The sequence below is a fragment of the Serratia sp. NA_13 genome (genome assembly GCF_052691735.1).
In genome coordinates, this window is sequence record NZ_JBQZFV010000014.1 from 1 (window position 1) to 57,671 (window position 57,671).

Consider the following 57,671-nt stretch of genomic DNA (forward strand, 5'->3'; position numbering starts at 1 on the left):
GATCAAACTCTTCAATTAAAAGCTTGATTTGCTTCAACTCGTGAAGCGATGCTCGAAAATAACTTTCGTAATCGTCGTTCTGTTGGGCAAGCCAACGAAACAACGTATTGCTTGGTCACTCTTCAAGACTTGATATTTTTTCGAACCCGAAGGTTCTGGATATCGTCTTGTGGAGTGCCCACACAGATTGTCTGATAAATTGTTAAAGAGCGTTCGTTACGGAGATAACTCTCGGTAACGCGGGAGGTGCATATTACGCTTTCCCGCTGAAGAGTCAAGCTTTTTTCTTATTAAGAAACGGTGTTTTCACCGGCTTGCTTCTTCCTGACTGGGCGACTGGTTCTCGTTAGAGGAGTCGTTGTTCCCGGTCAGTGGAGGCGCATTATAGGGAGTTCTCAGAACGCCGCAACCCCTAATTTCAATATTTTTCCTGACCGTTGAATGTTTGACCAAAACGGCCTTAAACAGGCAGTTTTTTCAACGATTTAAAGCCATATCCCTGCAGAACGGGCAATAAAGCGTCAGTGTCTTCATTTAACGTCATGCAATACGCCAGATTATCTTCCTGAGTAGACACCAGATTTTCCTGTGTCGAGATCAGCCAGGCGGTGCGACGGGCTATTGCCGCGCCGGAATCGATCAGCCGGGTTCCCTCAGGCAATACCTGCATTAACTCTTCTGCTAATAAAGGGAAGTGGGTGCAACCGAGCACTACGGTATCCGGCGGCTCACGCATGCTCAGCCATGGATGCAGGATTTTCTTCAGCGTTGGCAAGGGTACAGCTTCGCCATGCAGTTTGGCTTCTGCCAGTTCCACCAGCTCTGAGGACCCCAATAGCTCTATTTTGCAATCGGTGGCGAAGCGGGCAATCAACTCATGGGTATAGGTGCGCTGCACGGTTCCGCGGGTAGCCAGCAGGCCGACGACGCCATTGGCGGTCAGACGGGCGGCAGGTTTGATGGCAGGTACCACACCCACGACCGGGAAGGTAAAACGTTCACGCAGGGCTGGTAAGGATACGGTACTGGCGGTGTTACAAGCGATGATGACTATCGCCAGAGGATGGCGCTGCTGCACCGCACTGACAATTTCCAGCACGCGTTCAACAATAAACTCTTCGGACTTCTCGCCGTAGGGAAACGCCACATTATCGAAAGCGTATATATAGTGGAGGTCCGGCAGCAGTTGCCGAACCTCTTGATACACCGATAACCCGCCGACGCCGGAATCAAATACCAGTACCGTCGGGCGGGTCTTCGCGGTGGTGTTAGAAGGTATAGCTTCCAGTGAGGTAGTATTCTCTTCCTGGAGTAGCGTAGCCATAAGCCGTCTCATAATCTTTATCAAACAGGTTGGCGATTCTACCACGAACTGTCAGATGAGATGTGACCGGATACGAAACTGCGAGATCCCACAGGCTGACACCACCAAGTTTGACCGTACGCGTAGTGTAACCACTGTAGTCGCCATCATAACGTTCCCCCAGATAATGGTAGGTCACGGCCCAGTCGAAATCATAGGCCTGCCAGTCCAGCTCATATTTCACCTGCTGCTTGGCACGACGGAGAAGAACTTCGTTGGTTTTGGCATTGCGTGGATCAACATAGTCATAGCCAATCTGGTGGGTCAACGGCCCGGTATCAAAGGAAGCCGTAGCTTCAACGCCTTTAATGGTTGCCTGATTAACGTTGTAATAAGCAGAACCAGAGCCACTGGATGCATAGCTAATAAGGTTGTCTATATCGTTACGGTAACCCGTGACACGCCAGGTCACAGGCCCAGTCAATCCTTCAAAGCCCCCTTCCCACTGTTTGCTTTCCTCTGGTTTCAAATCCGGGTTGCCGCCAAAGCTGCCGTACTGTTGCCCCAGATTCGGTGCTTTAAACGCAGTCCCATAGGAAGCAATGGCACGATACCCCTCAACAAACTCCCACGCAGCACTGGTTTGCCAAGTGCCATGCCAACCATATTGCGAGTTATCATCCCCCCGCACCGCCCCTTCCAGAGTAAAGGAATCGATCTGCTGCTGTGCCGTCAGATAAAGCCCGGTATTACGCTGACTCTTGCTGTCGGCAATATAAGCCGTGCCGGGCTCAATTTTCTGATCCTGCCAATCAACACCCGTACTGATATTGCCATTGGCAACCTGGAAGGTATTACCCCACTGCACATTATATTGTGTGGAATCATCCAAAGTTGCAGAGGCAGAATAAGGGCCATACTTGGGATCGTAGTTATAGTCCTTACTGTGGCTATAGCTGGCAATCAATTGAGTGGCATAAATACCGTCCTGGTAACGCAGGCCGCTATCCCAACTTTGGCTATACAGCTGGCGGGTATCCGGCAGTGCGTCTGAATGTGCCGGGTCGGAATAACTGTAATTACCATCATAAGCCGTACGGTTGTCATAACCGTAGCCGCGAACGAATCCGCTGAAAGCCTCATTAAACTTATGATCTATGCTGCCATACAGAGATTTACTCATGAAACCGTCGCGGTCAGTTTGCGCCGGGTTACCAAAGCTGTCTGGTAGATTCGCTACCACGTCATAGCCTTTGGTATAGGTATAGTTGCCGGCGAGGGTCGCAACCGTGCTGTCGCCCAACTGTTGCTGGGTGGAGGCGTCATAGGCCTGATAGCCGTTTGACCCCATGCCGGCAGAAAGCGTAGTCCCGTTTTTTTCACGAGTGGTAATAATGTTGATCACACCGCCGATGGCATCGGAACCATAGACCGCCGAACGCGGTCCACGGATAAACTCGACTTTCTGCACCAGCGAGACCGGAATTTGACTGAGGTCGGAAGAACCACTGACGCCCGCCTGATTCAGACGAATGCCGTCAATCAGCACCAGGACATGGCTGGAGTTGGTACCGCGAATAAACAGCGAACTGGCTTGCCCCAGACCACCATTTTGCGACACATCTACGCCCGGCAGACGGCGCATCACATCGGTCAGGCTTTTAGCCTGCCAGCGGTCGATATCATCGCGGGTGACGACAGAGGTGGGTGCCAGCACGGAAGAAACCGGCTGCGGAAAACGGTTGGCGGAAACCACCAGGTCATCGCTGTTCTTGGCTGTGGTGTTGTCTTGCGCCCATCCAGAAAAAGCCGTGATGGAAGAAACCACCGCCAGCAGTGTATTTTTTGTAATTGTCATGAAAAAGCATCCAAACTTAATTGGCGGATGCCGCAGGATCATGGCCGGTATTTCGCGACGGCCACGGGCATTGCGACGTAACACCGGCAGGTCTTCGGGCTTGGGAGTTGCGGGTGGCCTGTGAACTACCTGCACCAGGCGATGACTTCCCATCCAGCAATGGACAGTGTCTGCGTAAAACGCTATCGCCGTGACTTCCCCTTACCGCTGCGCGTCAGCTCCGGATTCGAACCGGATTCCCTTTTCACTCGCTGCTTGAGGCCGGACGACAATGCTACGATCAATGTAAATAGATGTCTAGACTGCTACCAATGTTACAAATAATAAACACGACAAAACTGGACTTCACGGACTGATTCCCTACAATCCCCGCTGATCAATTTTGCCTGACGAGAAGAAACATGACGCCCGAGAATTTGCCTATTGAACGTTACGATGACCAACTGGCGGAGAAAACTGCCCGGCTGAAAACGCTGATGTCACCGTTCACGGCACCCGAGCCGGAAGTGTTCCGCTCGCCGGTAAGCCACTATCGCATGCGCGCCGAATTCCGCATCTGGCATGATGAAGACGAGATGTACCACATCATGTTTGATCAGCAGACCAAACAACGCATCCGCGTCGACAAGTTCCCTGCCGCCAGTGAATTGATTAACCGTCTGATGATCGCGCTGATCGCTGCGATCAAGCCGGAGCCGATTCTGCGCCGCAAGCTGTTTCAGATTGACTACCTTTCGACCCGCAGCGGCAAAATCATTGCCTCGTTGCTGTATCACCGCAAACTGGACGACGAATGGCAGCAACAGGCAGAAAAGCTGCGCGACAGCCTGCGTGCCCAAGGCTTTGACCTGCAGCTGATTGGCCGCGCGTCTAAAATGAAAATCATGCTGGAGCAGGATTATGTAGACGAAGTGCTGCCGGTTGCCGGCCGCGACATGATCTATCGCCAGGTGGAAAACAGCTTCACCCAGCCGAATGCGGCGTTGAATATACAGATGCTGGAATGGGCGCTGGACGTGACCACCGGTTCTAAAGGCGATTTGCTGGAGCTGTACTGCGGTAACGGTAACTTCTCTTTGGCACTGGCGCGTAACTTCGAGCGGGTACTGGCCACCGAAATCGCCAAACCTTCGGTCGCCGCGGCACAATACAACATTGCCGCCAATCATATCGATAACGTGCAGATTATCCGTATGGCAGCGGAGGATTTCACCCAGGCCATGAACGGGGTGCGCGAGTTTAATCGGTTGAAAGATATCGATTTAAGCAGCTATAACTGCGAAACCATTTTCGTCGATCCGCCACGCAGTGGGCTGGACGATGAAACGGTGAAAATGGTGCAGACCTATCCGCGTATTTTGTATATCTCATGCAACCCGGAAACGCTATGCGCCAATCTGGAGACCCTGCAGGAAACCCACAGCATCAGCCGCCTGGCACTGTTCGATCAGTTCCCGTACACCCATCATATGGAATGCGGCGTGCTGTTGGAAAAACGCGTTTAATCTGACAGGGGCGCCATTATTGCTGCGCCCCTGCACTTTTACCCCTTTCAGGCCGCCGTATTCTCATCCGGTGCCTTGCGCGCTTTCAGCTTGATACCAATCCAGAACACCAGCGCCACGGAAATAATCGCCGGCAGGAAGTTAGAACCAATCTGGGGGTATTCGGCACGGACAATTGCACTGTACAACAACACCCCCAGCAGGAAGGTCGCTGCGGCCAGCTTGGGCATGCCGTCCGGCATCGCACGGTGCAGATAACGCTGATGCAGGCAGTAAACCGCCAGTACCAAAGACAGGATAGGGAAAATCGAAAACGGCACCACCGAGCTGAACAGCGCGGCGAACGAACCGTTGATCGAAAGGCCGGCAATCAACGCCAGCAGTAAGGTGCCATTCTCACGGCTTGGTTTTTCCATCACTTTCTACCTTTTATACGTGGGATACAGAAGCTTTTTCTTGTTGGCGGCGATACCAATAATAAGCACCTTTGGAAATCATCCGCAGTTGCAGCACTAAACGTTCCTCAAGACGACGCCGTTGTTCGATATCGATATCCAGCGCTTCAGCACCGGCGCTGAAGACGATGGTCACCATGGCTTCCGCCTGCGCTTCGGTAAAACTGCGCGGCATATGGTTTTCCAGCTCGAGGTAATCTGCCAGTTCGGCGATAAAATGTTGGATCTCACGCGCTACCGCCGCACGGAAGGCCGATGAAGTACCGGAGCGTTCACGCAGCAGCAGGCGGAAGGCGTTGGGATTATTGCCGATAAACTCCATAAAGGTGGAGACAGAGGTGCGGATCACGCTGCCGCCCTTGGCAATACGCTGACGCGCCTGACGCATCAGTTGCCGCAGCATCAGACCGCTCTCATCAACCATGGTCAGCCCCAACTCATCCACGTCACGAAAGTGGCGGTAGAATGACGTCGGTGCGATGCCCGCTTCACGCGAGACTTCACGCAGGCTCAGGCTGGCGAAGCTGCGTTCGGCACTTAGCTGGCTGAAGGCTGCCTCGATAAGGGAACGACGAGTCCGTTCTTTTTGTTGTGCTCTGACGCCCATATGCATATCCAGATAAGATCCATTTTGTCAGTCTAACGCCGTAGACCCGGCAATATAGCAAATTTTATTGCAACAGCATTTATACAAACGCGTCCTGTCACAGTTTCCGCCTGCACCATTTGTACTTTGCCTCAAAAAGCCTAATGGTGATTGGGCACTCAGCGCTATGATGTTAAGATACCGTTGTAATTTTGTATAAGACAGGTCTCTCCCCTATGCAACAGCACTATCAATTTGATGCCATAGTTATTGGCTCGGGCCCTGGTGGTGAAGGTGCCGCTATGGGGTTGGTGAAACAGGGCGCCCGCGTGGCCGTTATCGAACGGTACAATAACGTAGGCGGCGGATGTACCCACTGGGGTACCATCCCGTCCAAAGCCCTCCGCCACGCCGTTAGCCGCATTATCGAATTCAACCAGAACCCGCTTTATAACAACTCACGCACGCTCAGCGCGACATTCCCTGATATTTTGCGCCATGCCGATAACGTGATTAACCAGCAAACCCGGATGCGCCAGGGATTCTATGAGCGTAACCAATGCAAACTGTTTGCCGGCGATGCACGCTTTATCGACGCCAACACCGTCAGCGTCAGCTATATGGACGGTACCCAGGACACCATCCGTGCCGATCATATCGTTATCGCCTGCGGCTCGCGCCCTTACAACCCGTCAAGCGTCGATTTTAACCATCCGCGCATTTACAACAGCGATTCAATCCTCGAACTGAACCACGAACCGCGCCACGTGATCATTTACGGTGCCGGGGTTATCGGCTGCGAATATGCGTCTATCTTCCGTGGTCTGAACGTGAAGGTCGATCTGATTAACACCCGCGATCGCCTGCTGGCGTTCCTCGACCAGGAAATGTCGGACTCATTGTCTTACCACTTCTGGAACAACGGCGTGGTGATCCGTCACAACGAAGAGTTCGAGAAGATCGAAGGCACCGACGACGGCGTGATTGTTCACCTAAAATCCGGCAAGAAAGTGAAAGCGGACTGCCTGCTGTATGCCAACGGCCGTACCGGTAACACGGACTCACTGGGGCTGGAGAACGTCGGTCTGGAATCAGACAGCCGTGGCCTGCTGAAAGTGAACAGTATGTACCAGACAGCGCTGTCGCACATTTATGCCGTGGGTGACGTGATTGGTTATCCGAGCCTGGCATCTGCCGCTTACGATCAGGGCCGTATTGCTGCGCAGGCAATTGCCTCCGGTGAAGCCAGCGGGCATCTGATTGAAGACATCCCAACCGGTATCTACACCATTCCGGAAATCAGCTCCGTCGGTAAAACCGAGCAGGAACTGACGGCGATGAAAGTGCCGTATGAAGTGGGCCGCGCCCAGTTCAAACATCTGGCGCGTGCGCAGATTGCCGGGATGAACGTCGGCAGCCTGAAGATCCTGTTCCATCGCGACACCCTGCAGATCCTCGGGATCCACTGCTTCGGTGAGCGTGCGGCGGAGATCATTCACATCGGTCAGGCGATCATGGAACAGAAAGGTGAAGGCAATACTATCGAGTATTTCGTTAATACGACCTTCAACTATCCGACCATGGCCGAAGCCTACCGGGTAGCAGCGCTGAACGGCTTAAACCGCCTGTTTTAGCGTGGTGCCCAGGTAGTTTTGCATATGCTCGCGGATCGCCTCGGCCAATTGCTCATAACGACTGCGCAATGGGGAGCCGGGGCGGTACACCAGCGCAATGGTGCGCTTGGGTTCAGGTTTATAGCAGTCGAGATAGCACACACCATCACGCTCACGCTGTGGCGGTACCGCCAATGAAGGCAACAACGTAATACCACTGCCCGCCGCAACCATATTGCGCAGCGTTTCCAGGCTGGTCGCCCGGAAATGGGTATCCTCGTCGGCACCGGCCTGGAAGCAAAAGCCCATTGCCTGATCGCGCAAGCAATGACCATCTTCCAGCATCAGCAGTTTTTCCCCTGCCAAATCCGGCATCGCCACGCGGTCGCGCTGCGACCATGGATGATCGGAGTACACCGCCAGCTTCATTGGCTCATCAAACAACGGTACTTCGATAAAGGCTTCGGTTTCCTTCACCAACGCCAGGATCGCACAGTCCAGTTTGCCGCTGTCGAGTTGCGCCAGCAGCTGTTGGGTTTGCGCCTCATGCAGGTACATTTCCAGCTTGGGAAAGGTTTTGTGCAGCGTAGGGATGATCTGCGGCAGCAAATAAGGCCCGACGGTCGGGATCAGGCCGATATGCAACGGCCCGGACATGGCTTCGCCCTGTTGGCTGGCCATCTCTTTCAGAACTTTGACTTCGCGCAGCACGGTACGCGCCTGCTCCACCAGCAACAGGCCCGCCTGGGTGAATAACACCTTGCGGCTGGTGCGCTCGAGCAACATCACACCCAGTTCGTCTTCCAGCTTGCGGATCTGCCCACTCAGCGTGGGTTGGCTAACATGGCATGAATCGGCGGCACGGCGGAAATGCCGATGCTCGGCCAAGGCGACCAGGTACTCTAAATCACGAATATTCATTGTTTCCCTCCAGGCCACGATAGCTCATGGCGATAGATAAGATAGCAATGAGCGATTAGATCTATCAACCCCCCGGCGGCAATAATGTGTCCAATCAAAGCGGCATAACGCTGAAAGCTAAAAATTATTTTTCCTAATTAAGGGGTTAATTCATGTTTACCAGTCAAGAAGGCAAAAAAGTTCCCCAGGTCACCTTCCACACCCGCCAGGGTGACCGATGGATCGATGTGACTACCAACGATCTGTTTAAAGATAAAACCGTCATCGTGTTTTCGCTGCCAGGTGCCTTCACTCCGACCTGCTCTTCCAGCCACCTGCCGCGCTACAACGAACTGTCCAGCGTATTCAAGCAGCACGGCGTTGACAGCATTCTATGCGTTTCGGTGAACGACACCTTCGTGATGAACGCCTGGAAAGCCGATCAACATGCCGAAAACATCACCTTCGTGCCGGACGGCAACGGTGAATTCACCAAAGGCATGAACATGCTGGTCGAGAAAGCCGATCTGGGTTTCGGCCCACGCTCATGGCGTTACTCGATGCTGGTGCGTAATGGCGTAGTAGAGAAAATGTTCGTCGAGCCCAACAAACCGGGCGACCCGTTTGAAGTGTCTGACGCCGATACCATGCTGAAATACCTGGCACCAGAATTCAAAGTGCAGGAGTCGGTTTCGCTGTTTACCAAGCCGGGCTGCCCGTTCTGCGCCAAAGCCAAACAAATGCTTCAGGATCGTGGCATCCAGTATGAAGAGATCGTACTGGGTCAGGACGCGACTACCGTCAGCCTGCGCGCCGTCAGCGGCCGTGCCACGGTACCGCAGGTGTTCATCGGCGGCCGTCATATTGGCGGTAGCGATGACCTGGAAAGCTTCCTGTCAGCCTGATTTATTTATAAGTAATAACAAAACCAATGTGAACTTTTGGCGGGCGATGGCCCGCCCTTTTTTTAGCTTTCAGGAGCGGATATGAAACTGTTGAATGTTGACGTCGCCGTCATCGGTGGCGGCACCGCCGGTCTGGGCGCCTATCGCGCCGCCAAGCTTTCGACCCCCAGTGTAGTCATGATTGAAGGCGGGGCCTACGGCACTACCTGTGCACGCGTTGGCTGCATGCCATCCAAATTACTGATCGCCGCCGCCGAGGCGGTACATCAAATCGAGCGGGCGCCGGGCTTTGGCGTGTATCCCGCGGACAAAACCACCATTAATGGTCGTGAAGTAATGGACCGCGTCAAACGCGAACGCGACCGCTTCGTCGGCTTTGTGCTGGAAGGTGTCGACGAGATCCCGGCGACCGAAAAAATTAGCGGCTACGCCCGTTTTATCGACGACAACACCCTGCAGGTGGATGAACATACGCGTATCGTGGCACAGCGCATTGTTATCGCCACCGGTTCCCGCCCAAGCTGGCCCGCGCCCTGGAATGCACTGGGTGACCGACTGATCGTCAATGACGACGTCTTCAACTGGGATGATTTACCGCAGTCGGTGGCGGTATTCGGGCCAGGTGTGATTGGCCTGGAGCTGGGTCAGGCATTACACCGTCTGGGCGTCGACACCAAGGTGTTTGGCGTCGGCGGCGCCGTCGGCCCATTAACCGACGGTGCAGTACGCAGCTATGCCGCCAAAACCCTGGGCGAAGAGTTTTATCTGGATGCCGACGTGAAAGTCGAGATAATGCAGCGCGAAGGCGACAAAGTGTTTATCCGCTATCAGGATCCGCAGGGTCGGCCGCAGGAAATCATGGTGGATTACGTACTGGCCGCCACCGGCCGCAGGCCGAACGTCGATAAACTGGGCCTGGAAAACACCGGCCTCAAACTCGACACCCGAGGCGTGCCACTGGCCGATCGTTCGACCATGCAAACCAACGTGCCGCATATCTTCATCGCCGGCGACGCCAGCAACCAACTCCCGCTGCTGCACGAGGCCAGCGATCAGGCACGCATTGCCGGGACCAACGCCGGCAGCTTCCCGGAAATCACCCCAGGCCTGCGCCGCAGCGCGATTTCGGTCGTATTTTCCGATCCGCAGATCGCCATGGTCGGTTCGACCTTCCGCGAACTGAGCGAGAAATTCAGTGCTTGCGGCTGCTTCGAAGTCGGCGAGGTTTCGTTCGAGAATCAGGGACGCTCGCGCGTGATGCTGCGTAATAAAGGCCTCCTGCATGTCTACGGCGAACAAGGCACCGGGCGTTTCCTGGGGGCGGAAATGATGGGGCCGGACGTTGAACATATCGCTCACCTGCTGGCCTGGGCGCATCAACAGCAAATGACCATTAATCAGATGCTGGACATGCCGTTTTACCATCCAGTGATCGAAGAAGGCCTGCGCACCGCACTGCGCGATCTGCAGGCCAAACTAAAACTGGGCGAGGCCGAGGTCGAACGTTGCCAACGCTGCCCGGGCGAGTAAACCATCATAAAAAAAGCGCGGCTCACACTGTGAACCGCGCCCTTATGAACGGACTAACCTAGCTTAAAACAACCGCTGTTTCGCTTCGGCGATTGCGCTGGCGACCTGTTGAGGAGAAACCCCGCCCTTGGCCGAACGCTTGTCCAGGCAAGATTGCAGCGCCAGAATCGGGTACACGTCGTCACCAATCACCGCACTGAACTTCTGCAAATCAGTCAACGGCAGGGCTTCCAGCGCCTTACCCTGGCGGATCGCCTCTACGACCGCTTCACCGACGATATGGTGCGCCTCACGGAACGGCACGCCTTTGGCGACCAGATAGTCCGCCAGTTCGGTCGAGTTGGCGTAACCCTGCTCCGCCGCTTCTTTACAACGCGGACGTTTCACCTGGATGCCATCCAGCACCAGCGCAGCCATCTGCAAGCAATCCATCCAGGTATCAAGCGCGTCGAACAGCCCTTCCTTGTCTTCCTGCATGTCTTTGTTATATGCCAACGGCAGGCCTTTCAACGTCATCATCATGCCGGTCAATGCACCCTGCACGCGGCCACATTTGCCACGGATCAGCTCCAGCGCATCCGGGTTTTTCTTCTGCGGCATCAGCGAAGAGCCGGAAGTCACACGGTCAGACAGATCGACAAATGTAGCTTCGCCGCTGTTGAAGAAAATCAGATCTTCGGCGAAGCGCGACAGGTGCACCATGCTGATAGAAGCATTGGATAACAGCTCCAGCACGTGGTCGCGGTCGGAAACGCTGTCGAGACTATTACGGGTTGCCGAAGCAAAACCCAGCCAACCGGCCAGTTGTTCACGGTCGATCGGATAGGCGGTACCAGCCAGTGCGCCGCTGCCCAGCGGGCTGACATCCAGGCGTTTCAGCGTGTCCTGCAGACGGCTTTCGTCACGTGCCAGCATTTCAACATAGGCCAAACACCAGTGTGCAAAGGTCACTGGCTGCGCACGCTGCAGGTGGGTATAGCCCGGCATCACTGCGTCCTGATTGGCTTCGGCAGTTTCCACCAGCGCCTGTTGCAGTTGCACAATGGCCTGATGCAAATCGCCGACCTGCTGTTTACACCACAACTTCAAATCGGTCGCGACCTGATCGTTACGGCTACGGCCGGTATGCAATTTTTTGCCCAGATCGCCGACTTGGTCGATCAGCTTCTGCTCCACCCAGCTATGAATATCTTCTGCATCGCTGCTGACAATCGCCTGCGGATCGGCCTGCACTTCCGCCAACAGCCCATTCAACGCCTGCTCAAGCTGCTGTTGCTCGGTGGCCGTCAATACGTTGACGGTGACCAGCGCTTTCGACCAGGCCACAGAACCCACAATGTCCTGTTCCGCCAGACGATAATCGAAGCGCAAAGAATCGTTTAATTGCTTGAACCGCTGATCTGCCGCCTGAGTGAACCGTCCGCCCCAAAGTGCCATATCTTTACTCCTGTACCCGTCATACTTCGAGCTGCAGATGTGTTGGCTGCAACTCGAATTATGACGGGTATAAATTTTATACGCCAGGGCGCAGCCTGCTGCGCCCTGGCAGAGTCACGCCAATCGATTATTTATTCTTTTTCTCGTTCAGCGCGCGAATGCGTGAAGAGAGTGAGAACAGACGGATAAAACCGCCCGCGTGGCTGTGATCGTAAACTTCGTCTTCGCCGAAGGTCGCGAACTCTTCGGAGTACAGGCTGTTGGCGGATTTCTTCTGAATCGCCGTCACCTGGCCTTTATACAGCTGCAACACCACTTCACCGTTAACTTCTTCGGCCAGCGCTTCGGCGGAGGCCTGCAGTGAACGACGCAGCGGAGCAAACCAGCGGCCATCGTACACCACGTAAGACATTTCCAGGCCCAGTTGCTCACGCCATTTGAAACTGTCGCGATCCAGAACCAGTTGCTCAACGCCACGCAGTGCCGCCACCATGATGGTGCCGCCCGGGGTTTCGTAGCAACCGCGGGATTTGATGCCCACCAGACGGTTTTCCACGATATCAATACGGCCCACGCCATGCTTGGCACCCAGCAAGTTCAGGGTTTCCAGACATTTGTACGGGCTCAGCGCCTCACCGTTAACCGCCACTACGCAGCCTTTCTCTACGGTGATGGTCACTTGCTCAGGCTGATCCGGCGCTTCCTGCGGATCTACAGTCCAGACCCAGCAGTCTTTGTTCGGTGCATTCCACGGGCTTTCCAGCACGCCGCCTTCGGTAGAGATGTGCCAGGCATTCTCGTCACGGCTATAGATTTTTTCCAGCGATGCAGTGGTTGGGATGTTGCGCTCTTTCAGGTAGTCCAGCAGCGCTTCACGGGAACGCAGGTTCCACTCACGCCAAGGGGCAACCACTTTCAGATGTGGGGCCAGTGCGGTATAAGTGGTTTCGAAACGCACCTGGTCGTTACCTTTACCGGTTGCGCCGTGGCACAGCGCGTCAGCACCGACTTTCAGCGCCAGTTCAACCTGTGCTTTAGCGATAATCGGGCGCGCCATGGAGGTACCCAGCAGATAGCTGCCTTCATACAGGGCGCCGGTCTGCAGTACCGGGTAAACGTAGTCACGGATGAATTCTTCACGCAGATCAACCACGTGACACTCAGAGGCACCGGATTGCAGGGCTTTTTGCTCCACACCTTCCAGATCGCCGCGCTCCTGGCCGATATCCGCCACGAAGGCTACCACTTCGCAGCCGCCGTAGTTTTCTTTCAGCCAGGGAATGATGGCCGAAGTATCCAGACCGCCAGAGTACGCCAGAACGATTTTTTTGATGCCTTGGTTTTGCATGGTCTTTTCCTTTTTAATTCTAAATTTAAGCGAGGATCCGGGTGCCAATTGACACGCCGTTAAACAGTGCAGGAAGCTGATCGGCATGGCGCCAACTGGCGATATCTACCGGGCGACCGAGGGTGCGGGCCGCATCGAGCGCCGCATTCACCTTCACCACCATACCATCAGTGATGATGCCCTGGGCAATCAGTTGTTCCGCTTTTTGCGCCGTCATTTCTGCGATGCGTTGTCCTTTTCCATCGAGGATGCCACTGACATCCGACAGCAGGATCAAATCCGCACCCAGGGTGGCGGCCAGAGCCGTCGCCGCCTGATCGGCGTTCACATTCATTAACTGCCCATCGGCGGTGATACCGATGGAACTGATCACCGGCAGGTAACCGGCAGCCAGCAGGGTATTGAGCAGCAGCGGGGAGCCCGGTTGCGCATTCCCCACGTGGCCCAGCGCCGGATCCAGAGGGGTGACTGTGACGCTGCCGCCGTCTGCCAGGCTCAGGCCAACCGCGTTAATCTGGTGCTTGATGGCCCACGCCAGCAAGGTTTTGTTGGCGGTGCCGGCCAGCGCGCCAGTAATAATGTCAATCTGATCGGCCGGGGTCACCCGCAGGCCATTCTTCTTCACCACCGGCAGGGAAAGCTTTTTCATCAGCTCATCCACCAGGCAACCACCGCCATGGACAATCACCAACGGGCGCTGATGCTGCTGACGGTAGCTGTCCAGCGCGGTAAACAAACGCTCCAGCGCCTCTTCACTGTCTAATAACACGCCACCTAACTTGATAATTAACGGGTTCATCGCTGTATACATCCCACGCTGGTAATTTATTAAAGTAATGACTGGGTTTCAGGGAACCCAAAACGGATATTCAGGCATTGCACCGCCTGAGCGGCCGCGCCTTTCAACAGGTTGTCTTCCGCCGCTACGGCGATCAGGTGTTCACCCTGTACGGCAAAGCCGATGTCGCAGAACGGCAGCCCGACGACGGACTTCAACGCCGGTACGCCCTGGTCATACAGCCGCACCAGCGGTTTGTCGTCATAGGCGGCGTGATAAACGGCAGCCACATCCTGCGCGGTCACGCCGGCTTTCAGGCGACAGGTGATGGTTTCGAGAATACCACGCGGGAAGTTACCCAAATGTGGCGTGAAGATGACCGGCACGCCCAGATGCGCGACGATTTCCGGCTGGTGACGGTGATTGAAAATGCCGTACGGCTGCAAACTCACCTCACAAAAACTGGTGGTGACGCTGGCCTTGCGGCCCGCACCGCTGACGCCACTGGTGGCATTGATCACCGGCCATTGGTCAAGGTTCAACAGTTGCTTCTCGATCAAGGGTTTCAAAGCCAGCTGCGCTGCCGTCGGGTAGCAGCCCGGTACGGCGATCAACTGCGCCTGTTTAATTTTGTCGCTCTGCCATTCCGCCAGGCCATACACCGCCTGCTCCAGCAGGTCAGCATGCTGATGTTCAAAACCGTAATATTGGCTGTAGAAGGCAGTATCTTTCACGCGGAATGCGCCGGACAGGTCAAACACCACGCAACCTGCGGCCAGGAATGCCGGCGCGATATCGTGGCTGACCTCGTGTGCCGTCGCCAGGAACACTACGTCGATACCAACAGCGGCGGCGGCTACGTCAACCAGCGGCTGCAAGGGGAGATCGACAATGCCTTTTAACTGGGGGTGCAAATCGGAAAGCAATTTTCCTGCATCTGCACTTTGCGCTGAAACCGCTAAAGCGGTTATGTTCATGTGTGGGTGACGATTAAGGTACGCCGTGAGCTCTGCTCCGGCATAACCGCTGGCACCGACAATCAGCGTATTCAACATGGGGCCTTTCACCTTCTAGACTTGCGTTTGGTCGTATTCGACTCAGGTTTCCAGGCTCACCAGCGTTGTTTTGCCGTTCACCCACGAGGTCGAGCGTTGATGTTTTTATAATCATCCGGGAATCGGGTTCCCTTACGCTCCAGCTTATTGTATTTTTATTCACAATAAATGCATGAATATTGATACCAACCTAACCAAAGGCTGTCAACAGTGAAGATGAAATTACCTCCATTTATTGAGCTGTACCGGGCGTTGATCGCCACTCCGTCGATCAGCGCCACCGATGGCGCCCTCGATCAGAGTAATGAAGCGTTAATCAACTTGCTGGCCGGCTGGTTTGCCGATTTGGGCTTTCGCGTCGACGTGCAGCCGGTGCCGGATAGCCGCAACAAATTCAACCTGCTGGCCAGTATCGGTGAAGGCAGCGGCGGCCTGCTGCTGGCGGGCCACACCGACACCGTGCCTTATGATGAAGGCCGCTGGACGCGCGACCCTTTCACCCTGACCGAACACGACAATAAACTGTATGGTCTGGGCACTGCCGATATGAAAGGCTTCTTTGCCTTTATTCTGGATGCGGTGCGCGACATCGACGCCAGCCAACTGACCAAGCCTTTATACATTCTGGCCACCGCAGATGAAGAAACGACGATGGCCGGCGCACGTTATTTCGCCGCCTCGACCAGCATCCGTCCGGACTTCGCCATTATCGGTGAACCAACCTCGCTGCAGCCGGTACGCGCGCACAAAGGCCACATAGCCAACGCCATTCGCATTGTCGGCCAATCCGGCCACTCGAGCGACCCGGCGCGCGGCGTGAACGCTATCGACCTGATGCATGAAACCATCGGCCGCCTGATGGAGCTACGCAAAACGCTGCAAGAACGCTTTAATAACCCGGCCTTTGCCGTGCCCTACCCGACAATGAACTTCGGTCATATCAGCGGAGGGGATGCGGCCAACCGTATCTGCGCCTGTTGCGAACTGCATCTGGATATCCGCCCGTTGCCGGGCATGACGCTCGACAACATTAACGAACTGATGCAGCAAACGCTGGAGCCGATAAGCCAGCGCTGGCCGGGCCGCCTGAGCATTGAGGAGCTGCATGCCTCGGTACCGGGTTATGAGTGTCCGACCGATCACCATATGGTGGCGGTGATTGAGAAACTGCTGGGCACCCGCACGCAGGTGGTCAACTATTGCACTGAGGCCCCGTTCGTCCAGCAGGTCTGCCCGACGCTGGTGTTGGGTCCCGGCTCTATCGACCAGGCGCATCAACCGGACGAATACATAGATACCGGCTTTATCGAACCGACACGCAAGCTGCTGGGTCAGTTGGTCAGCCACTTTTGTCGCCAATAAACCTCAAACAAGGTAGGGTTAATGACTTATCATCTCCCTACCTATTAAGAAATAGCAAAACAATGAAATAAGCCAGACTGATAACCGGCGCACCGTAATTAAATTTCAGAAAATGCGCCGATTTTGATGTTTTTTTGCTAAAAATAGTGTCAATTGACCATTGGACAGGAACGTGGCGAGATGAAACAGGTGCAGTTTGCCTGACACGTGAAATTTACTTACAAGATAAAAATCATACAGAACTGGGTCAGGGGTTATATGAACGAACAATATTCGGCAATGCGAAGTAATGTCAGTATGCTCGGCAAATTGCTCGGCGATACCATCAAAGAAGCGCTGGGCGAGCATATTCTCGATCGCGTTGAAACTATCCGTAAGCTTTCCAAATCTTCACGTGCCGGCAACGAGGCTCACCGTCAGGAGCTGCTTTCCACCTTGCAGAACCTGTCCAACGACGAGTTGCTGCCGGTCGCGCGCGCCTTCAGCCAGTTCCTTAATCTGACCAACGTCGCCGAGCAGTACCACAGCATTTCGCCCAATGGCGAAGCCGCCAGCAACCCGGAAGCGCTGGCGCAGTTGTTCACCCGGCTGAAAGACAAAAAGCTCAACACCAAAGAGCTGCAAAATGCGGTATCCCAGCTTTCCATCGAACTGGTGCTGACCGCACACCCGACGGAAATCACCCGCCGCACCCTGATCCACAAGCTGGTTGAGGTCAACACCTGCCTCAGCCAACTCGACCATAACGATCTGGCCGACTACGAGCGCAACAAGATCATGCGCCGCCTGCGCCAATTGGTCGCCCAGTCCTGGCATACCGACGAGATCCGCAAACATCGTCCCTCCCCTATCGACGAAGCCAAATGGGGCTTTGCGGTAGTGGAAAACAGCTTGTGGGAAGGGGTGCCTGCCTTCCTGCGCGAATTCAACGAACAGTTGGAAAACTCCATCGATTACAGCCTACCGGCGGAAGCAGTGCCGGTACGTTTCACCTCCTGGATGGGCGGTGACCGCGACGGTAACCCTAACGTGACGGCTGAAATCACCCGCCACGTGCTGCTACTCAGCCGTTGGAAGGCCTGCGACCTGTTCACCCGCGACATTCAGGTGCTGGTCTCCGAGCTGTCGATGACCGAATGTACTCCGGAACTCCGCGCACGGGCCGGTGGCGATGAAGTGCAAGAGCCGTACCGAGAGATCATGAAGCAATTGCGCAGCCAGTTGATGAACTCTCAGGCTTATCTGGAAGGTCGCCTGAAGGGTGAGCGCGTACTGAAACCACACGACCTGCTGGTGAATAACGAACAGCTGTGGGAACCGCTGTTCGCCTGTTACCAGTCGCTGCAGGCCTGCGGCATGAGCATCATCGCCAATGGCCAGTTGCTCGATACCCTGCGTCGCGTGCGCTGCTTTGGCGTGCCGCTGGTACGTATCGACGTACGTCAGGAAAGCACTCGCCATACCGAGGCCATTGCCGAGCTGACCCGTTATCTGGGGCTGGGCGATTACGAAAGCTGGTCGGAAGCCGACAAGCAGGCGTTCCTGATCCGCGAACTGAACTCCAAACGCCCGCTGGTGCCGCTAAAATGGGAGCCGAGTGCCGACACCCTGGAAGTGCTGGAAACCTGTCGGGTCATTGCCGAAGCGCCGCAGGGTTCGATTGCCGCCTACGTGATTTCCATGGCACGTACGCCTTCTGACGTGCTGGCGGTTCACCTGTTGCTGAAAGAAGCAGGCTGCCCGTTCGCCCTGCCGGTGGCCCCGTTGTTCGAAACCCTCGACGACCTGAACAATGCCGACGACGTGATGACCCAGTTGCTGAATATTGACTGGTACCGCGGCTTTATCCAGGGCAAACAAATGGTGATGATTGGCTATTCCGACTCGGCGAAAGACGCCGGGGTGATGGCCGCCTCCTGGGCGCAGTACCGCGCGCAAGACGCACTGATCAAAACCTGTGAAAAAGCCGGCGTGGCGCTGACTCTGTTCCACGGCCGTGGCGGTTCGATTGGCCGCGGCGGCGCACCTGCGCATGCGGCACTGCTGTCACAACCGCCGGGCAGCCTGAAAGGCGGTCTGCGCGTCACCGAGCAGGGCGAGATGATCCGCTTCAAATTCGGTCTGCCGGAAGTCACCATCAGCAGCCTGGCGCTGTATGCCGGTGCCATCCTGGAAGCCAACCTGCTGCCGCCGCCAGAGCCGAAAAAAGAGTGGCGTGCGCTGATGGATGACCTGTCAGACACCTCATGTAAAATGTATCGTGGTTACGTGCGTGAAAATCCGGAATTCGTGCCGTACTTCCGCGCTGCGACGCCGGAACTGGAGCTGGGCAAGTTGCCGCTGGGTTCGCGTCCGGCCAAACGCAAGCCAAACGGCGGCGTTGAGAGCCTGCGCGCCATTCCATGGATCTTCGCCTGGACGCAGAACCGCCTGATGCTGCCGGCCTGGCTGGGTGCCGGTGCCGGTTTGCAAGAGGCGGTGAAAGCTGGCAAGCAAGATCAACTGGAAGCCATGTGCCGCGACTGGCCATTCTTCTCCACCCGCATCGCGATGTTGGAAATGGTGTTCGCCAAGGCCGACCTGTGGTTGGCGGAATACTACGATCAGCGTCTGGTCGACAAATCGCTGTGGCCACTAGGCCAGCAATTGCGCGACCAGTTGGCAAGCGACATCAAGGTGGTGTTGACCATCGCCAATGATGCGCACCTGATGGAAGACCTGCCGTGGATCGCCGAATCCATTGCGCTGCGTAACGTGTATACCGATCCGCTGAACGTGCTACAGGCCGAACTGCTACACCGTTCACGTCAGCAGGAACAGCCGGATGCCCGCGTTGAGCAAGCGCTGATGGTGACCATTGCCGGCGTCGCCGCCGGGATGCGTAACACCGGCTAGGTTGAGCGTTGTAAAAAAAGGCGCCTGTCCACAGGGGCCGTTTTTTCTCCAATAAAAAGGGCGCTGTCATTACACAGCGCCCTTTTCATCATTCATCAATAAAATTAGGCAATCACCGCCGGGCGCACGCCCAACGTATGGCAAATGGCGTAACTCATCTCGGCGCGATTGAGCGTATAGAAGTGGAAGTCTTTCACCCCTTCGCGGCTGAGAATTTTCACCATATCCATCGCGATATTGGCACCGACCATTTTGCGGGTTTCGGCATCGTCGTCCAGCCCTTCAAACATGCTGGTCATCCAGCTCGGCACACGCACGTTAGTCATAGTGGCAAAACGCTGCAACTGCTTGAAGTTGGACACCGGCAGAATGCCCGGCACGATTTCCACGTCAATGCCGGTCGCCACGCAGCGGTCACGAAAACGCAGGTAGCTTTCCACATCAAAGAAGAACTGGGTAATCGCGCGGTTGGCACCGGCATCGATTTTACGCTTCAGGTTAATCAGATCCGCCTGCGGACTTTTGGCTTCCGGATGCACTTCAGGGTAGGCTGCCACCGAAATATCAAAATCGCCGACGCCTTTCAGCAAGGCCACCAGATCGGTGGCGTACATATCAGGCTTACCGCCGCCCGGTGGCAGGTCGCCACGCAGTGCCACGATATGGCGAATGCCACTGTTCCAGTAGTCGGTGGCTATCTCACGCAGCTGAGCCGGGCTGGCGTCGATGCAGGTCAGGTGCGGTGCCGCCTCCAGACCGGTACGCTCCTTTATCCCTTTGATAATACTGTGGGTGCGATCGCGCTCGCCGGAGTTTGCACCATAGGTCACAGAGACAAATTTAGGTTTCAGGCTGCTCAGACGATCAATGGAGTGCCACAGGGTGTCTTCCATCTCGCTGGTGCGCGGCGGGAAGAACTCGAATGATACGTTAATCTGGCCGTTTAACTCTGCCAGACTCTGATTCAGCGCTTCCCGCTGGTTTGCGTGAAAAAAACTCATACCCTGTCCGCCTCTTATCGATCACTGTTTTGCTTTATCTTATTAAGCGTCTATACGTTTAGACGTCTAGATAGAAAATGCCGTATGTTGACTAAAGAGTCAACAGGAAACTGAGGGGAATAAGATGATTAATCCTCACCCGTTAAGAGAAAGAACTTCACGTTCAGATTAAGAAGAATTATGGCAGGAAAAACGAAGGGCGCGACGGATGCGCGCCCACAAGACAATTAAAGCAGTTGCGCCAGACGGTTAAGGTCGGACTGGATCGCACCGGCAGTGACGTCGCGCCCGGCACCCGGCCCGCGGATCACCAGTGGGTTGTCGCGGTACCAGCGGCTTTCGATAGCGAACACGTTATCGCACGGCAGCAATGATGCAAGCGGATGTTCAGGCCGTACCGCTTCAACGCCGACACGTGCCTTACCGTTGGCATCGAAACGCGCCACGTGGCGCAACACCAACCCCATTTCACTGGCAGCCTCAAAACGTTGCAGCATCTGCTGGTTCAACGCATCGCCGTTTTCGAAGAACTGATCGACGGAGCCCTGCTCGGCCCCCACAGGCACCAGCGATTCGACTCGCACCTGATTCGGTTCAATATCGTAGCCCGCTTCGCGCGCCAGGATCACCAGCTTGCGCATCACATCCTGGCCGGAGAGATCGACCCGCGGATCCGGTTCTGTCAGCCCCTGCTGCCAGGCCTGATCTACCAGCTCGGTGAACGGCACCGTGCCGTCAAACTGCAGGAACAGCCAGGAAAGCGTACCGGAAAAGATACCGCTGATCGCCAGAATGCTGTCGCCACTGTCACGCAGATCGCGCACCGTATGGTTGACCGGCAGACCGGCACCGACGGTCGCGTTATACAGCCAGTGACGGCCGGTTTTGGCGAAGGCATCACGGATTTGGCGATAATTATCGCTGCAAGATGCGCCCGCCAGCTTGTTGGCGCTGATCACATGGAAGCCATAGCTGGCGAAATCCAGATACTGTTCGGCCAGTTCCTCACTGGCGGTCACGTCTAGCACCACCAGATCGTCGAACGGATGCGCACGCATCCACAGGAACAAGGACTCTTCGTCCAGCTCCTGTGCTTCGTCCTCAAAGAACGCCAGGGCGCGACTGGCATCCAGCCCATCGTAATTGAGCAGGCTGCGACGGCTGTCTACCACGCCCGCCAGGCTGAACTCAAAGCCGCTGCGGGCGGAAATATTTTTCTGCTCGCGGGCAAACAGCTCCAGCCAACGTGCACCGATGTTGCCTTTACCGAACAGCACCAGGCCAATGCTTTTTTCGGCACGGAACAGGGTCTGGTGCAGACCCTGGATCAGCAACGCAGTCGGCCCCTGACGCAGTACCGCGACCAGACTGATGCCGTCTTCGGCCTGCCAGACAAATTCTACCGGCTGGTCTTTCAACTGTTGATAGAAACGGTGGCTATGCAGAGGGTTCTTGCAAACGCCCGCGCCCACCAGCGCCACCAGCGCCAGGCCTTCGCGCAGCCGCAGTTCACCCGGTAATGCCGCATCCTGCAAGGTTCGCAGCACGCTGTTCACCACTTCCGAGGTGTAGCACAGTTGAACCAGATTACGGTCAGGATGAATGCCTATCGCCAGCGGTTTGATTTGCGCGCGCTTAAGTACCAAATCCAGCTCTTTCTGCGCCAGTTTGAAGTCATGCTGGCTGGCAACGTTCAGCTCAATCAAACAGACGTCGTCATGGCTGGTGACAATCTTCGCGCCGGTACCGGAAGCCAGCACGCGTTCGATACGCGTTGAGCCTTGTTCCGGCTGATAGCTACAGCGCAGTTGCAGATCGATATCACTGCCGGACACCGGCTGCAGGGTGCGAGTATGCAGCACCGGTGCCGCCAGGCGAGCCAGTTCACTGGCTTCATCCAGACGCAACAGTGGCAGCAGGCAGGCATCTTTTACCTTGCGCGGATCGGCGCTGTACACCCCGGCCACGTCGCTCCAAATGGTCACGCGCTCCGCACCGGCCAGTGCGCCGACCTGGGTAGCGGAATAGTCACTGCCGTTACGCCCCAACAACACGGTTTCACCAGCGTCGTTGCGTGAAATAAAGCCGGTTACCACCAGGCGTTTGCCCGGATGCTGAGCCAGCAACTGTTGCAGCAATGGATAAGAGCGGCCTTCGTTAACTTGGGGTTGAGCGGCACGCTCCGCGCGCAGGAAGTCACGCGCATCCAGCCAGGCGGCCTGCATATCCAACTTGTTCAGTACCGCCGCCATCAGCCGCGCCGACCAAATCTCACCGTGGCCAACGACCTCGGCGTATACGGCGTCGTCGAGCTTTTCGTCCAGCAACACCGCCAGACGCTCCAGATCCTGAACAAACTCGGCGATCAACGGCTCGGCCGTTTCCGGTGGGAGCAGACCGCCAATCAATTCGCTATGATAGCGACGCAGCGTCTGCTGAACCTGATGTGCAGAAAGACGATCGCTTTGACTGAGCTTCAGCCAGCTAATCAGTTGGTTGGTGGTGCTGCCGGCAGCCGATACCACCATCATGTCACCCGGTTGGCTGTATTCGGCCATGATCCCGGCCACCCGCAGATAACACTTCACGTCCGCCAGGCTGCTGCCGCCAAACTTGTGTAGTTGACGCCCGTTCACCGGCCCTGCTACCGCAATTGCATTCATGCTTACCTCGTTGCCGCCGCCTGGAAGGCTCGTTCCAGATCGGCCATCAAATCTTCACTGTCTTCAATACCCACGGAGATACGCAGCAGGCTCTCGGAAATACCGGCCGCCGCACGGGCTTCTGCCGCCATACCTGCGTGGGTCATGGTCGCTGCATGCGAGATCAAGCTTTCTACGCCCCCTAAGGATTCTGCCAGAGTAAAGAGCTCAAGAGCAGACAGAAAACGACGCAGTAGCGCTTCATCACCGTCCAGTTCAAAGCTGAGCATCGCGCCAAAGCCGCGTTGCTGACGACGTGCAATCTCGTGCCCAGGGTTCTGAGGCAGAGAAGGATGATACAGCTTTTTCACCAAGGGTTGCTGCTGTAAATAACTGACAATCGCATCGGCGTTTTGTTGCGCCGCCTTGATACGCGGCGACAGCGTGCGCATGCCGCGCAGCAGTAAATAGCTGTCGAACGCGCCACCGGTTACGCCGATATTATTGGCCCACCACGCCAATTCCACCGCCAGATCTTTATCTTTGGCAATAACCGCGCCGGCCACCACGTCGGAATGACCATTGAGGTATTTGGTACAAGAATGCACCACCAAATCGGCACCCAGCCCAATCGGCTGCTGTAGGGCCGGGCTGAGGAAGGTGTTGTCCACCACCGTCAGCGCGCCTGCCGCGTGTGCCGCATCGCAAATCGCCGCAATGTCCACCACACGCAGCAGCGGATTGCTGGGGCTTTCAATCAGCACCAGCTTGGGCTTTTGCGCCAACGCCTGCGCTAACGCTTCTTCATTCCCCTGATCGACAAACAACACGCGGTAAGCGCCACGCTTGCTCAGGCTATCGAACAAACGGTAGCTGCCGCCGTAGCAATCATGCGGTGCCACCAACAGATCGCCGGGTTGCAAGAATACTGTGGTCACCAGGTGGATTGCCGACATCCCGCTGCTGGTCATAACCGCACCGGCGCCGCCTTCCAGTTCTGCCAGCGCGCGCTGGACCACGTCACGCGTCGGGTTACCGCGACGCGAATAGTCATGAGCACGAGGCTGGTTAAAGTCGGTAAAATTATAGGTGCTGGAAAGGTGGATCGGCGGGACAACGCAGCCATACTGTTCGTCATCGTTCAGGCCGCTACGTACGGCAATCGTGGCAGGTTTACGCGTCATAGGGTCTCTCGGCTCTCGGGATTGGGATGAATGAGACCTAAAGATTAATCGCAGCGGTGATAGACGTCAATACATCTGGACATCTAAACTTCTTTGCGTATAGATTGAGCAAAGCGGTAATACTCGCTAAAATTATGCCGGTTTGATATGACGATACGATGTTAACGCGAAATGCATAGGCGACACCTATTGATCCTGAGAAAACAGTGACCCTGGTCGCGTAAAATTGACATTTATTTAGTGAGAACAGTGAAGATCGGGCATAATTGGCCGGTTTTTAGAATTTTGTAATTTTTCTGACAATTTTAAGGTGTCCCATGGCTGAGTGGAACGGCGAGTATGTCAGCCCTTACGCTGAACACGGTAAAAAAAGCGAGCAAGTAAAAAAAATCACGGTATCCATTCCGCTGAAGGTCCTGAAAATCCTCACCGATGAACGGACTCGTCGCCAGGTGAATAACCTGCGCCACGCCACCAACAGCGAATTGCTGTGCGAAGCATTCCTGCATGCTTTTACCGGCCAGCCGCTGCCGAACGATGAAGACCTGCGCAAAGAACGCAGCGATGAAATCCCGGAAGCCGCAAAAGTGCTGATGCGTGAATTGGGTGTGGATCCCGATACCTGGGAATACTGACTCGTCGGCTTGCGAAAGCAGGCGGCAGAAACGAAAAAAGGCGCCGAAGGCGCCTTTTTCATCTGACGGTAAGAAATCTTATTTCTTAGCGCCTGGTACGCTGAAACGCTTGTTGAAGCGGTCAACGCGGCCACCGGTAGCAACGTCACGCTGCTTGCCAGTGTAGAACGGGTGGCATTGACCACAAACGTCCAGGTTCAGATCGTGACCCACGGTAGAGCGGATTTTGATCACGTTACCGCAAGAGCAGTTAGCAGTAACTTCTTCGTATTTTGGGTGGATACCTTGTTTCATGGGAAACCTCAGTTAAGGCCGTGTCGCTATCCAGCCCTGTTTCGCCAGACACCACACGTGGTTGATAAAGAATTTGGTATCGAATTATACCAAAGGCGGCAAATTATACAGAAATTAAAAATGCCGTGCAATCGGAACCGTACATTTGCCGATGCGCAGTGTAAACTGATGGACTATTTTTTTCACTCTGGATGGCCTCATGCCTGTTGTTCACGTTGCTTTGCCGGTCCCCCTCGCCCGCACCTTCGACTATCTGCTGCCGCAAGACCTGCAGCCGGCGGTCGGCGCGCGCGTAGGTGTGCCCTGGGGCAAGCAACGAGCGATCGGCATCGTCACCGGCTGCAGCGAAACCAGCGAATTGCCACTGGACAAGCTCAAACCCATCGACAGCGTTCTCGACAACGCCTCACTGTTCTCCCCCAGCCTGTGGCGCATTCTGCGTTGGGCCAGCGACTATTACCATTACCCAATCGGTGAGGTGCTGTTCCACGCATTGCCTATCCTGCTGCGCCAGGGGAAACCGGCTGAAACGACGCCACTATGGCAGTGGTTCGCTACCGAACAAGGCCGCGCCACGCTGCCGGAAAGCCTGAAACGCGCCCCCAAGCAGCAACAAGCCCTGGCCGCGTTGCTGCAACGTCCGGTCTATCGCCATCAGGTCAGTGAACTGGAGTTAACCGAGAGCGCCTTGCAGGCATTGCGTGCCAAGGGGCTGGTCGATTTACGGGCACAGACGATGGCGACGCAGGACTGGCGGCCCAGCTTTGAAGTGTTGGGTGAACGGCTGCGGCTGAATACCGAACAGGCGACCGCCGTGGGTGCCATTCGCAGCGAAGACGAGCAGTTCGCCACCTGGCTGCTAGCCGGGGTCACGGGTTCCGGCAAGACCGAGGTTTATCTCAGCGTACTGGAAAACATTTTAGCGAAGGGCAAACAGGCATTGGTACTGGTGCCGGAAATCGGCCTGACACCGCAGACCATTGCCCGTTTTCGCGAACGTTTCAACGCCCCGGTGGAAGTGCTGCACTCCGGCCTTAACGACAGTGAACGGCTGGCAGTCTGGCTGCGCGCCCGCAGCGGCGAGGCGGCGATCGTTATCGGTACCCGCTCGGCGCTGTTTACGCCGTTTTCGCGCCTGGGTGTGATCATCATCGACGAAGAACACGACAGCTCTTATAAACAGCAGGAAGGCTGGCGCTACCACGCCCGCGATCTGGCGGTATTCCGTGCCCGCGAGGAAAACATCCCGATGGTCATGGGCACCGCCACCCCGGCGCTGGAAACACTTCACAATGTGCAACTGGGTAAATATCGCCAGCTCAAACTCACCCAACGTGCAGGCAACGCCAAACCGGCAACGCAGCACCTGATCGATCTGAAAGGCCTGCCGCTGAAAGTTGGCCTGTCGCAGCCGTTGCTGAAAAGCATGCAGCACCATTTGAAGGCCGGCAATCAGGTAATGCTGTTTCTTAACCGGCGCGGCTACGCACCGGCGCTGTTGTGCCACGAGTGCGGCTGGATCGCCGAGTGTCAGCGTTGCGATCATTACTACACCTTCCACCAGAATCATCGTCAACTGCGCTGCCACCACTGCGACAGCCAGCGTCCGGTACCCCACCAGTGCCCACAGTGCGGCTCTACTCATCTGGTGTCGGTCGGCGTCGGTACCGAACAGTTGGAACAGGAACTGGCGCCGCTGTTCCCGGAAACACCGATCACCCGTATCGATCGCGACACCACCAGCCGCAAAGGCTCGCTGGAACAGCATCTGGCGGATATTCACCGCGGTGGTTCACGCATTTTGATCGGCACCCAAATGCTGGCCAAGGGCCACCACTTCCCGGATGTGACGCTGGTAGCACTGCTGGATGTCGACGGTGCTCTGTTCTCGGCCGACTTCCGTTCCGCCGAACGCTTTGCCCAGCTGTATACCCAGGTCTCCGGTCGCGCCGGCCGTGCCGGTAAGCCCGGAGAGGTCTTGTTGCAGACACACCACCCGGAACACCCGCTGCTGCAAATTCTGCTGCAACAGGGTTACGACGCCTTTGCCAAACAGACATTGGCGGAGCGCAACAGCGTGTTCCTGCCGCCCTATACCAGCCATATCATCGTGCGTTCGGAAGATCACGATAACCAGCAGGCCCCCCAGTTCCTGCAGCAGCTGCGCAATCTACTGGAAGCCAGCCCGCTGAAGGACGACTCGCTGTGGGTGATGGGTCCGGTCCCCGCACTGCAGTCAAAACGCGGCGGTCGTTTCCGCTGGCAACTTCTGCTGCAACACCCTTCCCGACGGGTACTGCAACAGTTAATGAAGAGCTCCCTGCCGCTGGTCAGTACCCTGCCACAGGCACGCAAGGTAAAATGGACGCTGGATATCGATCCGATAGACAGCTGAACCCAGAAAAGTCCGATTTAGTTCATCCAATGCAAACGTTTACCCTTGAAATTGCGAGCGAACGCTAAAAAACCTTCCCAGGTCACACTTTTTATGCAAATTAGGTAACAAAGGCAGGACGTATTCTGTTTAGAATAACTGCGAAGGCAATTTTGTCACCTCTTGCAGGACAGTGACGGAATGTTTGAGTGCGGATGGCGCTAAATGATAACAACACCACCGCACGGTAAGAATTTGTGAGCAAACTGAAGTCGTCGCGTTGGCATGGGGCTAACGCAAGGAGAAAGGCGTTGGAACACAAGAAAGAATTATCCATGGCAACCATGAAAGACGTTGCCGAAATGGCGGGCGTTTCAACGGCAACCGTGTCGCGTGCGCTGATGAACCCGGAGAAGGTGTCAACGCCGACGCGTCAGAAAGTGGAACAGGCCGTACTGGCCGTGGGCTATTCTCCTCATGCCCTCTCACGCAATATCAAGCGTAACGAATCCCGGACTATCCTGGTGATCGTCCCCGACATTTGCGATCCATTTTTCGCCGATGTGATCCAGGGGATCGAGCAAACCGCCGCACAACAGGGCTACCTGGTGCTGATTGGCGACTGCGCACAGCAAAACCAGCAGGAACGCACCTTCGTCAATCTGATCATCACCAAACAAATCGATGGCATGCTGCTGCTCGGCTCCAATCTGCCGTTCGATGCCAGCAAGGAAGAGCAGCGCAACCTGCCGCCGATGGTGATGGCCAATGAGTTTGCTCCGGAGCTGGAACTGCCGACAGTGCACATCGATAACCTGACCGCCGCCTTCGAAGCCGTACATTATTTACATCAGCTCGGCCACCAGCAAATCGCCTGTGTCGCCGGGCCGGAGCAGATGCCGCTTAGCCATTATCGCCTGCAAGGTTACATTCAGGCGCTACGCCGTAATGGCATTACCGTCGAAAGCAGCTATATTACCCGGGGTGATTTCACCTACGAAGCTGGCGCTCAGGCGCTGGCAACGTTGATGGCACAGCCAAAACCGCCGACGGCAGTGTTCTGCCACAGTGATGTAATGGCAATCGGTGTACTGTCACAGGCGAAAAAGATGGGGCTGCGGGTACCTCAGGACCTTTCTATCATCGGCTTTGACGACATCAAACTGGCGCAGTATTGCGATCCACCGTTAACCACCGTGGCTCAACCGCGCTACCAGATTGGCCAGCAGGCAATGTTATTGCTGTTGGAGCAGCTACACGGGCAGACCGTGGCAAGCGGCTCCCGGCTATTGGACAGTGAATTGATTATCAGAGGCAGCACCGCTGCCCCGAAACGCTAGTCAAATATTTTAGGGTTCAGTAACATGACGGACTTATCCCCTCATCAGGACACAGCGGAATAATAGTGGCACAAAAAGACTATGTAAGCCGTGGGCGCGCAGCAGGAGCTAAGCGTAAAACCCCCAGCCGTAAAAAACGCAGTTCTCCGAAGGTTTCCAAAACCGTGTTGGCGTTGGCCGTCGCACTTCTGGTTGTCTTTATCGGTGGCCTCTATTTCATTACGCACAACAAGCCGGATGACGCGCCGCTGCTGCCTGTGCACAGCACTCGTCCAGGTAACGGCTTGCCGCCGAAACCGGAAGAACGCTGGCGCTACATCAAAGAGCTGGAGAATCGTCAGATTGGCGTGCAAACCCCAACCGAGCCTACGGCAGGCGGTGAAGCCAACTCCAAGACTCAGCTGACTGCGGAACAGCGCCAACTGCTGGATCAAATGCAGGCGGATATGCAACAACGCCCGACACAGCTCAATGAAGTGCCGTATAACGACCCTTCACAAGCCGCTGCACGTAGCCGTCAGCAGCAGGTGCAACAACCACCAGTGACTCAACCGCGTAACCCGTTTAACAACGGCGTGACGACAGCACCGGTACAGCAGCCGACTCAGCCGAAGCCACAACCCAAGCCGCAGCCGGTAACGCAGCCGCCGGTGCAGGTTAAACATCCAGAGCCGAAACCGCAGCCGAAACCGGAAACCAAACCGGAAGTGGCACAGGAAACGGCCAAGCAGGAAACCAAGCCAGAGTCGAAGCAAAAGTGGATGGTGCAGTGTGGCTCGTTCCGCGCAACCGATCAGGCAGAATCCGTGCGTGCGCGCCTGGCGTTTGAAGGTATCGAAAGCCGTATCACCGCCGGCGGCGGCTGGAATCGTGTGGTGCTCGGCCCATACAACAGCCGGGCTTCTGCGGACAAAACCCTGTCGCGCCTGAAGGGCGTAGGCATGTCAAGCTGCATTCCCCTCTCCGTTGGGGGTTGAAAAGCTTCAATCCCCCCCCATCTATACTCTCAATATGCCTCGTAGTGTCTGCGCAAGCAGATACTGCGAGGTCTTCTTTCCGTCTTCAACGAGGGTCTGCTCGTGACAACAATTGTAAGCGTACGCCGTAACGGCCAGGTAGTGATCGGTGGCGATGGCCAGGCTACCTTGGGCAATACGGTAATGAAGGGCAACGTCAAGAAAGTGCGTCGCCTGTATAACGACAAAGTGATTGCCGGTTTTGCCGGTGGCACCGCGGATGCCTTCACGCTGTTTGAGCTGTTCGAGCGCAAGCTGGAAATGCACCAGGGTCACCTGGTGAAAGCAGCCGTTGAATTAGCGAAAGACTGGCGTACCGACCGCATGCTGCGCAAGCTCGAAGCGCTGCTGGCAGTAGCGGATGAAAACTCTTCGCTGATCATCACCGGCAACGGTGACGTGATCCAGCCTGAAAATGATTTGATTGCGATTGGCTCCGGCGGTCCGTACGCCCAGGCAGCCGCCCGCGCGATGTTGGAAAATACCGAGCTGAGTGCCCGCGAAATTGTTGATAAGTCCCTCAACATCGCCGGTGATATCTGTATTTACACCAACCATTTCCACACCATTGAAGAATTGCCTTCCAAAGTGTAAGGATCGAATACTATGTCTGAAATGACCCCGCGCGAGATCGTCAGCGAACTGGACAGCTACATCATTGGCCAGAACAAAGCCAAACGTGCCGTTGCCATCGCCCTGCGTAACCGCTGGCGCCGGATGCAGCTCAACGAGATGCTGCGCCATGAAGTCACCCCCAAGAACATTCTGATGATCGGCCCGACCGGCGTCGGTAAAACCGAAATCGCCCGCCGTCTGGCGAAACTGGCCAACGCGCCGTTCATCAAGGTTGAAGCCACCAAGTTCACCGAAGTGGGCTACGTTGGAAAAGAAGTGGATTCTATTATCCGCGATCTGACCGATGCTGCGATCAAAATGGTGCGTCTGCAATCCATCGACAAGAACCGTACCCGCGCCGAAGAGCTTGCGGAAGAGCGCATCCTTGATGCGTTGATCCCACCGGCCAAGAACAACTGGGGCCAGGCGGAAGAGCATCAGGAGCCGTCCGCAGCTCGCCAGGCATTCCGCAAGAAACTGCGTGAAGGCCAGTTGGACGACAAGGAAATTGAGATAGATCTGGCTGCCGCACCGATGGGCGTAGAAATCATGGCTCCTCCTGGCATGGAAGAAATGACCAACCAGTTGCAGTCAATGTTCCAGAACCTCGGCGGCCAAAAGCAGAAACCACGCAAGCTGAAGATCAAAGAAGCCTTCAAACTGCTGGTGGAAGAAGAAGCCGCCAAGCTGGTGAACCCGGAAGAGCTGAAAGAACAAGCGATCGAAGCGGTTGAGCAGCACGGCATCGTGTTTATCGACGAGATCGACAAAATCTGTAAACGCGGCGGCCAAAGCTCCGGCCCGGACGTGTCTCGCGAAGGTGTACAGCGTGACCTGCTGCCGCTGGTGGAAGGCTGTACCGTTTCCACCAAGCACGGGATGGTGAAAACCGATCACATTCTGTTTATCGCTTCCGGCGCATTCCAGACCGCCAGCCCGTCAGACCTGATCCCGGAACTGCAGGGCCGTCTGCCGATCCGCGTTGAGTTGCAGGCGCTGACCACCGAAGACTTCGAACGTATTCTGACCGAGCCAAGTGCTTCGCTGACCGAGCAGTATAAAGCGCTGATGGGCACTGAAGGCGTCAATATCGAGTTCACCACCGAAGGCATCCGTCGCATCGCCGAAGCCGCATGGCAGGTTAACGAAAGCACCGAAAACATCGGCGCACGTCGTTTACACACCGTGCTTGAGCGTCTGATGGAAGATATTTCCTATGATGCGAGTGAAATTAACGGTCAATCCATTACAATTGATGCGGATTACGTAGGTAATCATCTGGATGAACTGGTAGCGGATGAAGATTTGAGTCGTTTTATCCTATAATCGCTCAATCATGTCCAGTCAGTCATCTGTGGGAGGCATTTTGCCTCCCACAATTATTTCTAACGGACACAGCCACTAACTCTGAAGCGAAAAATGAGCTCATCAACTAGCATCTCCCCGGCCAGAGCCTGGCTTGAAAGTTTACGACCGCGTACCCTGCCGCTGGCCTTTGCCTCGATCGTCATCGGCTCTGCCATTGCCGCCTGGCAAGGAAGTCTGAAACCCGGCGTGGCACTGTTGGCACTGCTGACGGCCGGCCTGTTGCAAATTCTCTCCAACCTGGCGAACGACTATGGCGATGCGATAAAAGGCAGCGACAAAGAAGACCGTATCGGGCCGCTACGTGGCATGCAAAAAGGCATGATCACCCAGGCACAGATGAAACGGGCGTTGGTGGTGACGGTGGTACTGATCGCCATCGCCGGCAGTTCGCTGATCGCCGTGGCCTGTGAACAACCCAGCGATGTGGTGGGTTTCCTGGTCTTGGGTGGGCTTTCTATTGTTGCCGCCATTACCTATACCGTCGGCAACAAACCTTATGGCTATCTGGGGCTGGGCGATATCTCGGTGCTGGTGTTCTTCGGCTGGCTGAGCGTGGCGGGCACCTTTTACCTGCAAACCCACACCTTTGACAGCATAGTGATGCTACCGGCCACCGCCTGTGGCCTGCTGGCAGCGGCCGTGCTCAATATCAATAATCTGCGCGATATCGAAAGCGATCGCGCCAACGGCAAGAATACCCTGGCAGTCCGGCTCGGGCCGCAGAAGGCGCGTTATTACCACCTGTTGCTGCTGATTGGCGCAGTGACGTGCTTTACGCTGTTCACTCTGCTCAATCTGCATAGCCTGTGGGGCTGGCTGTTTGTATTGGCTATCCCGCTGCTGGTACGCCATGGCTTGCGGGTGTTGCGTGACCCTACCTCCGCCGGCATGCGACCGATGCTTGAGCATATGGTCAAGGCGGCGTTACTGGCCAATATATTGTTCGCTATCGGCGTGGTGCTCAGTTAGCCATCGAACTGATGATTTTGCCAACAGGGCGAATAAAGGGATATACTGGTTATTCCAGCGGCAAACAGACGTAAAATCCTATGAAATACGATACTTCCGAACTGTGCGACATCTATCACGAAGAGGTGAACGTAGTTGAGCCTCTATTCTCCAATTTTGGCGGGCGTACTTCATTTGGCGGGCAAATCACTACGGTGAAATGCTTTGAGGATAACGGTCTGTTATTCGAGCTGCTTGAAGAAAACGGACGTGGTCGCGTCCTGGTGATTGACGGTGGCGGCTCGGTACGTCGTGCCCTGATCAACGCAGAACTGGCACGTCTGGCCACTCAGAACGAGTGGGAAGGCATCGTGGTTTACGGCGCGGTTCGCCAGGTCGACGATCTGGAAGAACTGGACATCGGTATTCAGGCTATGGCGGCGATTCCGGTCGGCGCCGCCAGTGAAAGCATTGGCGAAAGCGACATCCGCGTTAACTTCGGCGGTGTGACGTTCTTCTCCGGCGATCATCTGTATGCTGACAATACCGGTATTATCCTGTCCGAGGATCCACTCGATATCGAGTGATTTTCAGATATGAAAAAGGGCGCTCAAAGCGCCCTCAGATTGCTGACAAAGTCCTTTGCAGTTCAAAGTTCTGATCTGGTGACTAATAAAAACAAAGGATTATGTCTTCTGATTTACCCCAAACGTCCGAAAACCACGTTTCTCGGGTGTTTGTCATCAGACTAAGGGCGCCCAAGGCGCCCTTTTCGATCGTTCAATCCGGAATCAGACTTCTTCCATTTTGCCCAACAGCGCACGCAGACGGTCTTGCCATACGTGCTGCTCTTCTTTCAGTTGCTGATTCTCGCGAACCAAGGATTCGTGGTTGCCAGAGGCAGCCTGAACTTCCTGTGAAAGAGTGTTGTTTTTGTCTTTCAGCTCTTCAATTTCCATCTGCAACAGGGTGATGGTATCGATCGCCTGCTGAACTTTTGACTCCAATTTCTCAAATACTTCAAATGACATTCTTCAGTCCCCTCATGATAGCAAGGCGTACATCTATAGGTAACGGCCGCAACTTTGGTTGCAACTGCTGCGAATATGCATCGCGCCAAGTGACACACGCTTTTATTGAAAATAACGCGCCTGTCTCGATAAAACGCTTCTTTCGATAAAAACGATTGTAAGTAGCCTGTCCCCGACTGTCTAGCAACATCCGGCTCAACGCGCAGTCTGTTGCAATTTTCCTGCCGCGACCATCAGCAAAAACTGAAAATACCCAGCGAGCATAAATGGGTTTGTTAACGAACGGTGGCAAAATCACTGGTCAGATCACAGTTTATGGAGCAGAAAGAACACAGAACGACGCGAATTCGCTCAATTTTATGACGAAGCACACACATTTTGATTTCGCTATTTCTCGTTTATGTTCGTTAACGATAAATTTACATCACGTCCTCAATTAATAATTGGACGAGATGAAAAAACTGTACCCATAGGCCAGATTGATACAAACCCAGAGCCTATAAACCCATAACCGCCGTTTTGCAGGACAACAACATTATGAGCCAAACCACCAGTCCGACCCTAAAAGGCCAATGTATCGCCGAGTTTCTCGGCACCGGCCTGTTGATATTTTTTGGCGTAGGCTGCGTTGCCGCGTTGAAACTGGCTGGCGCCAGCTTCGGCCAGTGGGAAATCAGTATCATTTGGGGCCTGGGCGTTGCCATGGCCATCTATCTGACCGCTGCCATCTCTGGTGCGCATCTCAACCCGGCAGTCACCATTGCACTATGGCTGTTCGCCTGCTTTGACGGACGCAAAGTACTGCCTTACATCCTCGCGCAGATCGCCGGAGCCTTCTGCGCCGCAGCGCTGGTCTACGGGTTGTATTACAACCTGTTCTTCGATTTTGAAGCGGCCAACCATATGGTGCGTGGCAGTGACGAAAGCCTGGCCTTGGCCGGCATCTTCTCCACCTATCCTAATGCACACATCTCCGTGGGCCAGGCTTTCCTGGTTGAAACGGTAATTACCGCGATCCTGATGTGCCTGATCCTGGCGCTGACCGACGACGGCAACGGCATTCCACGTGGCCCGCTGGCACCGCTGTTAATCGGTATTCTGATTGCCGTGATCGGAGCCTCTATGGGACCATTGACCGGCTTTGCGCTGAACCCGGCCCGTGACTTCGGTCCGAAAATGTTCGCTTATCTGGCCGGCTGGGGCAAAGTGGCCTTCACCGGTGCGCGTGATATTCCGTACTTCCTGGTGCCAATCTTTGGCCCAATCATTGGTGCCTGCCTGGGTGCCTTCGGCTACCGCATGCTCATTGGCCGCAATCTGCCGTGTGACGTTTGCGTAGAAGAAGAAAAACCCGCCGCCAAGGCTCGTGCGCGTAAAGCGTGATTGGCACAGTTTTAAAACGGTTAACAACAGCAGGACTAAAATCATGACTGTAGAAAAAAAATACATTGTCGCTCTCGACCAGGGAACTACCAGTTCACGTGCCGTAGTGCTGGACCACGATGCCAATATTGTTGCGGTGTCGCAGCGTGAATTCACGCAGATTTACCCGAAAGCCGGCTGGGTTGAGCATGATCCAATGGAGATCTGGTCATCACAGAGTTCCACACTGGTGGAAGTGCTGGCAAAAGCCGACATCAATTCCGATCAAATCGCCGGTATCGGCATCACCAACCAGCGTGAAACCACTATCGTCTGGGAAAAAGAAACCGGCAAACCGATCTATAACGCTATCGTCTGGCAATGCCGCCGTACCGCCGATATCTGTGAAAAACTCAAACGCGATGGCATGGAAGAGTACATCCGTCACAACACCGGCCTGGTGGTTGACCCGTACTTCTCCGGCACCAAGGTAAAATGGATCCTCGATAACGTTGAAGGCGCCCGTGAACGCGCCAAGCGTGGCGAGCTGCTGTTCGGTACCGTCGACACCTGGCTGGTGTGGAAAATGACCCAGGGGCGGGTGCATGTGACCGATTATACCAATGCCTCACGTACCATGATGTTCAATATCCATGAGCTGGACTGGGATGAGCGCATGCTGGAAGCGCTGGATATCCCGCGCGCCATGCTGCCGAAAGTCCGTCCATCCTCTGAAGTGTACGGCCAGACCAACATCGGGGGTAAAGGCGGTACGCGTATTCCTATCGCCGGTATCGCCGGTGACCAGCAGGCGGCGCTGTACGGCCAACTGTGCGTTCAACCGGGCATGGCGAAAAACACCTACGGCACCGGCTGCTTCCTGCTGATGAACACAGGCAAAGAAGCAGTACGTTCCAGCCATGGCCTGCTGACCACTATCGCCTGCGGCCCGCGCGGCGAAGTGAACTACGCGCTGGAAGGCGCAGTCTTCATCGGTGGCGCTTCTATTCAGTGGCTGCGCGATGAGCTGAAACTGATTAGCGATGCGGCTGACTCCGAATACTTCGCCACCAAGGTGAAAGACAGCAACGGCGTGTATGTGGTGCCTGCCTTCACCGGTCTGGGCGCGCCTTACTGGGACCCGTATGCCCGTGGCGCGATCTTCGGTTTGACCCGTGGCGCGAACAGCAACCACATCATCCGTGCCACGCTGGAATCCATTGCCTACCAGACGCGCGACGTGCTGGATGCCATGCAGGCTGACTCCAACACCCGCCTGCAATCGCTGCGTGTGGACGGTGGTGCGGTCGCCAACAACTTCCTGATGCAGTTCCAGTCTGACATCCTCGGCACCCGTGTAGAGCGTCCTGAAGTCCGTGAGTCGACTGCGCTGGGTGCGGCATTCCTCGCAGGCCTGGCTATCGGCTACTGGAATGATCTGGATGAAGTGAAGAGCAAGGCGATCATCGAGCGTGAGTTCCGTCCAAGCATTGAAACCACCGAACGTAACTTCCGTTACAACGGCTGGAAAAAAGCGGTTGCCCGCGCACAAGCATGGGAAGAGCACGACTAACGCTGTTTGGTTAGGTTAACCCCATCACGCGCTGCCTCCGGGCGGCGCGTTTTTTTGCCCCGCCCCACCATCGCCCGCTGTGATAAACTTTGTCGATATTTTCTCCCTTTCTCACAGACAGGTTTTGCCATGAAACGTGAATTAGCCATCGAATTTTCCCGTGTTACCGAAGCCGCCGCGCTGGCGGGCTACAAATGGTTGGGACGCGGCGATAAGAACGCCGCCGATGGTGCTGCGGTCAACGCAATGCGCATTATGCTCAATAAAGTGGATATCGATGGCCGCATCGTGATCGGCGAAGGCGAAATTGATGAAGCGCCAATGCTGTATATCGGCGAACAGGTCGGCAGTGGCCAGGGCGACGCGGTGGATATCGCCGTCGACCCGATCGAAGGCACCCGCATGACCGCCATGGGCCAGCCCAATGCGTTGGCAGTACTGGCAGTGGGCGATCGCGGTACCTTCCTGCACGCCCCTGACATGTATATGGAAAAACTGGTGGTGGGCCCGGCAGCACGCGGCGCTATCGACCTTAACCTGCCGCTGGCTGAAAACCTGAACAAGGTCGCGGTCTGCCTGGGCAAGCCGCTGAGCCAGCTGACAGTGGTCATTCTGGCCAAGCCGCGTCACGACGGCGTTATCGCCCAGATGCAGCAACTTGGGGTACGAGCCTTCGCTATCCCCGACGGCGACGTGGCGGCCTCGATCCTGACCTGTATGCCCGACAGTGAAGTCGACGTGATGTACGGCATCGGCGGCGCGCCTGAAGGGGTCATTTCCGCTGCGGTGATCCGCGCACTGGATGGCGATATGCAGGCACGTTTGTTACCACGCCACCAGGTGAAGGGCGACAGCGCCGAGAATCGTCGCATCGGCGAGGAAGAACTGGCGCGCTGCAAAGAGATGGGCATTGAAGCCGGCAAGGTGTTGCTGCTGGATGATATGGCACGCAACGACAACGTGATCTTCTCCGCTACCGGCATCACCAAGGGCGATTTATTGGAAGGCATTAGCCGTCAGGGCAATATGGCCACCACGGAAACCCTACTAATTCGCGGCAAATCACGCACTATCCGCCGCATCCGCTCGACCCATTATCTGGATCGTAAAGACCCGGCGCTGCACGAATTCCTGCTGTAAATAATCAGGGCACCGAAGGTGCCCTCAGACTGCTGACAAGGTTCTTTACGGTTAAAAACCCTGATCTCAGGGCAAATAAAAACAAAGAATGATGTCTTCTGACTTACCCCAAACACCCGAAAACCACGTTTTTCGGGTGTTTGCAATATTGATCAGGGCGCCTTCGGCGCCCTGTCAGTTTTATACGGTATGTCCCTGATGCTGCATCCGGTGCGATAACGGCCACCAGCACAGCAAAATCAGTAATGCCATGGCAAACATCAGCAGGCCGAGGCTGAACTGCCCGGTCTGCGGCAGCATGGCGGAAAGCCAGGTCGCCAGACCGGAACCCATGTTCTGCATACCCCCGACCAATGCGCCAGCCGCACCGGCCAGATAGGGAAACGGCTCCATTGCCCCGGTAGTGGCCAGCGGGAATAGCATCCCGGCACCGAAGAAGAACAGCGCCGCCGGCACAATCAGCGTCCAGATATTCATCACGCCAAACCACCCGGGGATCCACATCATCAGACCCGCCAGCAGGCAACTGATCACCGAATGCCACACCAGACTGTGAAAGCTTTTGCCATCACGGCCGGCATACCAGGCACCAAAGAACGCCGCCGGGATGGGCAGAATAAACAGGATACTGACGGTCAGCCCGCTAAGGCCCAGTACGCCGCCCATCAGCACGCCGCAGCTGGCTTCAAAGACTGCGATCCCCGCCAGAGCACCAATCAGCATCACCAGATAACAGCTGAAAGTACTGTCCGCCAGCAGCTTGCGGAAGCTTGCCAACATACGCCGTTTTTCAGTCTGCTGCGGTCGGGTTTCCGGCAGCCAGCGGAACATGGCGAAGGCCACACCGGCGCACAACACCAACAGGAAGGCATAACAGGCGCGCCAGCCAAATACCATTGCCAGTGCCCCACCGATGATCGGTGCCAGCAACGGGCTGACCAGAATGCCCATGTTGAGCAGGCTGTTGGCATAGCGCAGCGAAGTACCGGCATACAGGTCACGCGGCATGGTTCGCGCCATCACCCCCGCCACGCCGGTCCCCATCCCTTGAATGGCGCTGGCGGCAACCAGCATCGTCAGGTTATTGGACAACAGCGCGCCCAGCGCCCCCATCATGAAGATCATCATCCCGGCCAGGATCACCGGCCGACGGCCAATACGGTCCGACAGCGGGCCGTAAATCAACTGCGAGAAGCCATAGGTCATCAGATAAGCCGCCATCACGCGCTGCACGGCACCGGAGCGCACCGACAGATCCTTGGCAATATCAGCAATCACGGGGACATAAATGGTTTGTGCCATCTGACCGACGGCCACTAACAGGGTAAGCATCACCAACAGGTGAAAGTTTTCTATTTTTCTCATTATCTTCGTTAACGTATTAACTCATCACAGCGTCCCGGTATGGCTCCAAATTCAGCCAGAACGGCGACAGCCCTCTATGGCGGCATAAGCTAACAAATTTGATTTTTTTAGCGAGTTTCAGACAGATATTGATCTGCGTCACAGTGGCAGCAAAGCCGACCAGCCTCGTAAATTAAACTGTACGTCTACTGCTTATGGGTTAAAAATGGCAAACTTTCAATAGTTTGGCTTTAGCATTTAATCGATAATTATTTTCATCATCTTGAAATAAAATAACGCCATAGGGATTGGGTTTATGAAGACAACAGAGCTGATTTTATTGCAGTTAAAAACCTTGGGGCCGCATTCCGCCAAAATGCTGGCTGAGCGTCTGGGCATCACCCCCATGGGGATTCGTCAGCATCTGCAATCTCTGGAAAAACGTGAGCTGGTGGGTTACGAAGAAGCGCGCACCAAGGTAGGTCGCCCCACACGCTACTGGTCGCTGACCTGTCAGGGCCACGCCCAGTTTGCCAATGGCCACGATCGGCTGGCAACAGAGCTGTTGGGATCGGCCCATCAGTTGTTTGGCACCGAAGGGGTGGAGCAGTTACTCAGCGCGCGCGAAGACAAGCTTTATCAGCGCTATGCTGAAGAACTGTCCGAGGAAGACTGCCATCAGGCCAAACTCGCCAGATTGGTGCGCCTGCGGCAGCATGATGGCTACATGGCCGAACTGTTAGAGCACCCACAAGGCATGCTATTGGTGGAAAACCACTGCCCAATCGGCGTGGCGGCTACCGCCTGCAGCAGCCTGTGCAACTCGGAGCTACAACTGTTTAACCGCCTGTTTGGCCAGGGTTATCGCATAGAGCGTACTGCGCACGCTATTTCCGGCTCACGACATTGCGCTTATTTGATTCGACCATTGGAGCTTTAGAGTATGGCTGACTGGGTTAATGGCAAGGTTACGCAAGTCACGCAATGGACCGACGGGTTGTTCAGCATCACCGTCCATGCCCCCATTGCTCCTTTTATCGCCGGGCAATTTGCCAAACTGGCGCTGGAAATTGACGGCGAACGCGTGCAGCGCGCCTATTCCTACGTCAACGCCCCCAGCGATCCGAACCTGGAGTTTTACCTGGTCACCGTGCCGGAGGGCAAACTGAGCCCACGCCTCAATCAGCTGCGACCGGGTTCCGAAGTGATGGTGACCAAAGAGGCCGCCGGATTTTTCGTGCTGGAGGAAGTGCCTGAATGCGACACCCTGTGGATGCTGGCGACCGGTACCGCCATCGGCCCTTACCTGTCGATGCTGCAGGAAGGCAAAGACCTGGAGCGCTTCAAAAATCTGGTGCTGGTGCATGCCACCCGCTTTGCACGTGATCTCAGCTACCTGCCATTGATGCAGCAATTACAACAGCGCTACAACGGCCAACTACGCATTCAGACTATTGTCAGTCGCGAAGAGGTCACCGGCTCGCTGACCGGCCGCGTACCGGCACTGATCGAGGATGGCCGGTTGGAAGCGGCGGTAGGATTACCCCTCAACGCGGAAACCGACCATGTGATGTTATGTGGTAACCCGCAAATGGTGCGGGATACCCAGCAAACGCTCAAGGATCAGCGGCAGATGCGCAAGCATCTGCGCCGCAAGCCTGGCCATATCACCAGCGAGCAATACTGGTAAGCTGCCACCTCATTGTGCGCTGAACTTCACCGGCTCGGCCGGCGGGCCAAAACGGTTGGCATCGGGCGTGCCGACAAAGGCACCCAAATCGATCATCATCATCACAATGATCAGCGTCGGGATAAAACGCCCGACGCCCCATTGCCAGAGCGGTGCCAGCATTTGCCAATTGCCCGCCGCCAGCAACCACGCCAAGATCAGTAATAACGCCCACCAGCCGGCTTTATTACGATCATGCAGCCGTTTCACCAGCACCGCCGCCGTCGGCCATAGCAAGCCCACGATAAAGAATGCGATGGTCTGGATATCCACCAGCTCACGACTGGCGAGAGAAAAAGCCACAACCATCAGCACCAGCCACAGCACCATCCAAATCCAAAAATCACGCCGCCCAATTCGGCCCTTAAACGAAAAGCACCACTGTTGTATTGTCATTGAATCCTGCGTTGTTAGCCTGCCCATATTCTGCCGTGCAGTGTAACATAGGCGCTGCCGGGCGAAGGTTTCTGCCCTGCATTACGCGGAGTAACGCACAGCTTTCCTGTCAGCAAGCGATAATAGCGCGAGATCTTTGACAATCCCCCTCGGTTATCGCTTTAATCGGAGCCATCTTTGTTCTTGATGCCGTGTTATACCATGCTGAGAAAAACCATCGCCATCGCCTGCCTGTTGCTGAGTATCAGCAGCGCCTGGGCCGATCCTCCGGATGCCGCAGTCAATGCATCACCCACCGCGCCGTACCTGCAGGCCGGGGCACCGACCTTTGATCTGACGGTGGTAAAATTCCGCGAAAAATATAACCGCGACAACCCGACGCTGCCGATTGGCGAATTTCGCGCTATCGCAACCGCAGAAGACGATACACCACTGCTGACACGCGCCGCCAGCAAGCTGAACGAAAACCTCTACGCCTCCACGGCGCTGGAAAAGGGCACTGGCAAAATCAAAACGCTGCAAATTACCCATCTGCCGCTGCAGCAAAGCAGCGAAGAAAAGGCGGCCCGCACCATTGCCATCAACTATATGGCCGCACTGATGCGCCAGTTTGAACCGGCACTGGCGGTGGAAAAAAGCCTGAGTAAAGTGGCCAATCTGCTGGAGAAAGGCAAAGGGTCACGCTTTTACCAACAGCAGGTCGGTGCGATCCGTTATGTGGTAGCGGACAACGGCGATAAAGGGGTAACTTTCGCTGTTGAACCGGTTAAGCTGACGCTATCCGAGCCGTAACAGCCGGTCATTTAATGACGAAAAGCAAAGCCTTCGTGCTTAATCATCTCTATACTGTTGGGCAGGTAAACTGCCGGTCCGGCAGTGGTTATTTCGACTCTCGCGTTCCCTTGTTGGAGGAAAAAACATGCGTCATCCATTAGTTATGGGTAACTGGAAGCTTAACGGCAGCACTCACATGGTTAACGAACTGATCGCCGCGCTGCGCAATGAACTGAGCAGCGTTGACGGTTGTGGCGTCGCTATCGCACCACCAGTCATGTATCTGGACCAGGCCAAGCACGCACTGGCCGGCAGCCGCATCGCTCTGGGCGCCCAAAACGTAGACGTGAACCTGTCCGGCGCATTCACCGGTGAAGTTTCCGCCGACATGCTGAAAGATATTGGTGCGCAATACATCATCATCGGCCACTCCGAGCGTCGCACTTACCACAAAGAAACTGACGCGGCGATCGCCGAGAAATTTGCCGTGCTGAAAACTGCCGGTCTGATCCCAGTGCTGTGCATCGGTGAAACTGACGCTGAAAACGAAGCGGGTAAAACCGAAGAAGTTTGTGCACGCCAGATCGACGCCGTACTGAAAACCCAGGGTGCAGAAGCCTTTAAAGGTGCGGTTATCGCTTATGAGCCAATTTGGGCTATCGGTACCGGTAAGTCTGCAACCCCTGCGCAAGCACAGGCAGTACACAAATTTATCCGCGATCACATCGCCAAGCAGGACGCAGCCGTGGCTGCAGAAGTGATCATCCAGTACGGCGGCTCCGTGAACGACAAAAATGCTGCCGAGCTGTTCACTCAGCCGGACATCGACGGCGCGCTGGTTGGCGGCGCATCACTGAAAGCCGATGCTTTCGCCGTGATCGTCAAAGCCGCTGCTGCTGCTAAAAAAGCCTGATTTCACCCGGCTCATAAATAAAAAAACCCCGGCTTGCCGGGGTTTTTTATTGCTGCCAATTGAGCATCAACGTTTACTTATTTGGTCAAACACGCCACCGGTGGCAAAATGCACCTTCTGCGCCTGAGTCCAGCCACCGAAAGTATCATCCACGGTGAAAAGCTTCAGTTTCGGGAACTGGTCGGTAAACTTGGCCGCCACTGCCGCATCGCGTGGACGGTAATAGTTTTTCGCCGCGATGGTCTGCCCTTCCAGCGTATACAGATACTTCAGATAAGCCGTAGCCACATCACGGGTGCCGCGCTTATCAACTACCTTATCCACCACCGACACGGTCGGTTCGGCCAGAATTGATTCGCTTGGGGTGATAATTTCAAACTTGTCCTTGCCCAGCTCTTTTTCCGCCAGCAGCGCTTCGTTCTCCCAGGCGATCAGCACATCACCGATACCGCGTTCAACGAAGGTATTGGTTGAACCGCGCGCACCGGAATCCAGCACTTCGACGTTCTTATACAGGTTTTTAACGAATTCTTGCGCCTTGCCCTGATCGTTCTTGTTCTGATGCAGCGCGTAACCCCAGGCTGCCAGATAGTTCCAACGCGCACCGCCAGAGGTTTTCGGGTTCGGCGTAATTACCGAGACGCCCGGTTTGATCAAATCTGCCCAGTCGTGAATTTGTTTTGGGTTACCTTTACGCACCAGGAAGACAATGGTCGAGGTATAAGGCGCCGAGTTGTCCGGCAGACGTTTGATCCACTCTTTATCAATGCGCCCGCGTTCAGCGATAGCGTCAACGTCATAGGCCAGCGCCAGTGTCACCACGTCTGCCTCAATGCCGTTAATCACCGAAGTCGCCTGCTTGCCGGAGCCGCCGTGCGACTGGCGTATCGTGACTTTATCGCCAGTCTGTTGCTGCCAATATTTACCGAATGCGGTGTTGTATTCCTGATAGAATTCACGCGTCGGGTCATATGAAACGTTCAGCAATTGGATATCTTTCGCCATGGCGCCGGACGCCAGCAGCATGATTGTCAGACCTACACCCCATTTACGCATACGCATCGACTCGCTCCCCAGGAAAAATAATCACAACCTCGATCGGTTGATTTAGCATCAGAGCCTGCCAGAAACTGGTCTATCAATTAAAGAATAAAAAATGTTGGGCTAGACGATTATGGAATATATCCGCGACAGACATAAAAAAGCCTCCGCATGCGGAGGCTCAGACTGATGACAAACCTCATTCCTGCCCAGAGCGAATAGAGGCCAATAAATAAAAATCAGGAAAATCAATTTATTGATTTTCGGCTGCTCACCACAAAGCAGGAAAAACCACGCTTTTTCCTGCTTTGTCAGCAACCGAAGCCTCCGCATGCGGAGGCTTCGATTGCCTGAATAAAAACGGGATCAGTACAGCTTTTTCGCCGTTTCCAGCCAGTCGCCCTTGAATGGACGCTTCATATTTTCGATCGCATCGATGATGTCGTGGTGCACCATCTTCTCATTTTGGATACCGACACAGCGGCCGCCGTAGCCTTGCAACAACAGCTCGATGGCGTATGCCCCCATGCGGGAAGCCAGAATACGGTCGTAAGCTACCGGAGAGCCGCCGCGCTGAATATGCCCCAACACGGTAGCGCGGGTTTCACGCTTGGTTTCTTGCTCAATATGGCGCGCCAGCTCATCGATATCGCAGATATGCTCGGTGATCGCCACAATCGCGTGTTTCTTACCCTTGTCGATGCCGGCTTTGATTTCACACACCAGATCTTCGCGGTTGAACTCAATTTCAGGCAATACGATGAACTCGCAGCCGCCGGCAATCGCCGCCGCCAGCGTCAAATCACCGCAATAACGCCCCATCACTTCAACGATAGAAATACGCTGATGTGAAGATGAGGTATCACGCAGACGGTCAATAGCTTCTACCACGGTTTCAAGCGCGGTGAAGAAGCCGATCGTATAGTCGGTACCGGCCACGTCGTTATCGATAGTGCCCGGCAAGCCAATACAAGGGAAACCCTCTTCCGTCAGGCGTTTAGCCCCCATATAGGAACCGTCACCGCCAATCACCACCAACGCATCAATACCGCGGTTTTTCAGATTTTCAATCGCCTTGGCACGTACGCTGTCGTCTCTGAACTCCGGGAATCGGGCTGAACCAAGAAAGGTGCCGCCGCGATTGATCATATCGGACACGCTGTAGCGGTCCAATTTTTCCATGCGATCTTCGTACAAGCCAAGGTAGCCATCGTAAATACCAAAAACTTCCAGACCTTCTGAAAGTGCAGCACGCACAACGCCACGGATCGCAGCGTTCATACCCGGCGAATCACCGCCACTTGTCAGTACACCGATTTTCTTGATCATGACTACCTCTGAACTGTAGATGCAATTTCTTAAGAATTCTGTATTCGCCGATTGTCCTGGAACCTCTCCGGCTGTAGAAAATCAGCTTTACGGCTTATTGCTGGATATTATAACAAAAACACCCAGCTGAATTGATTCAAGTCACACAAGATTGCGGTAAAAAAATACCATGGCACGCTGAGCTAACTCCGCCATTCACCCGTTGCACCAATCTTACAGGCCCTGTATTGATTATAGATCCCAACGCCCCTGTCGGCCCTCTGGCACTACGGAACAGGGATCCTGGTGAATAAGGACATCCGCTCCGGGGAAACGATGCAACAGTGCCTGTTCCACCTGCTCGGCCAGAAGATGCGCCTGCATCAGCGGCAGCGCATCATCCATCTCCAGATGCAACTGGATAAAACGCGTCGGACCGGACTGGCGGGTCCGCAGATCGTGCGCACCTTTCACCCCTGGCCAGGAAGAAATCACATCAATGATCGCCTGACGTTCATCATCCGGCAATGCCCTGTCCAGCAGCGATTGCACAGCTTCATTACCCATCCGCAGCGCGCTATAAAGAATGTAGACGCCAATGACCAATGCAAACAGCGCATCCGCCCGTTGAAAACCGTACCAGCTTAGCGCAAGCGCTATAAGAATAGCACCATTCATCATGACATCTGACTGATAATGCAGCATATCTGCTCGTACTGCCTGACTACGGGTTTTCCTTACCACCCAACGCTGATAGGTGACCAGCAGCAAGGTGCTGAACAACGCCACCACCGTCACGGCAATACCAACACCAGGGTCGCGAAGCGTTTCCGGGGAGTACAGATGCTGAAAGCCGGTCAGGAACAGAAACAGTGCCGAGCCGGAAATAAACATGCTCTGCGCCAACGCAGCCAGCGACTCGGCCTTACCATGCCCAAAGGTGTGTTCCTCGTCGGCCGGCTGCAGCGAATAACGCACCACTAGCAAGTTTGTCAGCGACGCGGCTATATCCACCAGGGAATCTACCAACGCAGCCAGCAGACTCACTGAACCAGTGTGATACCAGGCGATAATTTTGATCAGTAGCAGTATGGAGGCCAACGCAGTGGCAGCTAACGCGGCGGATTTCACCAGACGCGCATATTGCGGTTCCATAACCCATCCTGGTTAAACATTGAGAGGGCCAATATAGCGGAATGATGGACAAAAAAAACCCCGCCATCATGGCGGGGGAAGACAGGGATGGTGTCTATGGCAAGGAAAAACAGGGACTACTCAGTCATACTTAACTTCTGGGCAGAAGTTTGCTGCAAACCAGACATTTGTTGCTCCACCTGCTGCATGCGCTGCTGATGTTTCTGGTCTAAAACACTTTTTTGCTGTGGCGTCAGTAGGTTATACATTTGGTTGCGTACTCTGGCCATTTCGACCTGACGCTTAACCTGTTGCTGAGCCATCTGTTCCGCCTGGGCATACACGGCGGCTTCATCAAATTTGTCTGCGGTCACCAGCTTATGCATGGCTTCCATTTCAGCTACATTGACACCAAGCAGATCGTGGCGGGCCTGGCGCATTAAATCGCGCATTCGCTGACGCTGCTCTTCAGTCAGGCTGACACCGTCAAACATGTGGCGCTGACTTGGTGCTCGGGTCATCGCGTCGTCGTTGCCGGGAGTCGGTACAGTTTCCGATGTAGTGTCAGCAGCAAACGCAGCGGTAGAACCTATTGCCAGCATTGATGCCATAACTAATGCGGTCACCTTACGCATTTTAACTCCTCGTGCTTTCTCACTTTGCGAATCAACGAGGAGCAGTGTACTGCTGCACCTGCAAACATGCGTCAGTGCATGTAAAACTACGTAAAGTCATGGAATGCCAACAGTTGATGACGTATTTTGCGTCAGGAGGAAAAAATACAATGAACAAAATTCTGTTAGTTGACGACGACCGCGAGCTGACTTCGCTGTTAAAAGAACTTCTTGAAATGGAAGGTTTTACTATCGTCGTGGCCTACGATGGTGAACAGGCGTTGTCGCTTCTGGACAGCTCCATTGATCTGCTGTTGCTCGATATCATGATGCCGAAGAAAAACGGTATTGATACGTTAAAAGAACTGCGTCAGCACCACCAGACACCGGTCATTATGCTGACCGCTCGCGGCAGCGAATTGGACCGCGTACTGGGCCTGGAACTGGGTGCCGATGACTACTTGCCAAAACCGTTCAACGATCGTGAACTGGTAGCGCGTATTCGTGCGATTCTGCGCCGATCCAACTGGAGCGAGCAGCAGCAAAATGTCGATACCGGTGCACCCACGCTGGACGTTGACGGTTTGCAGCTCAATCCGGGCCGCCAGGAAGCCAGTTTCGACGGCCAAACGCTGGATCTTACCGGCACCGAATTTACCCTGTTGTACCTGCTGGCACAGCATCTGGGCCAGGTGGTATCGCGTGAACTGCTTAGCCAGGAAGTGCTGGGCAAACGTTTGACGCCGTTTGATCGCGCCATCGATATGCATATCTCTAACCTGCGACGCAAACTGCCGAACCGCAAAGATGGCCACCCGTGGTTCAAAACCTTGCGTGGACGGGGTTACTTAATGGTATCTGCAACATGATCAACAGCTTGACGGCACGCATCTTCGCCATTTTTTGGTTCACATTAGCCCTGGTGCTGATGCTGGTGTTGATGGTGCCCAAGCTCGACTCCCGCCAAATGACCTCGCTGCTGGACAGCGAGCAGCGGCAGGGGCTGATGCTGGAGCAACATGTCGAGGCCGAGTTGCAAAACGATCCGGCCAACGACCTGATGTGGTGGCGACGTTTATTCCGCGCCATTGAAAAATGGGCCCCGCCTGGGCAGCGCCTGATCCTGGTCACCAGCGAAGGCCGGGTGATTGGCAACATGCAACGCAACGAAATGCAGTTGGTGCGTAATTTTATCGGCCAATCTGATAATTCCGACCACCCGAAGAAGAAAAAATACGGCCGCGTCGAGCTGGTCGGTCCCTTCTCCGTACGTGATGGTGAAGACAACTACCAGTTGTATCTGATTCGTCCCGCCAACAGCCCACAATCCGACTTCATCAACCTGATGTTCGACCGACCGCTGCTGCTGCTGATCGTCACCATGTTGATCAGTGCCCCATTGCTGCTATGGCTGGCCTGGAGTCTGGCGAAACCGGCACGTAAGCTGAAAAACGCGGCCGATGATGTCGCCCGTGGCAACCTGAAACAGCATCCTGAGCTGGAAGCCGGGCCGCAAGAGTTTCTGGCGACCGGTGCCAGCTTCAACCAAATGGTCAGTTCGCTGGAACGCATGATGACCGCTCAGCAGCGGCTGATCTCCGACATCTCGCATGAGCTGCGCACCCCGCTAACCCGTCTGCAGCTGGCTACCGCGTTAATGCGTCGTCGCCACGGCGAAGGGCGTGAGCTGGAGCGCATCGAAACCGAGGCCCAGCGTCTGGACTCGATGATCAACGATCTGTTGGTATTGTCACGAGGACAGCAGAAAAGCGAGTTGGTCCGTGAGCGGCTGCTGGCCAATGAACTGTGGGCCAATGTACTCGATGACGCCGGCTTTGAAGCCGAGCAAATGGGCAAGCATTTGGAAGTCACCGCCCCTCCCGGTCCATGGACGCTGTTCGGCAACGCCGGCGCGTTGGACAGCGCACTGGAAAACATTGTGCGTAACGCGCTCCGCTACTCAAACACCAGGATCGCCGTGGCGTTCAGTGCGGATAACCAGGGCATCACTATTGTCGTCGACGATGACGGCCCGGGTGTCAGCACGGAAGATCGCGAACAAATTTTCCGACCGTTTTATCGCACCGACGAAGCACGCGATCGCGCCTCCGGTGGTACTGGCTTGGGTCTGGCGATCGTAGAGGCGGCAGTCAACCAGCACCGCGGCTGGGTAAAAGCGGAGGACAGTCCGCTCGGTGGCCTGCGGTTGGTGTTGTGGTTACCGCTACATCAGCGCTGATCGCCTAAGACAGATCGGTAAGATTTTGCTATTCTGCGCCCCTCGTCATGAGGGGTTTTTTACATGTTGAACATTGTTTTATTCGAACCTGAAATTCCACCCAATACCGGTAATATCATCCGCCTGTGCGCCAATACCGGCTTTCAACTGCACCTGATAGAACCGTTGGGCTTCCCGTGGGATGACAAACGCCTGCGCCGTGCCGGGCTGGATTATCATGAATTCGCCAGCATCCGACGTCATGCCAACTACGCCGCCTTTATCGCCAGTGAAAATCCACAGCGGCTGTTTGCCCTGACTACCAAAGGCACTCCGGCACACAGCGCGGTAAGCTATCAGGCCAGCGATTACCTGCTATTTGGACCGGAGACCCGCGGTCTGCCTGCCGAGATCCTAGAAGCGCTGCCCGCCGAGCAGAAAATCCGTATTCCCATGCAGGCGCAAAGCCGCAGCATGAACCTGTCTAACGCCGTGGCAGTGGTGGTGTATGAAGCCTGGCGGCAACTGGACTATGCGGGTGCGCTGATCAAATCCTGACCGCGCGCTTTGCAGGTAAAAACAAGCTGTACATCACGATCCTGATAGGCCGCCCTGTAATATGGCACGCGCAGCGCCAAAACATTCGCTGTGGCAGAAGATAATGAGCTATATTTTGTAAGGTTATCGGCATTTATCATAGGGAATCGCATGAAAAAACAAAACTTTAGCGTTGTCATAGCAGTTCTGGCAGCGGGCCTGCTGCTGGCGGGTTGTGCATCTAAAGTGACTAAAACAGATCAGTACTCGGGCTTCCTGCCGGACTACAGCAAACTGCAGGAAACCAGCTCGCCAAGCGGACATAAAACGCTGCGCTGGATCGCTCCCAACTTTAAAGAATCCAACTACCGAGGGGTATATTTTTCCCCTGTAGTCTACTATCCAGCGGCGAAACCCAACGATCGCGTCAGCCAGCAAACTCTGGATAAAATCAGGAACTATACCGACCAAAGCATGAGAAAAGCGGTAGCCGAGCGTACGACAATCCTGAAAAGCCCGGCGGGTTCTCGCGTCTTGCTGGCAAAAGTGGCGATTACCGCCGTATCCGCCGAAGATGAAGACGTGAAATTCTATGAAGTGGTGCCAGTTGCCGCGGTCGTTGCCAGTACCATGGCCGCCACCGGACACCGGACGCAAAACACCACCCTGTTCCTGGAAGCGCAGTTGATCGATCAAGATACCGGCAAGACAGTGCTGGAAGTTGTGCGCAAGAACTACGGCAAAACCGTCAACAACGGCAGCTCACCGGTAACGGAAGAAGAAGTCAAAGCGGCAATCGATGAAATGGTCGTCGATACCATAGCTTTCCCGAAACAGGGTTAACGCCACGCTAAAAAGCATCAGGGGAGCCGAAGCTCCCCTGATTATATTCTTGAACCCACCGACTTAAATGCCGTCGCCGTACTCAAAGCCGTGGTTGGTTCCGTTGAAATACTGATCCATATCCATCGATGGCGTATCGCTTTCCGGTCGACCGACAATACGCGCCGGCACACCTGCGGCCGTGGTATGTGGTGGCACCGACTGCAGCACTACCGAACCGGCACCGATTTTCGCGCCTTTACCCACTTCGATATTACCGAGAATTTTAGCCCCGGCACCAATCATTACGCCTTCGCGGATCTTCGGATGACGATCGCCGCTGGTCTTTCCGGTACCGCCAAGAGTAACCGATTGCAGAATAGAGACGTTATTTTCTACCACCGCAGTTTCACCGATCACAATGCCGGTGGCGTGGTCGAGCATGATGCCGCAGCCAATGGTCGCAGCCGGATGGATATCCACACCAAAAGCGACCGAAATTTGGTTTTGCAGATAGATCGCCAGTGCCTGCCGTCCCTGCAGCCACAGCCAGTGGCCAATACGGTAAGCCTGCAGCGCATGGAAGCCTTTCAGATACAGCAGTGGCGTTGAGTACTTGTCTACTGCCGGGTCGCGCAGGCGTACCGCCAGGATGTCTTGTGCCGCCGAAGCGATCATTTGCTGATCGGCCAGGTAAGCGTCTTCCACCACTTCACGCACCGCGATAGCGGGCATAATCGGGTTAGCCAGCTTGTTTGCCAGAATATAGCTGAGCGCACCACCCAGGTTATCGTGCTTGAGCAACGTCGCATGATAAAAGCTAGCCAGCATCGGTTCACACTCAGCCAGCTCTCTCGCCTCTGATTTGATGCTATTCCAGACCTGCTCTAACTCTTCTGACGACATCTGGTTCCTCTCCGCCTTGCAAAACAGGCTGCCTCACCGCATCGCAGTCAGGCAGCCCAATTCAATTGCCGGGTCAGCATGCCGCCCCGCCTATCGGTTTTATACCCGTCATCTTTCAAGCTGCAGCGTTGTTACCTGCACTCGCTCACCCCAGTTACTTACTAAAGTAAGCGCCTGGTGATGAGCGAGCTGGCCGCCTAGCTGCAGCTTGAAAGCTATAGGTTCTCTAGATTATGCGCTGTGCTTTTCGTCTTTTCTGGTACGCCCAAGCAGGCTCAGCGCAGCTTCCCGGGCATTTTTATGGCAATACAGCACCTGATAAATCTGTTCGGTAATCGGCATTTCCACGCCGTAGCGTTGCGCCAGCGCCAATACCTCTTTGGTATTGCGATAACCTTCGACCACCTGACCGATGCTGTCCTGAGCTTCTTGTACGCCTTTACCCTGTCCCAGCATAATACCGAAACGGCGATTGCGCGATTGATTATCGGTGCAGGTTAATACCAGATCGCCCAACCCGGCCATGCCCATGAAGGTTGATGGATCAGCACCCAGCGCAGAACCAAGACGGGTCATTTCCGTCAGGCCACGGGTAATCAGTGCAGTACGCGCATTGGCACCAAAACCGATACCGTCAGACATCCCGGCACCGATAGCAATCACGTTCTTCACCGCCCCGCCCAACTGAACGCCGATAAAATCGGGGTTGCTGTACACGCGGAAACTTTTGCCGCAGTGCAGCAACTGCTGCAGATCTTCGGCGAACTGCGCATCGGTAGAAGCCAGCGCTATCGCGGTCGGCAGCCCGGCGGCCAGCTCTTTGGCGAACGTTGGCCCTGAGACCACCGCCAGCGGAATAGCCTCGCCCAGCGCTTCGCGTGCCACGTCCTGCAACAGCCTGCCGGTTTCCGCTTCCAGCCCTTTGGTGGCCCACACAATACGGGCATCCGGACGCAGATGCGGTTTCAACTGGCGCAGCACGTCACCGAACACATGGCTTGGCACCACCACCAGCACATTGCGGCTGGCAGCCAGCGCACGCGCCAGATCGGCTTCGAGCAACAGCGTATCGGGGAAGGCTACATCGGGAAGAAATGCCTGATTGCAGCGATCGCGCTGCATCTTTTGGATTTGCTCGGGGTTGTGGCCCCACAGCACCACAGAGTGGCCGTTACGCGCCAGCGTAATAGCTAATGCGGTGCCGTACGAGCCGGCACCGATTACAGTCATTGAAGCATTGACGGTGTTCATCAGGCATCCTGATGTGGTGCGGCACCTTCGCCTTCTGACTGCTGCTGCAGATAGTTCATGAACAGCGCGTCAAAGTTAACCGGTGCCAGGTTCAGCTGCGGGAATGTACCGCGAGAAACCAGACTGGTGATGCACTCACGCGCATACGGGAACAGAATGTTCGGGCAGTATGCACCCAGGCAATGCGCCAGCTGCGTACCGTCGATGCCCGCTACGGAGAAGATACCCGCCTGCTGCACTTCACACAGGAAGGCAGTTTCTTCGCCCAGAGAGGCCGTCACGGTTACGCGCAGTACAACTTCATACACTTCATCAGCCAACTGGCTGGAAGCAGTATCCAGATCAAGTTTAACTTCTGGCTGCCATTCCTGCTGGAAAACCTGCGGAGCCTTTGGCGCTTCGAAGGAGATATCCTTGGTGTAAATACGTTGGATCTGGAAAGCCATCTCTGTGCTGTTTTGTTCTGACATGTGTGTAATACCCTTGGTTAAACGTCCTTATTGATACTCAGTAACCGGCAGTCATCCGCTTAAAGCAGCGGCTCCAGACCACCACGAGCATCGAGTTCATATAAATCATCACAGCCGCCGATATGTTGGCCGTCGATGAAAATCTGAGGCACGGTGGTGCGCCCACTGCGCGCAATCATCGCTTCGCGTTTTTCATTATCACCATCAATGGCGATTTCGTTAAACGCGGCTCCCTTGCTGTTCAGCAGCGCTTTGGCGCGATGACAGAACGGACAGGTCGCTTTGGTGTAGATATCAATGTTAGCCATGGATTACCACCTCAAATACGTTAAAGAATTACTTACCACGCACTAACGGCAGGTTTTCCCCGCTCCAGCCGGCAATACCGTCTTTCAGCGTAACTACGTTTTCAAAACCGGCCTTGCTCAGGTTCTCTGCCGGCTCGCGGGAGGTGGTGCCGTTGGCACAAACCACGATGATCGGCTGAGTCTTGTGTTTTTCCAACTCGCCCAGACTGCCACTTTTGATTTCGCTAGCGGTCAGGTTGATGGCGTTGGCCAGGTGGCCTCGGCGGAAGTCATCACGGCTGCGGGTATCAACCACAACGGCATCTTCTTTATTAATCAGGCGGGTAGCTTCACCACGGGTGATCTCTTTCACCTTGGAGAAACTGCTCTTGAACGTCATGACGATCACCGCAACCAGCAGGGCGATCCAAGCCAGGCTCAGTATGGGATGCTTGCTAACGAATTGCATAATTTCTTGCAGCATGGGGTGTAACAACTCCCGTTAGTTAAGGGAAAAAATAACTCAAGGTTCCAGAGTATACCTGCCGAGTGCAGCAAATACAGCCAATAAGCAAGCGCTATTGCAGAAACTGCAGGTTACGCTGAGAAATTCACGATGCCACAGCATAAAAGCCGCCCCTGTTCACCGCAACTTTGATCTCTCTGGGCTCTTTTAAAGCGGTCGCGTTGTAAAATCGGGCGGTTTTGAGAGTGAATAGCCATCAATCCGCCCGGCCATGGATTGATGGCTATTCACAACTTAAAAGTTCATAACGAGGTTAACGCAATGTCGAGTAACAAAAAGCCGATGGTACTGGTGATCCTGGACGGTTACGGCCACCGCGAGGAGCAACAGGACAACGCCATTCTGAACGCCAAAACGCCGGTGATGGACCGTCTGTGGCAACAGCAGCCACACACTCTGATCGCCGCGTCCGGGCTGGATGTCGGTCTGCCTGACGGCCAGATGGGTAACTCGGAAGTCGGCCACGTCAACCTGGGGGCCGGGCGCATCGTTTATCAGGACCTGACCCGACTGGATAAAGAGATCAAAGAAGGCGATTTCTTCGCCAACCCAACCCTGACGGCGTCGGTCGATAAGGCCGTGCAGGCAGGCAAAGCGGTACATATCATGGGTCTGCTGTCACCGGGCGGCGTCCACAGTCACGAAGACCATATTCTGGCGATGATTGAACTGGCTTCGCAGCGCGGTGCCAAAGCCGTTTACCTGCACGCCTTCCTGGACGGTCGCGATACCCCGCCGCGCAGCGCAGAAGCCTCTCTGCAACGCTTTAGCGAAGCCTTTGCCAAATTTGGCACCGGGCGCATCGCGTCGCTGATTGGCCGTTATTACGCCATGGATCGCGACAACCGTTGGGACCGCGTTCAACTGGCCTACGATCTGCTGACCCAGGCCAAGGGCGATTACCTCACCGATAACGCCGTGGGAGCCCTGCAGGCCGCCTATGAACGCGGTGAAAACGACGAATTCGTCAAGCCGACCGTGCTACAAGCCGCCGGTGAATCCTCTGCCGAATTACATGATGGCGATGCACTGATCTTCATGAACTTCCGTGCCGATCGCGCACGCCAGATCGTCCGCTCCTTCATTAATGCCGATTTCGACGGCTTCCCTCGCGCCAAAGTCATCAATTTTGGTGATTTCGTGATGTTGACCGAGTATGCCGCCGACATCAAAGTTCCATGCGCCTACCCGCCTGCATCGCTGAACAATACCTTCGGCGAGTGGCTGATGAAACACGACAAGACCCAGCTACGCATCTCGGAAACCGAAAAATACGCCCACGTCACCTTCTTCTATAACGGCGGTGTTGAAGAGCCGTTCACCGGTGAAGATCGCGTACTGATCAACTCACCGAAGGTCGCTACCTATGATTTGCAGCCGGAAATGAGCGCGGCCGAGCTAACCGATAAACTTCTGACCGCCATTGGCAGCGGTAAATACGACGCCATTATCTGCAACTATCCGAATGGCGACATGGTGGGTCATACCGGGGTCTACGACGCGGCAGTGAAGGCAGTAGAAACGCTGGATAACTGTATCGCTCAGGTGGTCAAGGCGGTTAAGGACGTCGACGGGCAGTTGCTGATCACCGCCGATCACGGCAACGCCGAACAAATGCGTGATCCGGCAACCGGTCAGGCGCATACCGCTCACACCAGCCTGCCGGTACCGCTGATTTACGTCGGCAAGCCTGCCAACGCAGTCAATGGTGGCAAGCTTTCGGACATCGCGCCAACCATGCTGACGCTGATGGGAATGGAAATCCCGCAAGAGATGACTGGTAAGCCGCTGTTCATCGTGGAATAATCCTTCTCTATGAGGGAAAAGGCGTTTTTTGCACTATCAAGGGTAACCCGAAGCGCAAACGCAGGCAGCCAACCGCTGCCTGAACGCACCGCGCCAAGGAAGTTGACCACCATGTGCGCCAGCGTATTTTACGCTGGCGTCTTGTTGTTGCCGTTAGCCAGCCAGGCGGCGGAGGACAACAAATCCCAGCTCAAAGACATCCAGCAGAGCATCGCCGAGAAAGAAAAGGCGGTTAAACAGCAGCAGCAACAGCGCAGCTCACTGCAGGATCAGCTTAAGCAGCAAGAAAAAACCATTGCTCAGGCCAGCCGCCTGCTGCGCGATACCCAGGGCACATTGAGCCAGTTGGGGAAAGATATCTCTGGCCTGAACACCTCAATCGCCAAGCTGCAAAAGCAGCAGTCTACCCAACAGGAAATCCTGGCCAAACAGCTCGATGCCGCCTTTAGGCAAGGCCAGCACAGCGCCGTCCAGTTGGTACTCAGCGGTGAAGAGAGCCAGCGCAGCGAGCGTATTTTGGCTTATTTCGGTTATCTGAACGAAGCACGCCAGCAAACGATTGAAGAACTGAAACAAACTCGCGCCGAACTGGCCAAGCAAAAAACCACGCTGGTCGCCAAACAAGGCCAACAGAAATCACTGCTGGGCGAGCAGCAGACTCAGCAGCAAAAGCTGGAGCAGGCACGCGGTGCACGTAAGAAAACGCTGACCGCACTGGAAGCCTCGCTGGAAAAAGACCAGCAGCGCCTGGTGGAACTGCGTCAGAACGAAACCCGCATGCGCGACAAAATTGCCCGGGCCGAACGTGAAGCCCGTGCCCGCGCGGAACGTGAAGCGCGTGAAGCGGCCAAGGTGCGCGAGCAGGTTCGCGTCAAAGAACAGCAGGCGAAGAAAACCGGCACCAGTTACAAGCCAAGCGAAGCCGATCGCTCGCTGATGGCCCGTACCGGTGGTCTCGGTCGGCCAAACGGACAGGCCATATGGCCAGTGCGCGGCCGCACACTGCACGGCTTTGGCGAACAGTTGCAAGGCGAGTTACGCTGGAAAGGCATGGTAATCTCCGCCTCCGAAGGCAGCGAAGTGAAAGCCATCGCCGATGGCCGCGTATTGCTGGCTGACTGGTTACAGGGCTATGGCCTGGTTGTCGTCATCGAGCACGGTAAGGGTGACATGAGCCTGTATGGCTACAACCAGAGCGCATTGGTCAACGTCGGGGCGCAGGTGCGTGCCGGTCAACCAATCGCCTTAGTAGGTACCAGCGGGGGCCAGGGAACGCCGTCGCTCTATTTCGAAATCCGTCGCCAGGGTCAGGCCGTTAACCCACTGCCGTGGTTGGGAAGATAGATTTGCGCTATATCAAAACCCGTACTGTCGTATTAATTGGCTGCCTGCTGCAGGTTTGCGCCGCACAGGCAGGGAAATTATCCATAGTTATCGATGACGTGGGCTATCGGCCACATGAAGAAGGCGCCGTGTTGCAGATGCCAACCGCGATCTCCGTCGCTGTTCTGCCCAACGCCCCGCATGCCCGGTTAATGGCTA

Annotated in this window: 53 protein-coding genes and 1 riboswitch (1 of these 54 running past the window's edge); of the genes, 28 read left to right on the forward strand and 25 right to left on the reverse strand. The window is 55.3% G+C overall.

Translation table 11 applies throughout. The features are described from left to right. Positions 1–460: 460 nt before the first annotated feature. Together murI and btuB are read right to left on the reverse strand one after the other, a co-directional pair. Positions 461–1,324, reverse strand: coding sequence for a glutamate racemase (gene murI, locus ACUTSU_RS17610; protein WP_445654457.1), 864 nt, complete (start codon positions 1,322–1,324; stop codon positions 461–463). Further along, positions 1,269–3,161: a TonB-dependent vitamin B12 receptor BtuB gene (gene btuB / locus ACUTSU_RS17615; RefSeq protein ID WP_445654458.1), complete on the reverse strand. Its 1,893-nt coding sequence runs from the start codon at positions 3,159–3,161 to the stop codon at positions 1,269–1,271. Before btuB ends, murI begins: the two co-directional genes overlap by 56 nt. Positions 3,162–3,229: 68 nt before the next feature. Beyond that, positions 3,230–3,438, reverse strand: a riboswitch (cobalamin riboswitch). A 124-nt stretch (positions 3,439–3,562) separates the two neighbouring features. Between btuB and trmA the strand changes: the two genes are divergently transcribed. After that, a complete protein-coding gene (gene trmA, locus ACUTSU_RS17620) occupies positions 3,563–4,666 on the forward strand; it encodes a tRNA (uridine(54)-C5)-methyltransferase TrmA (RefSeq protein ID WP_445654459.1) in 1,104 nt (367 codons plus the stop codon). A gap of 47 nt (positions 4,667–4,713) precedes the next feature. On the opposite strand, the gene ACUTSU_RS17625 is transcribed toward trmA, so the two are convergent. Both ACUTSU_RS17625 and fabR read right to left on the reverse strand, forming a co-directional pair. Next, positions 4,714–5,082 (reverse strand): YijD family membrane protein, encoded by a 369-nt coding sequence (locus ACUTSU_RS17625; RefSeq protein ID WP_445654460.1) that lies wholly within the window; start codon positions 5,080–5,082, stop codon positions 4,714–4,716. Positions 5,083–5,095: 13 nt separating this feature from the next. Then, positions 5,096–5,728: an HTH-type transcriptional repressor FabR gene (gene fabR / locus ACUTSU_RS17630; protein ID WP_085120094.1), complete on the reverse strand. Its 633-nt coding sequence runs from the start codon at positions 5,726–5,728 to the stop codon at positions 5,096–5,098. A gap of 215 nt (positions 5,729–5,943) precedes the next feature. On the opposite strand from fabR, the gene sthA reads away from it, so the two are divergent. Continuing rightward, positions 5,944–7,341: a Si-specific NAD(P)(+) transhydrogenase gene (gene sthA, locus ACUTSU_RS17635; protein WP_012147448.1), complete on the forward strand. Its 1,398-nt coding sequence runs from the start codon at positions 5,944–5,946 to the stop codon at positions 7,339–7,341. On the opposite strand, the gene oxyR is transcribed toward sthA, so the two are convergent. Continuing rightward, entirely contained in the window at positions 7,324–8,241 is a 918-nt protein-coding gene (oxyR, locus tag ACUTSU_RS17640) for a DNA-binding transcriptional regulator OxyR (protein WP_012147449.1), read from the reverse strand. The two genes, sthA and oxyR, sit on opposite strands and share 18 nt — an antisense overlap. Before the next feature lie 152 nt (positions 8,242–8,393). On the opposite strand from oxyR, the gene ACUTSU_RS17645 reads away from it, so the two are divergent. Further along, positions 8,394–9,125, forward strand: coding sequence for a glutathione peroxidase (locus ACUTSU_RS17645; RefSeq protein ID WP_445654461.1), 732 nt, complete (start codon positions 8,394–8,396; stop codon positions 9,123–9,125). 81 nt (positions 9,126–9,206) lie between these two features. After that, positions 9,207–10,655, forward strand: coding sequence for a dihydrolipoyl dehydrogenase (locus tag ACUTSU_RS17650; protein WP_445654462.1), 1,449 nt, complete (start codon positions 9,207–9,209; stop codon positions 10,653–10,655). Between the two features lie 63 nt (positions 10,656–10,718). Here the strand turns inward: ACUTSU_RS17650 and argH are convergent, their stop codons facing one another. From argH to argC, 4 genes are all read right to left on the reverse strand, one after another. Next, positions 10,719–12,092 (reverse strand): argininosuccinate lyase, encoded by a 1,374-nt coding sequence (gene argH, locus ACUTSU_RS17655; protein WP_445654463.1) that lies wholly within the window; start codon positions 12,090–12,092, stop codon positions 10,719–10,721. 127 nt (positions 12,093–12,219) lie between these two features. Continuing rightward, positions 12,220–13,440 (reverse strand): argininosuccinate synthase, encoded by a 1,221-nt coding sequence (locus tag ACUTSU_RS17660; protein WP_445654464.1) that lies wholly within the window; start codon positions 13,438–13,440, stop codon positions 12,220–12,222. Between the two features lie 25 nt (positions 13,441–13,465). Further along, positions 13,466–14,239, reverse strand: a complete 774-nt coding sequence (gene argB / locus ACUTSU_RS17665; RefSeq protein WP_153858464.1) for an acetylglutamate kinase — start codon at positions 14,237–14,239, stop codon at positions 13,466–13,468. A gap of 29 nt (positions 14,240–14,268) precedes the next feature. Continuing rightward, a complete protein-coding gene (argC, locus tag ACUTSU_RS17670; protein ID WP_445654465.1) occupies positions 14,269–15,273 on the reverse strand; it encodes an N-acetyl-gamma-glutamyl-phosphate reductase in 1,005 nt (334 codons plus the stop codon). A 216-nt stretch (positions 15,274–15,489) separates the two neighbouring features. Here argC and argE point away from each other — a divergent pair, with 216 nt between their 5' ends. Further along, on the forward strand, positions 15,490–16,635 hold the full coding sequence (gene argE, locus ACUTSU_RS17675; RefSeq protein ID WP_174355367.1) for an acetylornithine deacetylase: 1,146 nt from the start codon (positions 15,490–15,492) through the stop codon (positions 16,633–16,635). Between the two features lie 258 nt (positions 16,636–16,893). After that, a complete protein-coding gene (gene ppc / locus ACUTSU_RS17680; RefSeq protein WP_445654466.1) occupies positions 16,894–19,530 on the forward strand; it encodes a phosphoenolpyruvate carboxylase in 2,637 nt (878 codons plus the stop codon). 104 nt (positions 19,531–19,634) lie between these two features. Here ppc and metF read toward each other — a convergent pair whose 3' ends face one another. From metF to metB, 3 genes are all read right to left on the reverse strand, one after another. Beyond that, a complete protein-coding gene (gene metF, locus ACUTSU_RS17685) occupies positions 19,635–20,531 on the reverse strand; it encodes a methylenetetrahydrofolate reductase (RefSeq protein ID WP_445654467.1) in 897 nt (298 codons plus the stop codon). Between the two features lie 227 nt (positions 20,532–20,758). Beyond that, positions 20,759–23,194 (reverse strand): bifunctional aspartate kinase/homoserine dehydrogenase II, encoded by a 2,436-nt coding sequence (locus ACUTSU_RS17690; protein ID WP_445654468.1) that lies wholly within the window; start codon positions 23,192–23,194, stop codon positions 20,759–20,761. 2 nt (positions 23,195–23,196) lie between these two features. Then, positions 23,197–24,357, reverse strand: a complete 1,161-nt coding sequence (metB, locus tag ACUTSU_RS17695; RefSeq protein WP_445654469.1) for a cystathionine gamma-synthase — start codon at positions 24,355–24,357, stop codon at positions 23,197–23,199. 317 nt (positions 24,358–24,674) lie between these two features. On the opposite strand from metB, the gene metJ reads away from it, so the two are divergent. Next, positions 24,675–24,992, forward strand: coding sequence for a met regulon transcriptional regulator MetJ (gene metJ / locus ACUTSU_RS17700; protein ID WP_006317756.1), 318 nt, complete (start codon positions 24,675–24,677; stop codon positions 24,990–24,992). Positions 24,993–25,070: 78 nt separating this feature from the next. Here the strand turns inward: metJ and rpmE are convergent, their stop codons facing one another. Beyond that, positions 25,071–25,286: a 50S ribosomal protein L31 gene (gene rpmE / locus ACUTSU_RS17705; protein WP_004953176.1), complete on the reverse strand. Its 216-nt coding sequence runs from the start codon at positions 25,284–25,286 to the stop codon at positions 25,071–25,073. A gap of 199 nt (positions 25,287–25,485) precedes the next feature. Here rpmE and priA point away from each other — a divergent pair, with 199 nt between their 5' ends. The 7 genes from priA to rraA all read left to right on the forward strand — a co-directional run bounded on the left by priA (position 25,486) and on the right by rraA (position 33,534). Then, positions 25,486–27,681, forward strand: coding sequence for a primosomal protein N' (priA, locus tag ACUTSU_RS17710; protein WP_445654470.1), 2,196 nt, complete (start codon positions 25,486–25,488; stop codon positions 27,679–27,681). A gap of 290 nt (positions 27,682–27,971) precedes the next feature. Continuing rightward, positions 27,972–29,000: a DNA-binding transcriptional regulator CytR gene (gene cytR, locus ACUTSU_RS17715; protein WP_012147464.1), complete on the forward strand. Its 1,029-nt coding sequence runs from the start codon at positions 27,972–27,974 to the stop codon at positions 28,998–29,000. A 65-nt stretch (positions 29,001–29,065) separates the two neighbouring features. Next, positions 29,066–29,977: a cell division protein FtsN gene (gene ftsN / locus ACUTSU_RS17720; RefSeq protein ID WP_445654471.1), complete on the forward strand. Its 912-nt coding sequence runs from the start codon at positions 29,066–29,068 to the stop codon at positions 29,975–29,977. 102 nt (positions 29,978–30,079) lie between these two features. Continuing rightward, a complete protein-coding gene (hslV, locus tag ACUTSU_RS17725) occupies positions 30,080–30,610 on the forward strand; it encodes an ATP-dependent protease subunit HslV (protein ID WP_445654472.1) in 531 nt (176 codons plus the stop codon). A 12-nt stretch (positions 30,611–30,622) separates the two neighbouring features. Then, the gene (hslU, locus tag ACUTSU_RS17730) at positions 30,623–31,957 is read left to right on the forward strand and encodes an HslU--HslV peptidase ATPase subunit (RefSeq protein WP_445654473.1); all 1,335 of its coding nucleotides are present in this window, start codon (positions 30,623–30,625) and stop codon (positions 31,955–31,957) included. 93 nt (positions 31,958–32,050) lie between these two features. After that, the gene (locus ACUTSU_RS17735) at positions 32,051–32,968 is read left to right on the forward strand and encodes a 1,4-dihydroxy-2-naphthoate polyprenyltransferase (protein ID WP_445654474.1); all 918 of its coding nucleotides are present in this window, start codon (positions 32,051–32,053) and stop codon (positions 32,966–32,968) included. A gap of 80 nt (positions 32,969–33,048) precedes the next feature. After that, positions 33,049–33,534, forward strand: a complete 486-nt coding sequence (gene rraA / locus ACUTSU_RS17740; RefSeq protein WP_020837546.1) for a ribonuclease E activity regulator RraA — start codon at positions 33,049–33,051, stop codon at positions 33,532–33,534. A gap of 204 nt (positions 33,535–33,738) precedes the next feature. Here rraA and zapB read toward each other — a convergent pair whose 3' ends face one another. Further along, a complete protein-coding gene (zapB, locus tag ACUTSU_RS17745; protein WP_012147470.1) occupies positions 33,739–33,978 on the reverse strand; it encodes a septal ring assembly protein ZapB in 240 nt (79 codons plus the stop codon). A gap of 537 nt (positions 33,979–34,515) precedes the next feature. Here zapB and ACUTSU_RS17750 point away from each other — a divergent pair. From ACUTSU_RS17750 to glpX, 3 genes are all read left to right on the forward strand, one after another. Continuing rightward, a complete protein-coding gene (locus ACUTSU_RS17750) occupies positions 34,516–35,361 on the forward strand; it encodes an MIP/aquaporin family protein (protein ID WP_445654475.1) in 846 nt (281 codons plus the stop codon). Positions 35,362–35,404: 43 nt separating this feature from the next. Continuing rightward, on the forward strand, positions 35,405–36,913 hold the full coding sequence (glpK, locus tag ACUTSU_RS17755; RefSeq protein ID WP_445654476.1) for a glycerol kinase GlpK: 1,509 nt from the start codon (positions 35,405–35,407) through the stop codon (positions 36,911–36,913). 129 nt (positions 36,914–37,042) lie between these two features. Next, complete coding sequence (gene glpX / locus ACUTSU_RS17760; RefSeq protein ID WP_445654477.1) at positions 37,043–38,053, forward strand: class II fructose-bisphosphatase; 1,011 nt, start codon at positions 37,043–37,045, stop codon at positions 38,051–38,053. Between the two features lie 180 nt (positions 38,054–38,233). Here the strand turns inward: glpX and emrD are convergent, their stop codons facing one another. Then, positions 38,234–39,418 (reverse strand): multidrug efflux MFS transporter EmrD, encoded by a 1,185-nt coding sequence (gene emrD, locus ACUTSU_RS17765; RefSeq protein ID WP_445654478.1) that lies wholly within the window; start codon positions 39,416–39,418, stop codon positions 38,234–38,236. A gap of 295 nt (positions 39,419–39,713) precedes the next feature. Here emrD and ACUTSU_RS17770 point away from each other — a divergent pair, with 295 nt between their 5' ends. Further along, entirely contained in the window at positions 39,714–40,337 is a 624-nt protein-coding gene (locus ACUTSU_RS17770; protein WP_445654479.1) for a helix-turn-helix transcriptional regulator, read from the forward strand. Between the two features lie 3 nt (positions 40,338–40,340). Beyond that, on the forward strand, positions 40,341–41,087 hold the full coding sequence (gene fpr, locus ACUTSU_RS17775; RefSeq protein WP_261093761.1) for a ferredoxin--NADP(+) reductase: 747 nt from the start codon (positions 40,341–40,343) through the stop codon (positions 41,085–41,087). Positions 41,088–41,096: 9 nt separating this feature from the next. Here fpr and ACUTSU_RS17780 read toward each other — a convergent pair whose 3' ends face one another. Further along, a complete protein-coding gene (locus tag ACUTSU_RS17780; RefSeq protein ID WP_112363578.1) occupies positions 41,097–41,522 on the reverse strand; it encodes a DUF805 domain-containing protein in 426 nt (141 codons plus the stop codon). Between the two features lie 201 nt (positions 41,523–41,723). On the opposite strand from ACUTSU_RS17780, the gene ACUTSU_RS17785 reads away from it, so the two are divergent. After that, positions 41,724–42,314, forward strand: coding sequence for a DUF1454 family protein (locus tag ACUTSU_RS17785; protein WP_445654480.1), 591 nt, complete (start codon positions 41,724–41,726; stop codon positions 42,312–42,314). A 127-nt stretch (positions 42,315–42,441) separates the two neighbouring features. Next, positions 42,442–43,209 carry a triose-phosphate isomerase gene (tpiA, locus tag ACUTSU_RS17790; protein ID WP_012147479.1) on the forward strand — a complete coding sequence of 256 codons (768 nt, stop codon included), beginning with the start codon at positions 42,442–42,444 and terminating at the stop codon, positions 43,207–43,209. Positions 43,210–43,275: 66 nt separating this feature from the next. Here the strand turns inward: tpiA and ACUTSU_RS17795 are convergent, their stop codons facing one another. The 4 genes from ACUTSU_RS17795 to cpxP form a co-directional block, all read right to left on the reverse strand. Beyond that, complete coding sequence (locus ACUTSU_RS17795; protein ID WP_445654532.1) at positions 43,276–44,265, reverse strand: sulfate ABC transporter substrate-binding protein; 990 nt, start codon at positions 44,263–44,265, stop codon at positions 43,276–43,278. A gap of 351 nt (positions 44,266–44,616) precedes the next feature. Further along, the gene (gene pfkA, locus ACUTSU_RS17800; RefSeq protein ID WP_445654481.1) at positions 44,617–45,579 is read right to left on the reverse strand and encodes a 6-phosphofructokinase; all 963 of its coding nucleotides are present in this window, start codon (positions 45,577–45,579) and stop codon (positions 44,617–44,619) included. Between the two features lie 231 nt (positions 45,580–45,810). Continuing rightward, a complete protein-coding gene (gene fieF, locus ACUTSU_RS17805; protein ID WP_445654482.1) occupies positions 45,811–46,713 on the reverse strand; it encodes a CDF family cation-efflux transporter FieF in 903 nt (300 codons plus the stop codon). A 116-nt stretch (positions 46,714–46,829) separates the two neighbouring features. Beyond that, positions 46,830–47,327 carry a cell-envelope stress modulator CpxP gene (gene cpxP, locus ACUTSU_RS17810; RefSeq protein WP_445654483.1) on the reverse strand — a complete coding sequence of 166 codons (498 nt, stop codon included), beginning with the start codon at positions 47,325–47,327 and terminating at the stop codon, positions 46,830–46,832. A 149-nt stretch (positions 47,328–47,476) separates the two neighbouring features. Here cpxP and cpxR point away from each other — a divergent pair, with 149 nt between their 5' ends. From cpxR to ACUTSU_RS17830, 4 genes are all read left to right on the forward strand, one after another. Next, complete coding sequence (gene cpxR, locus ACUTSU_RS17815) at positions 47,477–48,175, forward strand: envelope stress response regulator transcription factor CpxR (protein ID WP_004953234.1); 699 nt, start codon at positions 47,477–47,479, stop codon at positions 48,173–48,175. Then, positions 48,172–49,545 carry an envelope stress sensor histidine kinase CpxA gene (gene cpxA, locus ACUTSU_RS17820; protein WP_012147484.1) on the forward strand — a complete coding sequence of 458 codons (1,374 nt, stop codon included), beginning with the start codon at positions 48,172–48,174 and terminating at the stop codon, positions 49,543–49,545. Before cpxR ends, cpxA begins: the two co-directional genes overlap by 4 nt. Positions 49,546–49,608: 63 nt before the next feature. Next, positions 49,609–50,082 (forward strand): tRNA (uridine(34)/cytosine(34)/5-carboxymethylaminomethyluridine(34)-2'-O)-methyltransferase TrmL, encoded by a 474-nt coding sequence (gene trmL, locus ACUTSU_RS17825; RefSeq protein ID WP_445654484.1) that lies wholly within the window; start codon positions 49,609–49,611, stop codon positions 50,080–50,082. A gap of 150 nt (positions 50,083–50,232) precedes the next feature. After that, on the forward strand, positions 50,233–50,904 hold the full coding sequence (locus ACUTSU_RS17830; protein WP_445654485.1) for a DUF3313 domain-containing protein: 672 nt from the start codon (positions 50,233–50,235) through the stop codon (positions 50,902–50,904). A 63-nt stretch (positions 50,905–50,967) separates the two neighbouring features. Here the strand turns inward: ACUTSU_RS17830 and cysE are convergent, their stop codons facing one another. From cysE to ACUTSU_RS17855, 5 genes are all read right to left on the reverse strand, one after another. Then, positions 50,968–51,789 (reverse strand): serine O-acetyltransferase, encoded by an 822-nt coding sequence (cysE, locus tag ACUTSU_RS17835; RefSeq protein ID WP_099063888.1) that lies wholly within the window; start codon positions 51,787–51,789, stop codon positions 50,968–50,970. A gap of 231 nt (positions 51,790–52,020) precedes the next feature. Continuing rightward, a complete protein-coding gene (gene gpsA, locus ACUTSU_RS17840) occupies positions 52,021–53,040 on the reverse strand; it encodes an NAD(P)H-dependent glycerol-3-phosphate dehydrogenase (protein ID WP_445654486.1) in 1,020 nt (339 codons plus the stop codon). Beyond that, positions 53,040–53,510: a protein-export chaperone SecB gene (secB, locus tag ACUTSU_RS17845; RefSeq protein ID WP_012147489.1), complete on the reverse strand. Its 471-nt coding sequence runs from the start codon at positions 53,508–53,510 to the stop codon at positions 53,040–53,042. The genes gpsA and secB overlap by 1 nt, the downstream gene beginning before the upstream one ends. A gap of 59 nt (positions 53,511–53,569) precedes the next feature. Further along, entirely contained in the window at positions 53,570–53,818 is a 249-nt protein-coding gene (gene grxC, locus ACUTSU_RS17850; RefSeq protein ID WP_261422861.1) for a glutaredoxin 3, read from the reverse strand. Between the two features lie 28 nt (positions 53,819–53,846). After that, positions 53,847–54,281, reverse strand: coding sequence for a rhodanese-like domain-containing protein (locus ACUTSU_RS17855; RefSeq protein WP_445654487.1), 435 nt, complete (start codon positions 54,279–54,281; stop codon positions 53,847–53,849). 303 nt (positions 54,282–54,584) lie between these two features. Between ACUTSU_RS17855 and gpmM the strand changes: the two genes are divergently transcribed. The 3 genes in view from gpmM to ACUTSU_RS17870 are tightly spaced (at most 9 nt apart) and all read left to right on the forward strand, a layout consistent with a single transcriptional unit that may run on beyond the window. Continuing rightward, complete coding sequence (gpmM, locus tag ACUTSU_RS17860) at positions 54,585–56,129, forward strand: 2,3-bisphosphoglycerate-independent phosphoglycerate mutase (RefSeq protein WP_445654488.1); 1,545 nt, start codon at positions 54,585–54,587, stop codon at positions 56,127–56,129. 9 nt (positions 56,130–56,138) lie between these two features. Then, positions 56,139–57,473, forward strand: coding sequence for a murein hydrolase activator EnvC (envC, locus tag ACUTSU_RS17865; protein WP_445654489.1), 1,335 nt, complete (start codon positions 56,139–56,141; stop codon positions 57,471–57,473). Between the two features lie 2 nt (positions 57,474–57,475). After that, positions 57,476–57,671 carry the beginning of a divergent polysaccharide deacetylase family protein gene (locus tag ACUTSU_RS17870; protein ID WP_445654490.1) on the forward strand. Its footprint extends 767 nt past the window's final position, so 196 of the gene's 963 nt are visible here — the first part of the coding sequence; its start codon is at positions 57,476–57,478; its stop codon lies beyond the right edge, outside the window.

Coding starts and splice junctions, on each gene's coding strand:
- argE (WP_174355367.1), top strand. CDS start 15,490: ATGAAATTACCTCCATTTATTGAGCTGTACCGGGCGTTGATCGCCACT.
- argB (WP_153858464.1), bottom strand. CDS start 14,239: ATGAACCCGTTAATTATCAAGTTAGGTGGCGTGTTATTAGACAGTGAA.
- ACUTSU_RS17735 (WP_445654474.1), top strand. CDS start 32,051: ATGAGCTCATCAACTAGCATCTCCCCGGCCAGAGCCTGGCTTGAAAGT.
- ACUTSU_RS17690 (WP_445654468.1), bottom strand. CDS start 23,194: ATGAATGCAATTGCGGTAGCAGGGCCGGTGAACGGGCGTCAACTACAC.
- murI (WP_445654457.1), bottom strand. CDS start 1,324: ATGGCTACGCTACTCCAGGAAGAGAATACTACCTCACTGGAAGCTATA.
- cpxP (WP_445654483.1), bottom strand. CDS start 47,327: ATGCGTAAGGTGACCGCATTAGTTATGGCATCAATGCTGGCAATAGGT.
- fieF (WP_445654482.1), bottom strand. CDS start 46,713: ATGGAACCGCAATATGCGCGTCTGGTGAAATCCGCCGCGTTAGCTGCC.
- pfkA (WP_445654481.1), bottom strand. CDS start 45,579: ATGATCAAGAAAATCGGTGTACTGACAAGTGGCGGTGATTCGCCGGGT.
- argC (WP_445654465.1), bottom strand. CDS start 15,273: ATGTTGAATACGCTGATTGTCGGTGCCAGCGGTTATGCCGGAGCAGAG.
- ppc (WP_445654466.1), top strand. CDS start 16,894: ATGAACGAACAATATTCGGCAATGCGAAGTAATGTCAGTATGCTCGGC.
- trmL (WP_445654484.1), top strand. CDS start 49,609: ATGTTGAACATTGTTTTATTCGAACCTGAAATTCCACCCAATACCGGT.
- rpmE (WP_004953176.1), bottom strand. CDS start 25,286: ATGAAACAAGGTATCCACCCAAAATACGAAGAAGTTACTGCTAACTGC.
- ACUTSU_RS17855 (WP_445654487.1), bottom strand. CDS start 54,281: ATGCTGCAAGAAATTATGCAATTCGTTAGCAAGCATCCCATACTGAGC.
- sthA (WP_012147448.1), top strand. CDS start 5,944: ATGCAACAGCACTATCAATTTGATGCCATAGTTATTGGCTCGGGCCCT.
- oxyR (WP_012147449.1), bottom strand. CDS start 8,241: ATGAATATTCGTGATTTAGAGTACCTGGTCGCCTTGGCCGAGCATCGG.
- fabR (WP_085120094.1), bottom strand. CDS start 5,728: ATGGGCGTCAGAGCACAACAAAAAGAACGGACTCGTCGTTCCCTTATC.
- tpiA (WP_012147479.1), top strand. CDS start 42,442: ATGCGTCATCCATTAGTTATGGGTAACTGGAAGCTTAACGGCAGCACT.
- rraA (WP_020837546.1), top strand. CDS start 33,049: ATGAAATACGATACTTCCGAACTGTGCGACATCTATCACGAAGAGGTG.
- cpxR (WP_004953234.1), top strand. CDS start 47,477: ATGAACAAAATTCTGTTAGTTGACGACGACCGCGAGCTGACTTCGCTG.
- ACUTSU_RS17830 (WP_445654485.1), top strand. CDS start 50,233: ATGAAAAAACAAAACTTTAGCGTTGTCATAGCAGTTCTGGCAGCGGGC.
- metB (WP_445654469.1), bottom strand. CDS start 24,357: ATGACGCGTAAACCTGCCACGATTGCCGTACGTAGCGGCCTGAACGAT.
- glpK (WP_445654476.1), top strand. CDS start 35,405: ATGACTGTAGAAAAAAAATACATTGTCGCTCTCGACCAGGGAACTACC.
- priA (WP_445654470.1), top strand. CDS start 25,486: ATGCCTGTTGTTCACGTTGCTTTGCCGGTCCCCCTCGCCCGCACCTTC.
- hslU (WP_445654473.1), top strand. CDS start 30,623: ATGTCTGAAATGACCCCGCGCGAGATCGTCAGCGAACTGGACAGCTAC.
- secB (WP_012147489.1), bottom strand. CDS start 53,510: ATGTCAGAACAAAACAGCACAGAGATGGCTTTCCAGATCCAACGTATT.
- argH (WP_445654463.1), bottom strand. CDS start 12,092: ATGGCACTTTGGGGCGGACGGTTCACTCAGGCGGCAGATCAGCGGTTC.
- ACUTSU_RS17650 (WP_445654462.1), top strand. CDS start 9,207: ATGAAACTGTTGAATGTTGACGTCGCCGTCATCGGTGGCGGCACCGCC.
- metJ (WP_006317756.1), top strand. CDS start 24,675: ATGGCTGAGTGGAACGGCGAGTATGTCAGCCCTTACGCTGAACACGGT.
- emrD (WP_445654478.1), bottom strand. CDS start 39,418: ATGAGAAAAATAGAAAACTTTCACCTGTTGGTGATGCTTACCCTGTTA.
- ACUTSU_RS17645 (WP_445654461.1), top strand. CDS start 8,394: ATGTTTACCAGTCAAGAAGGCAAAAAAGTTCCCCAGGTCACCTTCCAC.
- ACUTSU_RS17750 (WP_445654475.1), top strand. CDS start 34,516: ATGAGCCAAACCACCAGTCCGACCCTAAAAGGCCAATGTATCGCCGAG.
- ACUTSU_RS17780 (WP_112363578.1), bottom strand. CDS start 41,522: ATGACAATACAACAGTGGTGCTTTTCGTTTAAGGGCCGAATTGGGCGG.
- cpxA (WP_012147484.1), top strand. CDS start 48,172: ATGATCAACAGCTTGACGGCACGCATCTTCGCCATTTTTTGGTTCACA.
- gpsA (WP_445654486.1), bottom strand. CDS start 53,040: ATGAACACCGTCAATGCTTCAATGACTGTAATCGGTGCCGGCTCGTAC.
- ACUTSU_RS17795 (WP_445654532.1), bottom strand. CDS start 44,265: ATGCGTAAATGGGGTGTAGGTCTGACAATCATGCTGCTGGCGTCCGGC.
- cysE (WP_099063888.1), bottom strand. CDS start 51,789: ATGTCGTCAGAAGAGTTAGAGCAGGTCTGGAATAGCATCAAATCAGAG.
- ACUTSU_RS17660 (WP_445654464.1), bottom strand. CDS start 13,440: ATGCAAAACCAAGGCATCAAAAAAATCGTTCTGGCGTACTCTGGCGGT.
- zapB (WP_012147470.1), bottom strand. CDS start 33,978: ATGTCATTTGAAGTATTTGAGAAATTGGAGTCAAAAGTTCAGCAGGCG.
- gpmM (WP_445654488.1), top strand. CDS start 54,585: ATGTCGAGTAACAAAAAGCCGATGGTACTGGTGATCCTGGACGGTTAC.
- envC (WP_445654489.1), top strand. CDS start 56,139: ATGAGGGAAAAGGCGTTTTTTGCACTATCAAGGGTAACCCGAAGCGCA.
- btuB (WP_445654458.1), bottom strand. CDS start 3,161: ATGACAATTACAAAAAATACACTGCTGGCGGTGGTTTCTTCCATCACG.
- fpr (WP_261093761.1), top strand. CDS start 40,341: ATGGCTGACTGGGTTAATGGCAAGGTTACGCAAGTCACGCAATGGACC.
- grxC (WP_261422861.1), bottom strand. CDS start 53,818: ATGGCTAACATTGATATCTACACCAAAGCGACCTGTCCGTTCTGTCAT.
- ACUTSU_RS17770 (WP_445654479.1), top strand. CDS start 39,714: ATGAAGACAACAGAGCTGATTTTATTGCAGTTAAAAACCTTGGGGCCG.
- glpX (WP_445654477.1), top strand. CDS start 37,043: ATGAAACGTGAATTAGCCATCGAATTTTCCCGTGTTACCGAAGCCGCC.
- ACUTSU_RS17625 (WP_445654460.1), bottom strand. CDS start 5,082: ATGGAAAAACCAAGCCGTGAGAATGGCACCTTACTGCTGGCGTTGATT.
- ACUTSU_RS17785 (WP_445654480.1), top strand. CDS start 41,724: ATGCTGAGAAAAACCATCGCCATCGCCTGCCTGTTGCTGAGTATCAGC.
- metF (WP_445654467.1), bottom strand. CDS start 20,531: ATGAGTTTTTTTCACGCAAACCAGCGGGAAGCGCTGAATCAGAGTCTG.
- trmA (WP_445654459.1), top strand. CDS start 3,563: ATGACGCCCGAGAATTTGCCTATTGAACGTTACGATGACCAACTGGCG.